The sequence below is a fragment of the Caballeronia sp. GAWG1-1 genome, assembly GCF_023631465.1.
In the GTDB taxonomy this organism is placed as follows: Bacteria; Pseudomonadota; Gammaproteobacteria; order Burkholderiales; family Burkholderiaceae; genus Caballeronia.
Map to the genome: position 1 here is coordinate 1 of NZ_JALQDB010000012.1, position 54,855 is coordinate 54,855.

At 60.8% G+C, this 54,855-nt stretch carries 56 protein-coding genes (1 of these 56 only partly in view); 25 read left to right on the forward strand and 31 right to left on the reverse strand.

Annotated elements, in window-relative coordinates; translation table 11 throughout:
* Together NCT03_RS07750 and NCT03_RS07755 are read left to right on the forward strand one after the other, a co-directional pair.
* Positions 1 to 1,059 (forward strand): ISNCY family transposase (locus NCT03_RS07750; protein WP_250492408.1); only part of this gene is annotated, 1,059 nt, incomplete at its 5' end.
* Between the two features lie 235 nt (positions 1,060 to 1,294).
* Positions 1,295 to 2,674, forward strand: a complete 1,380-nt coding sequence (locus tag NCT03_RS07755; RefSeq protein WP_250492409.1) for a hypothetical protein — start codon at positions 1,295 to 1,297, stop codon at positions 2,672 to 2,674.
* 8 nt (positions 2,675 to 2,682) lie between these two features.
* On the opposite strand, the gene NCT03_RS07760 is transcribed toward NCT03_RS07755, so the two are convergent.
* The 3 genes from NCT03_RS07760 to NCT03_RS34075 all read right to left on the reverse strand — a co-directional run bounded on the left by NCT03_RS07760 (position 2,683) and on the right by NCT03_RS34075 (position 6,274).
* Entirely contained in the window at positions 2,683 to 3,201 is a 519-nt protein-coding gene (locus NCT03_RS07760) for a CBS domain-containing protein (RefSeq protein WP_250492410.1), read from the reverse strand.
* 63 nt (positions 3,202 to 3,264) lie between these two features.
* Entirely contained in the window at positions 3,265 to 3,573 is a 309-nt protein-coding gene (locus NCT03_RS07765) for a TFIIB-type zinc ribbon-containing protein (RefSeq protein ID WP_250492411.1), read from the reverse strand.
* A 112-nt stretch (positions 3,574 to 3,685) separates the two neighbouring features.
* Positions 3,686 to 6,274: a tetratricopeptide repeat protein gene (locus NCT03_RS34075; protein WP_350030142.1), complete on the reverse strand. Its 2,589-nt coding sequence runs from the start codon at positions 6,272 to 6,274 to the stop codon at positions 3,686 to 3,688.
* 224 nt (positions 6,275 to 6,498) lie between these two features.
* Between NCT03_RS34075 and NCT03_RS07785 the strand changes: the two genes are divergently transcribed.
* Positions 6,499 to 7,197, forward strand: coding sequence for a carbonic anhydrase (locus NCT03_RS07785; protein WP_244827862.1), 699 nt, complete (start codon positions 6,499 to 6,501; stop codon positions 7,195 to 7,197).
* A 50-nt stretch (positions 7,198 to 7,247) separates the two neighbouring features.
* Here the strand turns inward: NCT03_RS07785 and NCT03_RS07790 are convergent, their stop codons facing one another.
* Complete coding sequence (locus NCT03_RS07790; RefSeq protein ID WP_250464641.1) at positions 7,248 to 7,784, reverse strand: DUF4142 domain-containing protein; 537 nt, start codon at positions 7,782 to 7,784, stop codon at positions 7,248 to 7,250.
* 153 nt (positions 7,785 to 7,937) lie between these two features.
* Here NCT03_RS07790 and NCT03_RS07795 point away from each other — a divergent pair, with 153 nt between their 5' ends.
* Complete coding sequence (locus NCT03_RS07795) at positions 7,938 to 8,165, forward strand: FmdB family zinc ribbon protein (protein WP_244828022.1); 228 nt, start codon at positions 7,938 to 7,940, stop codon at positions 8,163 to 8,165.
* A gap of 203 nt (positions 8,166 to 8,368) precedes the next feature.
* Entirely contained in the window at positions 8,369 to 8,644 is a 276-nt protein-coding gene (locus NCT03_RS07800) for a DUF1488 family protein (RefSeq protein ID WP_244827860.1), read from the forward strand.
* Positions 8,645 to 8,714: 70 nt separating this feature from the next.
* Here NCT03_RS07800 and NCT03_RS07805 read toward each other — a convergent pair whose 3' ends face one another.
* Positions 8,715 to 9,179, reverse strand: a complete 465-nt coding sequence (locus tag NCT03_RS07805; RefSeq protein WP_250492415.1) for a response regulator — start codon at positions 9,177 to 9,179, stop codon at positions 8,715 to 8,717.
* Positions 9,180 to 9,255: 76 nt separating this feature from the next.
* Entirely contained in the window at positions 9,256 to 9,723 is a 468-nt protein-coding gene (locus NCT03_RS07810) for an ElaB/YgaM/YqjD family protein (RefSeq protein WP_244827858.1), read from the reverse strand.
* 340 nt (positions 9,724 to 10,063) lie between these two features.
* On the opposite strand from NCT03_RS07810, the gene NCT03_RS07815 reads away from it, so the two are divergent.
* Positions 10,064 to 11,005: a DMT family transporter gene (locus tag NCT03_RS07815; RefSeq protein ID WP_250492464.1), complete on the forward strand. Its 942-nt coding sequence runs from the start codon at positions 10,064 to 10,066 to the stop codon at positions 11,003 to 11,005.
* An 18-nt stretch (positions 11,006 to 11,023) separates the two neighbouring features.
* On the opposite strand, the gene NCT03_RS07820 is transcribed toward NCT03_RS07815, so the two are convergent.
* The 3 genes from NCT03_RS07820 to NCT03_RS07830 form a co-directional block, all read right to left on the reverse strand.
* A complete protein-coding gene (locus NCT03_RS07820; RefSeq protein ID WP_250492416.1) occupies positions 11,024 to 11,557 on the reverse strand; it encodes a cupin domain-containing protein in 534 nt (177 codons plus the stop codon).
* 89 nt (positions 11,558 to 11,646) lie between these two features.
* Positions 11,647 to 11,892 (reverse strand): hypothetical protein, encoded by a 246-nt coding sequence (locus NCT03_RS07825; protein ID WP_250464633.1) that lies wholly within the window; start codon positions 11,890 to 11,892, stop codon positions 11,647 to 11,649.
* Positions 11,893 to 11,920: 28 nt separating this feature from the next.
* On the reverse strand, positions 11,921 to 12,280 hold the full coding sequence (locus NCT03_RS07830) for a hypothetical protein (protein ID WP_250492465.1): 360 nt from the start codon (positions 12,278 to 12,280) through the stop codon (positions 11,921 to 11,923).
* A 197-nt stretch (positions 12,281 to 12,477) separates the two neighbouring features.
* Here NCT03_RS07830 and NCT03_RS07835 point away from each other — a divergent pair, with 197 nt between their 5' ends.
* Positions 12,478 to 13,416, forward strand: coding sequence for a LysR family transcriptional regulator (locus NCT03_RS07835; RefSeq protein WP_250492417.1), 939 nt, complete (start codon positions 12,478 to 12,480; stop codon positions 13,414 to 13,416).
* Between the two features lie 74 nt (positions 13,417 to 13,490).
* Here NCT03_RS07835 and tehA read toward each other — a convergent pair whose 3' ends face one another.
* Positions 13,491 to 14,480, reverse strand: coding sequence for a dicarboxylate transporter/tellurite-resistance protein TehA (gene tehA, locus NCT03_RS07840; RefSeq protein WP_250492418.1), 990 nt, complete (start codon positions 14,478 to 14,480; stop codon positions 13,491 to 13,493).
* A 631-nt stretch (positions 14,481 to 15,111) separates the two neighbouring features.
* Here tehA and NCT03_RS07845 point away from each other — a divergent pair.
* From NCT03_RS07845 to NCT03_RS07865, 5 genes are all read left to right on the forward strand, one after another.
* The gene (locus NCT03_RS07845; protein WP_250492419.1) at positions 15,112 to 15,450 is read left to right on the forward strand and encodes a hypothetical protein; all 339 of its coding nucleotides are present in this window, start codon (positions 15,112 to 15,114) and stop codon (positions 15,448 to 15,450) included.
* A gap of 171 nt (positions 15,451 to 15,621) precedes the next feature.
* Positions 15,622 to 15,792 (forward strand): hypothetical protein, encoded by a 171-nt coding sequence (locus NCT03_RS07850; RefSeq protein ID WP_250464626.1) that lies wholly within the window; start codon positions 15,622 to 15,624, stop codon positions 15,790 to 15,792.
* A gap of 79 nt (positions 15,793 to 15,871) precedes the next feature.
* On the forward strand, positions 15,872 to 16,789 hold the full coding sequence (locus tag NCT03_RS07855; RefSeq protein ID WP_244827851.1) for a YihY/virulence factor BrkB family protein: 918 nt from the start codon (positions 15,872 to 15,874) through the stop codon (positions 16,787 to 16,789).
* A gap of 504 nt (positions 16,790 to 17,293) precedes the next feature.
* Complete coding sequence (locus NCT03_RS07860) at positions 17,294 to 18,004, forward strand: hypothetical protein (RefSeq protein ID WP_244827850.1); 711 nt, start codon at positions 17,294 to 17,296, stop codon at positions 18,002 to 18,004.
* A 19-nt stretch (positions 18,005 to 18,023) separates the two neighbouring features.
* Entirely contained in the window at positions 18,024 to 19,184 is a 1,161-nt protein-coding gene (locus tag NCT03_RS07865) for a GGDEF domain-containing protein (RefSeq protein WP_250492420.1), read from the forward strand.
* Here NCT03_RS07865 and NCT03_RS07870 read toward each other — a convergent pair.
* Positions 19,181 to 20,092: a recombination-associated protein RdgC gene (locus NCT03_RS07870; RefSeq protein ID WP_250492421.1), complete on the reverse strand. Its 912-nt coding sequence runs from the start codon at positions 20,090 to 20,092 to the stop codon at positions 19,181 to 19,183. The two genes, NCT03_RS07865 and NCT03_RS07870, sit on opposite strands and share 4 nt — an antisense overlap.
* A gap of 122 nt (positions 20,093 to 20,214) precedes the next feature.
* Between NCT03_RS07870 and NCT03_RS07875 the strand changes: the two genes are divergently transcribed.
* A complete protein-coding gene (locus NCT03_RS07875; protein WP_250492422.1) occupies positions 20,215 to 20,535 on the forward strand; it encodes a hypothetical protein in 321 nt (106 codons plus the stop codon).
* A gap of 82 nt (positions 20,536 to 20,617) precedes the next feature.
* On the opposite strand, the gene NCT03_RS07880 is transcribed toward NCT03_RS07875, so the two are convergent.
* On the reverse strand, positions 20,618 to 20,776 hold the full coding sequence (locus tag NCT03_RS07880) for a hypothetical protein (RefSeq protein WP_244827846.1): 159 nt from the start codon (positions 20,774 to 20,776) through the stop codon (positions 20,618 to 20,620).
* 317 nt (positions 20,777 to 21,093) lie between these two features.
* Between NCT03_RS07880 and NCT03_RS07885 the strand changes: the two genes are divergently transcribed.
* The 3 genes from NCT03_RS07885 to NCT03_RS07895 all read left to right on the forward strand — a co-directional run bounded on the left by NCT03_RS07885 (position 21,094) and on the right by NCT03_RS07895 (position 24,002).
* Positions 21,094 to 22,488, forward strand: a complete 1,395-nt coding sequence (locus NCT03_RS07885) for a selenium-binding family protein (protein ID WP_250492423.1) — start codon at positions 21,094 to 21,096, stop codon at positions 22,486 to 22,488.
* On the forward strand, positions 22,485 to 23,105 hold the full coding sequence (locus NCT03_RS07890; protein ID WP_250492424.1) for a hypothetical protein: 621 nt from the start codon (positions 22,485 to 22,487) through the stop codon (positions 23,103 to 23,105). Before NCT03_RS07885 ends, NCT03_RS07890 begins: the two co-directional genes overlap by 4 nt.
* Before the next feature lie 288 nt (positions 23,106 to 23,393).
* Positions 23,394 to 24,002, forward strand: a complete 609-nt coding sequence (locus NCT03_RS07895) for a class I SAM-dependent methyltransferase (RefSeq protein WP_250492425.1) — start codon at positions 23,394 to 23,396, stop codon at positions 24,000 to 24,002.
* A gap of 136 nt (positions 24,003 to 24,138) precedes the next feature.
* Here the strand turns inward: NCT03_RS07895 and NCT03_RS07900 are convergent, their stop codons facing one another.
* From NCT03_RS07900 to paaA, 8 genes are all read right to left on the reverse strand, one after another.
* Positions 24,139 to 25,632: an efflux transporter outer membrane subunit gene (locus NCT03_RS07900; protein WP_250492426.1), complete on the reverse strand. Its 1,494-nt coding sequence runs from the start codon at positions 25,630 to 25,632 to the stop codon at positions 24,139 to 24,141.
* A gap of 23 nt (positions 25,633 to 25,655) precedes the next feature.
* Positions 25,656 to 26,855: an efflux RND transporter periplasmic adaptor subunit gene (locus tag NCT03_RS07905; RefSeq protein ID WP_250464612.1), complete on the reverse strand. Its 1,200-nt coding sequence runs from the start codon at positions 26,853 to 26,855 to the stop codon at positions 25,656 to 25,658.
* Positions 26,856 to 26,877: 22 nt separating this feature from the next.
* The gene (locus NCT03_RS07910) at positions 26,878 to 30,072 is read right to left on the reverse strand and encodes an efflux RND transporter permease subunit (protein WP_250464610.1); all 3,195 of its coding nucleotides are present in this window, start codon (positions 30,070 to 30,072) and stop codon (positions 26,878 to 26,880) included.
* A 199-nt stretch (positions 30,073 to 30,271) separates the two neighbouring features.
* Entirely contained in the window at positions 30,272 to 31,360 is a 1,089-nt protein-coding gene (gene paaE / locus NCT03_RS07915) for a 1,2-phenylacetyl-CoA epoxidase subunit PaaE (RefSeq protein ID WP_250492427.1), read from the reverse strand.
* A 29-nt stretch (positions 31,361 to 31,389) separates the two neighbouring features.
* Positions 31,390 to 31,920 carry a 1,2-phenylacetyl-CoA epoxidase subunit PaaD gene (paaD, locus tag NCT03_RS07920; protein WP_250492428.1) on the reverse strand — a complete coding sequence of 177 codons (531 nt, stop codon included), beginning with the start codon at positions 31,918 to 31,920 and terminating at the stop codon, positions 31,390 to 31,392.
* Between the two features lie 5 nt (positions 31,921 to 31,925).
* On the reverse strand, positions 31,926 to 32,738 hold the full coding sequence (gene paaC / locus NCT03_RS07925) for a 1,2-phenylacetyl-CoA epoxidase subunit PaaC (protein WP_250492429.1): 813 nt from the start codon (positions 32,736 to 32,738) through the stop codon (positions 31,926 to 31,928).
* A gap of 9 nt (positions 32,739 to 32,747) precedes the next feature.
* Complete coding sequence (gene paaB, locus NCT03_RS07930; RefSeq protein ID WP_250464602.1) at positions 32,748 to 33,032, reverse strand: 1,2-phenylacetyl-CoA epoxidase subunit PaaB; 285 nt, start codon at positions 33,030 to 33,032, stop codon at positions 32,748 to 32,750.
* Positions 33,033 to 33,043: 11 nt separating this feature from the next.
* Positions 33,044 to 34,054, reverse strand: coding sequence for a 1,2-phenylacetyl-CoA epoxidase subunit PaaA (paaA, locus tag NCT03_RS07935; protein WP_250492430.1), 1,011 nt, complete (start codon positions 34,052 to 34,054; stop codon positions 33,044 to 33,046).
* Positions 34,055 to 34,352: 298 nt separating this feature from the next.
* Between paaA and NCT03_RS07940 the strand changes: the two genes are divergently transcribed.
* Positions 34,353 to 34,676, forward strand: coding sequence for a DUF4148 domain-containing protein (locus tag NCT03_RS07940; protein ID WP_250492431.1), 324 nt, complete (start codon positions 34,353 to 34,355; stop codon positions 34,674 to 34,676).
* Positions 34,677 to 34,903: 227 nt separating this feature from the next.
* Here NCT03_RS07940 and NCT03_RS07945 read toward each other — a convergent pair whose 3' ends face one another.
* On the reverse strand, positions 34,904 to 35,968 hold the full coding sequence (locus tag NCT03_RS07945; RefSeq protein ID WP_244827833.1) for a hypothetical protein: 1,065 nt from the start codon (positions 35,966 to 35,968) through the stop codon (positions 34,904 to 34,906).
* Between the two features lie 345 nt (positions 35,969 to 36,313).
* A complete protein-coding gene (locus tag NCT03_RS07950) occupies positions 36,314 to 36,535 on the reverse strand; it encodes a hypothetical protein (RefSeq protein WP_250492432.1) in 222 nt (73 codons plus the stop codon).
* Positions 36,536 to 36,809: 274 nt separating this feature from the next.
* Here NCT03_RS07950 and NCT03_RS07955 point away from each other — a divergent pair, with 274 nt between their 5' ends.
* Positions 36,810 to 37,853 (forward strand): T6SS phospholipase effector Tle1-like catalytic domain-containing protein, encoded by a 1,044-nt coding sequence (locus NCT03_RS07955; RefSeq protein WP_250492433.1) that lies wholly within the window; start codon positions 36,810 to 36,812, stop codon positions 37,851 to 37,853.
* Between the two features lie 89 nt (positions 37,854 to 37,942).
* On the forward strand, positions 37,943 to 39,556 hold the full coding sequence (locus tag NCT03_RS07960; protein ID WP_250492434.1) for a hypothetical protein: 1,614 nt from the start codon (positions 37,943 to 37,945) through the stop codon (positions 39,554 to 39,556).
* Between the two features lie 47 nt (positions 39,557 to 39,603).
* On the opposite strand, the gene NCT03_RS07965 is transcribed toward NCT03_RS07960, so the two are convergent.
* The 5 genes from NCT03_RS07965 to NCT03_RS07985 form a co-directional block, all read right to left on the reverse strand.
* On the reverse strand, positions 39,604 to 39,966 hold the full coding sequence (locus NCT03_RS07965; protein ID WP_250492435.1) for a hypothetical protein: 363 nt from the start codon (positions 39,964 to 39,966) through the stop codon (positions 39,604 to 39,606).
* Between the two features lie 209 nt (positions 39,967 to 40,175).
* A complete protein-coding gene (locus NCT03_RS07970) occupies positions 40,176 to 41,411 on the reverse strand; it encodes a porin (RefSeq protein ID WP_244827828.1) in 1,236 nt (411 codons plus the stop codon).
* Positions 41,412 to 41,981: 570 nt separating this feature from the next.
* Entirely contained in the window at positions 41,982 to 42,272 is a 291-nt protein-coding gene (locus NCT03_RS07975; RefSeq protein WP_244827827.1) for a hypothetical protein, read from the reverse strand.
* Between the two features lie 70 nt (positions 42,273 to 42,342).
* Positions 42,343 to 43,494 carry a Rieske 2Fe-2S domain-containing protein gene (locus NCT03_RS07980; RefSeq protein ID WP_250492436.1) on the reverse strand — a complete coding sequence of 384 codons (1,152 nt, stop codon included), beginning with the start codon at positions 43,492 to 43,494 and terminating at the stop codon, positions 42,343 to 42,345.
* 150 nt (positions 43,495 to 43,644) lie between these two features.
* Positions 43,645 to 44,565 carry a LysR family transcriptional regulator gene (locus NCT03_RS07985; protein ID WP_250492437.1) on the reverse strand — a complete coding sequence of 307 codons (921 nt, stop codon included), beginning with the start codon at positions 44,563 to 44,565 and terminating at the stop codon, positions 43,645 to 43,647.
* Between the two features lie 118 nt (positions 44,566 to 44,683).
* Between NCT03_RS07985 and NCT03_RS07990 the strand changes: the two genes are divergently transcribed.
* Positions 44,684 to 45,619, forward strand: a complete 936-nt coding sequence (locus NCT03_RS07990) for a DMT family transporter (protein WP_250492438.1) — start codon at positions 44,684 to 44,686, stop codon at positions 45,617 to 45,619.
* Between the two features lies 1 nt (position 45,620).
* On the opposite strand, the gene NCT03_RS07995 is transcribed toward NCT03_RS07990, so the two are convergent.
* Positions 45,621 to 46,256 (reverse strand): DUF938 domain-containing protein, encoded by a 636-nt coding sequence (locus NCT03_RS07995; protein ID WP_250492439.1) that lies wholly within the window; start codon positions 46,254 to 46,256, stop codon positions 45,621 to 45,623.
* A gap of 345 nt (positions 46,257 to 46,601) precedes the next feature.
* Here NCT03_RS07995 and NCT03_RS08000 point away from each other — a divergent pair, with 345 nt between their 5' ends.
* The 3 genes from NCT03_RS08000 to NCT03_RS08010 all read left to right on the forward strand — a co-directional run bounded on the left by NCT03_RS08000 (position 46,602) and on the right by NCT03_RS08010 (position 49,741).
* The gene (locus NCT03_RS08000) at positions 46,602 to 47,108 is read left to right on the forward strand and encodes an ankyrin repeat domain-containing protein (protein ID WP_244828018.1); all 507 of its coding nucleotides are present in this window, start codon (positions 46,602 to 46,604) and stop codon (positions 47,106 to 47,108) included.
* A 136-nt stretch (positions 47,109 to 47,244) separates the two neighbouring features.
* Positions 47,245 to 48,432: a PRC-barrel domain-containing protein gene (locus NCT03_RS08005; RefSeq protein WP_250492440.1), complete on the forward strand. Its 1,188-nt coding sequence runs from the start codon at positions 47,245 to 47,247 to the stop codon at positions 48,430 to 48,432.
* A gap of 67 nt (positions 48,433 to 48,499) precedes the next feature.
* Positions 48,500 to 49,741, forward strand: a complete 1,242-nt coding sequence (locus NCT03_RS08010; protein ID WP_244827821.1) for an MFS transporter — start codon at positions 48,500 to 48,502, stop codon at positions 49,739 to 49,741.
* A 3-nt stretch (positions 49,742 to 49,744) separates the two neighbouring features.
* Here the strand turns inward: NCT03_RS08010 and NCT03_RS08015 are convergent, their stop codons facing one another.
* Entirely contained in the window at positions 49,745 to 51,127 is a 1,383-nt protein-coding gene (locus NCT03_RS08015; RefSeq protein WP_250492441.1) for an FAD-containing oxidoreductase, read from the reverse strand.
* Positions 51,128 to 51,372: 245 nt separating this feature from the next.
* On the opposite strand from NCT03_RS08015, the gene NCT03_RS08020 reads away from it, so the two are divergent.
* Entirely contained in the window at positions 51,373 to 52,686 is a 1,314-nt protein-coding gene (locus NCT03_RS08020) for a cation:proton antiporter (RefSeq protein WP_244827819.1), read from the forward strand.
* 94 nt (positions 52,687 to 52,780) lie between these two features.
* On the opposite strand, the gene NCT03_RS08025 is transcribed toward NCT03_RS08020, so the two are convergent.
* Together NCT03_RS08025 and NCT03_RS08030 are read right to left on the reverse strand one after the other, a co-directional pair.
* The gene (locus tag NCT03_RS08025; protein WP_250492442.1) at positions 52,781 to 53,899 is read right to left on the reverse strand and encodes a saccharopine dehydrogenase family protein; all 1,119 of its coding nucleotides are present in this window, start codon (positions 53,897 to 53,899) and stop codon (positions 52,781 to 52,783) included.
* 156 nt (positions 53,900 to 54,055) lie between these two features.
* Positions 54,056 to 54,511 (reverse strand): Lrp/AsnC family transcriptional regulator, encoded by a 456-nt coding sequence (locus NCT03_RS08030; RefSeq protein ID WP_250464575.1) that lies wholly within the window; start codon positions 54,509 to 54,511, stop codon positions 54,056 to 54,058.
* 285 nt (positions 54,512 to 54,796) lie between these two features.
* On the opposite strand from NCT03_RS08030, the gene NCT03_RS08035 reads away from it, so the two are divergent.
* On the forward strand, positions 54,797 to 54,855 hold the beginning of the coding sequence (locus tag NCT03_RS08035; RefSeq protein ID WP_250492443.1) for a Spy/CpxP family protein refolding chaperone. The gene runs 460 nt beyond the window's last position; only the first 59 of its 519 coding nucleotides appear in the window; its start codon is at positions 54,797 to 54,799; the stop codon falls past the right edge of the window.

Consider the following 54,855-nt stretch of genomic DNA (forward strand, 5'->3'; position numbering starts at 1 on the left):
AGGATCCATCAGCCGCGCAACCGTCGCTCGTGCTATGGCGAGCTGATCCAGATCGATGGCAGCGATCATCGCTGGTTCGAAGATCGCGCGCCGGCGTGCACGCTGCTGGTGTTCATCGACGATGCCACCAGCCGTCTGATGACCCTGCACTTCACGGCCACCGAATCGACCTTCAGTTATTTCGAGGCAACGCGCCGCTACATCGAGCAGCACGGCAAGCCCTTGGCGCTGTATAGCGATAAAGCCAGTGTGTTCTCGCTCAACCGGGGCTCGCGCAAGGCTGACAAGGGGGTCACGCAGTTTGGCCGGGCCTTGTACGAGCTCAACGTCGAGACCCTGTGCGCCAACAGCAGTCAGGCGAAGGGGCGCGTGGAGCGTGCCAACTTGACCTTGCAGGATCGGCTCGTCAAGGAATTGCGGCTGCGCGAAATCGACACGTGGGAGGCCGCGAATGCTTATGCGCCCCACTTCATCGCCGACTTCAACGACCGTTTCGGCAAGCGCGCGAAGAGCGACTTTGACGCGCATCGTCCGGTGCGTGCCGACGAGGATCTCGATTCGATTCTGACGGCACGCGAATCTCGTTGCGTCTCGGCCTCGCTGACGGTGCAATACGATCGCGTGATGTACCTGCTTGAAGATTCGCCGGCGACGCGCGCCTTGATCCATCGCTATCTCGATGTGTACGAGTACCCGGACGGGCGCATCGAGATTTGGGCGAATGGCGCGGCGTTGCCCTGTCGACGTTATGATCGCCTGTCCCATGTCGACCAGGGCGCTGAGGTCGACAACAAGCGTCTTGGACACGTCCTTGCGCTGTCGAGGCAGGTGCAGATGGAGCGCGACAATCGCCCTATCAAGTCAGCGCCCTCACGCACCAATCGGGGCGAAGAGGTGCGCCCGAAGATGCGCGCCAACAACACGCGCAAGCAACGCGAACTCAAGCAGATCGACCTGAACGCGATGATGCTCAGAAGTGCCGAAATGCGGGCAGCCTCGGTGGGGAAACTGTCTTCTTTGGAAGCAGGAACCGACCCCAAACCGGACATTTCAATTTAGCCGGATATCGGACATTTCAAATTGGCCTCGACATTGCGCGTCAGAGCTTAGTAGAGACGTCGCGTTTATACCGCAACATCCACCTATACTTAATAGCCGTTCTTCACCGAATAATTCAAAAATTGTCATCTTTTTCAACGATTAGTCGAAACCTTGAAACTCAGTGACATGGCAGTGCCAGACTACCTGGATGCGCTCATCGAGCGCGTCCGCGTCAAACGATAAGAGTCATCGCATGATCGAAAACTACCAGGACCTTCCGCCGAAACTATATGCCGGCGACATCGACGAATGCTTCGAGTTTCTCGATGCACGCCGCGCCACTGACAGCAACAGCGCCGATTATTGGCATTGGCGAGCGGTAACGCATTTGCGCGCGCAGCAATTCGAGAAGGCGCTCGACATCTGTTTTTATCTGACGCGCGAGTCGGATGTCTTCGGCTACCAGATTCACTGTCTCGCCGATGCCTGCTCCCACTTGGGATTGAAGGAAACGGCGCTCACCGCCATTGATTACTTCGGAAAGAAGCCGACGACGCCGGCCATCAGCGCGTTTTTGTGGCGCGTCTACGGCTGGCACTATTTCGGCGAGGATCAACGCGTACTCGATTTAAATGCGGATGGCGTCGACGAGCATTCCGTCTACGTGCTCGGCCATCACCAGGCACGCAGCCAGATGCGGCTGCACGGCATCGAGCACGGGGTTGCGGCGATGCATCGATGGTGGTCGTCGCCAGAAGCGCGGCGCGTGCTCTTTCCACATGTGAATCTCGACGGATACTGGAGCGGCCAGCGTGAATTGCCCGCGCGTATCACCGTCAAGTCGATTGCATCCGGTTACGGGGATCTTATTCAATGGGTGCGCTATCTAGGCGCGCTGGAAGTCATGGGAGTGAAAGTCGAGTATGAAGACAGCCGGTTCAGGCTCGTCATTCCCGAATCCGAACACGAGGCGCTTGCTGCCGCGATGCGCGCGGCCGGCTTCACGCGCGCATCGGCGGAAGGCGACATGTGGACCGATCCCTTCGCGCTCTTCACGTCCCTCTTCCCAGCGCTCGGCCATATGCCGTTCGGGCGCTATATCGAGCCCGCAGAGCCGGATGCGGCCGACGCCATTCTCGACACGATTTGGCATCGCGCGCGCGGCAGGCGCTGCGTCGGCATCTTCTGGTCGTCGTCCGAATCGCCGGACAATTTCGGTCATCGGAGCCTATGTTTGCCCGATCTCGACGCGCTTTTCGACCACTCCGGCGACATCTACTGGGTGATCATGCAGCGCGGCTTCGAGCGCAAGCGTTGGCTGGACGACCCGCGTTCACGCAATCTCAACCGTTTCACGACGCTCGATTCCAATACGACTTTCGCGCAATCCATCGCCCTGCTCGACCGGCTCGATGCGTTCGCCGGCAACGATGGCAGCCTGGCGCACATCGCGGGCGCGCTCGGCAAACGCAATTACTTGCTGCTCAATCAGGTCGCTGAATGGCGGTACGAACACGATCCGGCGGTAACGAAGTGGTATCCGGCCACGCGGCTCGTACGCGCCAACGAGTTGGGGGGATGGCGTGGCTTGGCGGATAGCCTGGGGCGTCTGTTGAATGCGGATGCGCGCTGATTTGCGCATCAAGCGAAACGCAGCGCCAACGTCTGCGGCACTGGACTGCGCCGGGTAAGCGCGCAAGCGGGCATTTCTTCGCTGGTTCCGCGAACGTACGTTTCCAGCTGCTCGATCGCGAACTGCTGTTCATCGATCAACTGCCGCACCATGTCGCCGATGGAAACGATCCCCATCAGCCGGCCGCATTCGATCACCGGCAAATGACGGACATGGCGCGTGGTCATGAACGCCATGCATTCGTCGGTGCTCGTGCGCAGGCTCACCGACAACACGGGCGCACTCATGATTTCGCACACGGTCGTATTGCGTGATGCCTTGTCCTGCAAGATGACTTTGCGCGCGTAGTCGCGCTCGGTGACGATCCCGCACACCGTGCCGTCCGCGCGCCCTCCCACCGTGACCACGACCGCACCGACGCCGGCCTTCGACATCAGCACGACCGCATCGAACACGCTCGCTTCGACGTCGATGGTATGCACCGTGTCATCGTTCTTGGCCTTGAGTACTTGCTTTACCGTTGCCATGCTTGATCTCCTTCGCGCAGCGCGCGGTTGGGTCGGATTGCCTGAAAAGTTGGAAAGACGGGTTCAGCCGAAGTCGAACAGATCGCCGAGAAACGACTTCTTCTTGCGTGAATGTCCATAGTTCGAGTGCGAGTCGCCATAGCGATGGTCGTCATAGCGCGGTCGCACGCGATGGTCGCGATCGTCGTCCTCGTCGCGCCACGCTTCGCGCCCTGCCGTTTGCTGCGGCGAGACCTGTTCGTCGCGCTGAATGAGCCGGTCGAGTTCGCCGCGATCGAGCCACACGCCGCGACAGGACGGGCAATAATCGATTTCAATGCTCTCGCGCGAGGTCATCAGGAGATCCGTCGCGGGACACACGGGGCATTTCATGTCGAATCCTTTCTTTTTGCTTACGATGACCCAAGCCTATCGCAGCATTCGACATTGAAAAACGTGAATTTTCAGAGGTGTCGGTTCGTAAAAACCGAAGTGAAGCTCTTTTTCAAGCGCCTGGCGAAGCGCACCACGCGCGCCACATCTGCCGATACGCCGCTTCCAGATTGCGCGTGAAGCGCGGTGCATCCATCATCGGCGAGCGTTCGAGCCTTGCGCGCAGCGTCGAGCGCAACTCGGTCAAACGCGGCAGATCGTTGGCGAGGCGAGTCACGACATCGACGTACGCCGCGTCGTCATGAACCACGAGCTCGCCGATGCCAAGATTCATCAGCAGGCTCAGACCCGCGCGGCTGACCGACGTGTCGCCCGCGCGCGATGGCACGGGCACGCCCATCCACAAGGCGTCGAGGCTAGTCGTGTGGCCGTTGTACGGATAGGTGTCGAGGCCGATATCGATTGTTTGATAGGTCCGCAGATAATCGACGCGCGACTGATATCCCACGTACCGAACGCGCGACAGATCGACGCCCAACGCGCCGAGACGCTCACTGAAACGTTCGCGCGGGCCCGGACCGGCTAGCAGAATGAAGCGCGCATTGGGCACGGCGGCGAGTATTGCCGCCCACATGCGCAACGTGCGCTCGGACGCCTTGCACGGATTATTCAGGCATCCGAATGTAATATGACCGTTGCGCCACGCTGGCAATGCATTCACGTCCGGTGCATTCGGCGACGTGACGCGCGGATCGAAACACCAGAACGTCTCGGGCAACCACACGGTTTCTTCGCTATAACGATCCGCGAGATCGGCCGTGTCGCGCGGATCGATCCACGGGTCGGTCAGGCGATAGCGGATGGCGCTGCTGCCCGTCGTGCCCGGATACGCGAGCCATTGCACTTGCACGGGCGCCGGTCGGCGTGCGAACAATAATGGCCGGCCGCGCGACATGTGCATCGTCAGATCGACCAATACGTCGATGCCATCGTCGCGAACGAGTTGCGCCAATTGCTCGTCGTCGAGCGCGTGAACGTCGCGCCAGGTATCGGCCATCGGACGGATCAGGTGTGTTATCGCGTCGGGCGTTTTAACACTGGAATAACAATAGATCTGGTACGCCGCGTGATCGTGTTGCGCGAAGACCGGCGCGGTGAACATGGCCTGGCAGTGTCCGTCGAAGTCTGGCGCGACGTAGCCAATTTTGAGCCGTCGCTCAGAATCGCGATTGTTGGTATGGACGATGTCATGGCGAAGCAGCGGCGCTTCGTGTCGCGCGGCGAAGCGCAAACATTCTTCGAGAATTTCGCGTGGCGTTTCTGCGTGATAGGTCAGCGCGTAGTTGAGATTTCGATGCACACATTCATCGTTCGGTCCGCAATCGACGGCGCGACGGAAGCTTTGGATTGCCTCTTCCATTGCGCCCATATCCTTGAGTACGCCGGCGAGATTATTATGAGCCTCGGGAATATCGTCTTGGATTGCTATTGACCTGCGCAGGATTGATTCAGCCGTTTCAAGGCGACCAAGACTTTGCAAAATGCGGCCAAGATTGTTATGCGCTTCGACGTGATCCGAACAGCATTCTATTGCCCGGCGATATGTCCGTTCAGCGTCGTTCAGGCGATCTTGATGACCATAAAGTATGCCGAGGTTGTAGTGGATATCGGCAGCATCGGGCGCCAGAATCAACGCCTCGCGGTATTCAGCCTCGGCATCGCAAAGGCGCTCCAGCTTTTGAAGCGTATAACCGAGTGTGGTTCTTGCCTGTACGTTATCCGGCTCCAGAATGAGAACTCGACGATATATGCGTTCCGCATCCTCCAACGAATCGAGTGCGTGGTAGGCATTGGCCAGCCCCATAAGCGCATTCGTGTCGTCCGGACAAATCGACAATGCCGCGAGAAATACTGCTTGCGCTTCTTGCACGCGTTGCAGCTTATGTAAAACCGCGCCGAGACCGACGTGTGCCTCCATGTAGTCTCGTCTGAGTTCGACGGCGCGCCGGTAAAACGCCTCAGCTTGCGCAAAGTCTTTCAGATCGTTCAAAACCTGAGCGAGATTAAAATTTGCTTCAGCAAAATCAGGGCGACACGCCACGGCTTGCCGCAAAGCCGCCTCCGCTTCCACGAGGCGTCCTGATTCACGCAATAAATTACCCAGATTGTTGAATGCGTCCGCGTAATTTCCTCTAGCAGCAATTGCGCGTTGAAAGGCAATTTCAGCCTCAGCCAATCGACTTTGACTCTTCAAGAGATTCGCGAGATTAAAATGTGCGTCGGCAAAATCGGCGTGCGCGGCACACGCCTGACGAAGCGCGGCCTCTGCCTCCACAAGACGTCCCTTTTTGACAAGCAGATTACCGAGATTGTAATGAGCCTCCGCGAAATCAGGACGAATGGCAATCGCCTCGCGATAGACAGTTTCCGCATCATCCAATCTGCCTCGCAGCATCAGCAAATTACCGAGGTTGGCATAACCGCCGGCGTATTGAGGATCTTGCGCTACCGCACGACGCCAATGCGACTCGGCCTCGTCGAGTCGATTCAGGCGATAGCAACACACCGCGGCGAGATTCAGCGCTTCGGTATCCGCATACGGCTGATTTATTTGATAACTCAGCGCTTCAAGCGCTTCAACGAACCGCTCGCTGGCGTAAAACGCCGCTGCTGCGCCGTATGAATCGGATTTGGCGGACATGCTCGGGCACGCAAAAGAAAACGGACCCAAAGATAACAAACCACCGGTCCGAATTCGTCAATAACTATAAAGAAACGTCCTCGCCTGCAAAGCGATTCCCCTACTCACGCCCTCTCGTGGTGCACCGCCCTTCGCTCCTTCGACTTGCGATCTATCTCAAAACCCCGCAAGCTCTCGCCTAAGCGCGAACCAACGCCGCGCATTGTCCAGAACCCGAGGCGCCCATGTCCGATAAATCGATGAGTGAAGAACGCAACGGCTCCGACACGCCCGACCTCCTCTATCTGCTTCAGGGCGCGGACGATTTCAGCCACTTCGTCTTCCCCGATAGCGAAGCGCTTTTCAAGAGTCTTGCGCGACGGCAAGCACCGCACACGCTTTTCATCACGTGCGCGGACTCGCGTGTGTCGCCCGAGATGATCACGCAGACGCGGCCCGGCGAGCTCTTCGTGTGCCGCAACATCGGCAATATCGTGCCGGCTTATGGGGAGATGCTCGGCGGCGTGTCGGCGGTAGTCGAATACGCGGTGCTCGCATTGAACGTGCGGCAGATCGTGATCTGCGGCCATTCCGACTGCGGCGCGATGAAGGGCCTCGCCTCGGGCGCAACCATCGCCGATGAAATGCCTACCGTGCACGCGTGGTTACGCAACGCAGAAGCGGCGCGCAGTGTGGTACGGGCGCGAAAACTCGAACACGAGCGCATGGTTCAGGCGATGGTCGAAGAAAACATACGCCTTCAACTTACGCATTTGCGTACGCATCCGGCAGTCGCGGGACGGCTCGCGCTTGGCCAGCTTCAAGTGCAGGGTTGGGTATACGACATCGGGCAGGGAAAGGTATCGATCTTCGACGAACACGGGGGCGGCTTCCAGTCGATTGCCGAAGCGCGCTTGCGCCTGCTACGAGAACAGGCGCGTTGAAAAACATGGGAATGGCGGAGTCAATATAGGGCTGACGCCGCAACGAACGATTACTGCACGCCCTTCTTCGACGCGAGATCCTGAGCCATCTTCAAGTGATCCTGGATCGTCGGCAACGCCTTTTGCGCCGCTTCCTTCAGCTTCGCGTTCTGGCCGCCGTCTGCTTCCTTCTGGAATAGCGCCACTGCCTCCTGGTGGCCCTGCACGCCAACTTTCTGGATATATGCGGTATCGAATGCCTTGCCGTGCAGTGCCTTGAGCGAGTCGATCGCGGAAGTATCCGAGTTGTCCTTGGGCACGGTCACGCCTTTGGGCGCCGCCATTTTCAGCTGCACGGTCAGCTTGGTATGGTCGACGATCATATGACGCGCGAAGCTCTTCACGTCCTTGTCCTGCGAGTGCGTCTGAGCAAGCTTGGCGGCATCGATTTCCGTCGATCCCGAAGATGACGCGCCCTGCACGAAATCCTTGTCCGGTTGCGTAAGGTCGTTGGCAAGCGTGGTGCTGGCAGCTTCGGTTTGTGCAAAGCTCGCGATTGGCGCGGCTGCTGCAAGCGCGGTGACGATCATAACGATATTGCGTTTCATGTGGCCTCCTGTGGCGATTGGTGCTACCTGTTGTCAGCAATGCAGGTGCCACTCAATGTTTTTCTGGCAGATTCGAGAATGCGTGAAGCGGAATGTCGCTTGCTCGAACTTGATAAACTGGTCGTTCATTCCATCTTCTGCCCGATAGAAGCCATGCCTGTCTACGATTACGAATGCGCCGACTGCGGCACTTTCGAAGCAAATCGCCGTATCGCCGAACGCGATGAACCCGCAGCCTGTCCACGCTGCGGTGAAACCAGCGCGCGCGTCACCATCGGCGCGCCATCGCTTGGACGCGGCGGTAACGGCGGCGCCAACGCGAGCGAAGATTCGGGGAGCTACGGCATGCGCCATCGCGGCGGTTGTGCGTGTTGTGGCTGATCGTTGCACGCGTGTCCACATGCGTTCGGGCACGGCCATTGCAAAAGCACGAACCCGTGGCGGGCGGCGTATGATGCACGGGACAGGCGCGTAGTTGTGCAGCTTGAGTCGAGTATCAGCGTCATTGCCGTTGCGCGACCTGAAGCGTGGATCACGAGCATTGCGGTCCACGTGCCTCAAACGAACAACCGGAGGTAATAAGGATGACGATAGAGTTCAGTGGGCGGCGTCACGTCGTGGCGGCAGCGCGAGTTGCGTTCGAAGCCAATGTAGATGGACGTGAAGTCTGGTGCAGCGTCTCTCTCGATGCGCTCAACGATCACTTCGGCAATACCGGCACCTCTTCCCATGCCATCCTCAGCGCGTTCGAAGGCGGACGCGTCGAAATCGAAGATTCAGCGCGGCGAGCGCTCGAACGCAATCACGGCCAGTCCGTGGAACTCGAAACCGGCGACTTCAGGAACAGTACGAAGCAATAGCAAAACGCGTACGCGTTGCATCGGGGCGGCGGCGCCGCCTCGGTGAACGAATCGACGCTCGATGCACTTATCAGTGCACGTAAAAACGCGTCACCGCATCGAAAAGACGCCACACGGGGCACGGCATTCTGAAGAATCCGTCATAGCCGGCGTTCAACAAAACGTCGCGTGGGTCGCTGCTCTCCTCGGCCGCGAACGCAATCAACATCTGATCCAGCGATGCCTCCCTGCCACATTCGCGCAACGCGCGTACAAGTGCATGGTCGTGCTTTGCCAGCACCTCGTGCGCCTCGTTCACGCGTGTATCGATGAACAATACCTGCGGCCGCCACATGTGAGCGAAATGAAGCGCGCTTTGCGCATCCGCAATCTGCACGGCATCGAAGCCACGCATGGCGAGCATCATCGCGAAAGACTCGCCGACATCGGACTCGGAATGCACGAGCATTACGCGTCGTGGATCGCTTTCCACGGCGGTACGCTGATTCCAGATTTCGCTGCGCCCGGGGCGCGTGTTGAAGGGTCGTCGGTTCATGTCGGAATGACGCAATGATAAGCACCGCGCCATTTACGTGAATTAGCAAGGACGAGGCCCGCACTTCGACAAAAGCTCAGCGGGCGGCTAGCAAGCCGACGATCAGTCCACCAATTGCCGCTAGTGCAATCGACTTCCACGGGTTGTAGTGCACGTAATCGTCGGCGCCTTCGGTGACGTCGCGATAGCGCATCGCAACGGCGTCCTTTGCGCGCCGCCCATGCTCGATGAACTTGTTCTTGGCCGCCTGCGGATGAAACCGGCTACCTAGATGCTGCGCCGTGACTGCTGCGGGCTGCGCGAGCACGGCCGGACTGTCGCCGCCTTCCAGCACGCTGCCATGCACGTGCCGCGACGGATGCGACGGATGCGCCGCGTGCGCCGGTCTGTGCGGCGCGCCGGGCGAGAGTGGAATCACGCCCTGATGCTGTTCGAGACCGGGCGTGAGCGCGGACCCGAGTGCGCCTTGCACGCGCCTTTGCCGAAGCGGCAGCGATTCGCCCGATGCCGCAACTCCCTTCTTGTTGCCGTTTGCATTGTCCATGGCGCTCTCCTTTTTACGTCGTCCCACCAAGTCATCAAGCCTGTCGTGAAGCCCATATCACCCTTACGCAAGAGTCGCACCGAATGGGCGCCGCGGCAACTCGCTCCTGACGATATGGCGCCACGCGATATCGACTCAATCGCAATCTGGCTCACATATCCGTGAGAATTGCTCGTTTGCGACGCCCACACGGCCAGCCTACGATTCGGCGAACAAGAACGAAGCGTTTATCGGTAATGCGGGCTTGATGCTGCATGATTCGTTTCACGCCGCGCAGAAGCATCCGCTCAACAAGCGCCGATACCATGGCTTCGCTCTTCCCTCTCTTGCGAAGCCCGCCATGAATCCCGTCAATCTCGTCCAGTTGTTCATCCTTGCCGCGCTGTGGGGCGGTTCGTTCCTTTTCATTCGTATCGGCGTAACGGATTTCGGCGTGGCGCCGTTGATGGCCTTGCGCGTCGGCATCGGCGCAGTGTTTTTGTTTGCGGTGCTCATGCTTCGCGGCCGCATGCGTCAGGCACTCACCACGATGCGCGAGCGCGCATGGCCGCTTCTGATGGTCGGCATTCTCAACTCGGCCGCACCGTTTTGCCTTTTCGCCTATGCGGAGTTGACGCTGTCGGCTGGCGTCACTTCCGTCATCAACGCGACGACGCCGCTGTGGGGCGCGCTCGTCGCCTACATCTGGCTCGACGATCGCCTGAGCAAGCTACGCATTGCGGGACTCACCATCGGCTTTGCGGGCGTGCTCGCGCTGGTTTGGGATCAGATGTTCGTCCACGATGCCGGCGCCGCGACCGTTGCACCGCTCGCCACTGCGCTCGCCGCCCTGGCCGCACTGGGCGCGACATTGTTCTATGGGATCGCCGCCAGTTACACCAAGCGGCATCTCATGGGTGTCGATTCGTTGATCGTCGCGACAGGCACCATGAGCGCCGCGACGCTCGTCCTGCTGCCGTTTGCGCTGTTCTGGTGGCCGACAGCGAGCGTGTCGATGCACGCGTGGGGCGCGGTGCTCGGATTGGGCGTGGCATGCACAGGCGTCGCTTACATGCTGTTCTTCCATTTGATCGCCGTGGCTGGGCCCGCTCGCGCGATTACCGTGACCTTCGTCATTCCAATCTTCGGAATTCTGTGGGGCGCGCTGTTTCTCGCCGAACGTGTATCGGTCGGGATGGCGGTGGCGTGCGGAATCGTGCTGATCGGGACAGGGCTTGCAACGGGCGTGGTCAAGCGCGTTGCGTGGCCGCGTGCACGACGCGCAGCGGCGGCGAAGCAGTGACGCCAGGAGCGCGTGGCTTTACCGCCAGAGATGGACGAGCGGGCCATCTTCGCCGGCCACGGGATCGTCATGGGGAAACGGCAACGCTTCCATCGCTTGTCGCTCCGCCTCGCTGATGCCTTCGCGGCGGATGTCCCACTGCTGTCCCGGCGGATAGGCGCCCACCACTTGAAAGCGCCGACCACTCGTCAAAAGACAGTGCCCGGTGCCGGCGGGAAGAACGATGGCATCGCCTGCGCGGATCGCGATGACTCGGCCTTTCGGCCCGCCGATGATCAATTCCGCCTCGCCAGAGATCACGCCGAGCGCTTCGTGCGCGGTCGAGTGAAAGTGGTGATAGTCGAAGACCCCGTCGCGCCATTGCGGCGGCCAGCCGTTTTGCTGAAAGAGAGATTCGAAACGGCCGGCGATGTCGAACTCGCGCGAGTCGATTGCATTACGCCAGACGAGAACCGGCGAGCGCGTGTTATTCGGTACCCAGCCGTTTTGCGCCAGCATGAAAGATTCGTAGCGCGCGTTGGCGGCAAGTGAGGTTTTGGTTTCATGGGACATGACGTGATCCTCCGGGTCTGACGACGGAGGAGCAACGTGTGTTCCAACGAAGTCATGGCGTCTCCTGCCGCCCTCACAACCATTACGCATCAATGCCCGTGCCAATGCCCATAACCGCCCACGCCGATCCCCACTGAAACCGCCGGCGCCGCGTAATAACCGGGGCCGTAGGCATAGCCATACGCCGGTGCATAGCCGTAAGCGGGCGCAGGCGCATAGCCGTAAGGCGGCGCATAGATGCAGCCGCCAAGCCCCGCCGCGATGACTATCGCAGTTGCAGTCGCGAGCGTTCGAACCGCACCTCGCTTACCGTGTTGTCGATTAATGTTTTTCATGATCGATGCGACTCCCCGTTCGTCTCGCTTACCAGCGGCGATATCCATATCCACCGTGATGCGCGTACCAGTCACGCCGGTTCCAGTACCGATAGCCGTCCCAATACCGGTCGCCATGCCATCCGACGATGACAGCAGGGCCATGCGCGACGACGACGGGCGCCGGTTGATAAGCGACCACGGGCGGCGATTGATACACGACCGGAGGCGGCGGAGGCGGCGCGGCATAAACCGGCGCGGCGGGCGCCACATATACAGGCGGAGGCGGCGCATAGACCGGCACCGGTACACCCAGATTGACGCCGACGCTCACACCCGCCAGCGCCGATCCACAAGCAAGCCCCGCACAAGACGCGATACCCAGTCCGATGAGACTCTTCGCGTTCATGTTTTCCTCGTCCGAAGCGACCGCGCATCGCAGCCATGAATCCATGTTAGCGACGCCTTCGCAGGCTTGAGTTACAAGCGCTGTAACAGATGTGAACGCTGAAATGAAGCTTGCAGTGCCCTGTTGAACCCGTCAGCGGGTTGCGCGCTCGTATCGTGCATGGGATATTTCCGGCTCGATAAAAAGGATGCCGGCCAATGGACCTCTTGCGCAGCATGCGAATCTTTGTCCGGGTAGCCGAGGCGGCAAGCTTTACCGTCGCCGCGCAGCACATGGACATTACGACCGCGCAAGCGTCGCGCGCGATCACCGAACTCGAGTCGCATCTGCGCACGCGTCTTTTGAATCGCACGACGCGCCGCGTCGCATTGACCGATGCTGGGAATCGCTATCTGGCGCGCTGCAAGGAAGTGATCTCGCTGGTCGACCTCTCTGAAGCGGAAGCCAGCGACGCGCAAGTGTCGCCAAGCGGCGTGTTGCGCATGCACGCGCCGATCACCTTCGGTCATCACTATGTCGTGCCGGCGCTTTCTCAGTATTTGGAAGAGCATCCGCTCGTGCGCGTCGAGTTGACCTTGTCGCAGCAGGTGCCCGACATGCTCGACGAAGGCTACGACGTCTTCCTGCAGGTCACGAGTTCGACGCTGCCCGACTCCGCGCTCGTCTCCACGCGTATTTGCACGATGCCGAGCGTGCTGTGCGCATCGCCGAACTATTTGCGGCGGGCCGGCATGCCGATGACCGTGGAAGATCTTTCGAAGCATGCGTGCCTTCAACTCGTCACGACATTCTTTCCGGTGGATCGATGGACGTTCGAAGGCACGCAAGGAAAGGTCGATGTCGAACTTCCGCCTGGCCGCCTTCGCGTGAATTCCGCCGATGCACTCGCCGTCGCGGTGGCCAATGGTCTGGGTATCGCGCCTTTGCCGATGTTGTCTGCCCTGCCCTCGCTTTCGAATGGCGCGCTGGTGCGCGTGCTGCCGGACTGGGAACTGCAAAAGATGACGGTGTATGCAATGTACGCTTCGCGCCAATACCTCGATGCGAAGATCAAGACTTGGGTAGCGTTTCTGCGTGATTACGTCGAGGCCAAACTGGAAGCTAGTTTTGGAGAACGGTACGACATCGACAGGTGAAGTAGATGTTCGAAAATCCGACCATTAGTTGCATGTTTGTGCTGAACGAGCCTGCACCTCGCAGGCTCGTCGTCTCAAACTGTCTTGACTTGCGTGGCCACTATCGGAAAAAGCTTGCCCTTGAACAGGGCCAGCACGGTCCCGACGATGAGACTCGCAAATACCACGTTCGCCACGATGAAAGATGCCGGAGCCAGCCAAAGCAGCGGACCTGCTGCGCCGCGTTCCAGCATGCGGATCGCCATCGTCGGCAACGCTGCCACGCCGAAGCTGAACGCCCAGTATGAAGGCGTGAACGATTGCTGACGAATCCACGGCAGGAGCCGCGTGAGCATCATTGCCTGATACAGACCGTAGCCGAGCAGCATGTAAGCGAAGAGATCCGGCACGCCATGCGTGATCGCGAGATACGACACGCCTCCCACCACCGGCGGCGCGAGCTGGATGCCGAGCGTGGGACGCAGCGCGTCGGGCAGCGGATCGTGTACAGCCGCGCGATGCATCACGATCGATTCGATCGCGAGCCACGAGAACACACCCGCCCCGAAGAACAACGCGCCGATCTGCGTCCAACCCAGACTCGCTGCCGCCGTTCCCGCGACGAAACTTGGCGCGACGGTCGGCAGATAGATGGCCGGCGTCGTCAGTTCGGGCTTCCGGCCGCCTTGCCAGAAGCGTCCGTGAAGATAAGCGCCTAGGCCGAGCTGACTCACCACGCCCGCGACGAACAACGCGATCGCTAATTCTCGCGAAAAGTTCTGCACCGCTTGCGCCGCGAGCAACGTCGATACAGGCGCGAGCGCGGCGAACGACGACTGCACGGGATGCGCCATCTCGGCGATGGCGGCGTCGCGCTCGACAAGCCACTTGCGTGCATACGCGATCATCAAAGCGAGCCAAACCGACAGCGCGCCCGCGGTCAAGAGCGGCGGCACGACGGCCGGAATCGCCCAGACATGCGCCGCCGCTCGCCATGCGCCCGCCAAGGCCAGAAGGCCCACCGCGATGCCGAAAAAAGCGACCGGCATCGGTTGACGCTTGTTCATACCATCATTGGTGTCCATTGCCCTTCTCCGTGAATGCGCGGGTAAGAACGCGTGCTGCGCTCTTGTGTCCGTCGATGGAGAAAGCTTAGGTCCGTCAGGCCGTTACGCGAATGTCGCAGCGTCTCGATTGACTACTCGATCGTCTCAAAGACAAGAGGTATCGGCGAAATGGGCTGTCTTTGGACCGTGGATTTGCAGACAGTGCCTGGCGCAGGGATGGCCAATGGCGAATGATGCGGATGGCATGCAAAGCACCACATGCAAAATGCCAAGCGCAAAGCACGATTCGCTCTACACACAGGAACAATGCAGCCGACGGCATCCCGCCAAGGAGGGACTGCGGCAAAACAGGCGTGGGCACCAAGTCCGCCGCGTGTCGAACGCAGAAAGCCATCACGTCACGATCCGGGACACGCAGTAACCTCCGCGCGGATAATAGACAAGACGGCATCATCCCAAACGTCACTGCGAATAACACCCTTGGCATTAGGTGCACCGCATGCAAAACACAAAATGCCCAGCGTCGCCGGCAACTTTGCCCGTTCTGCGCCACAGCCATCAAGCACGCCAGCGCACCGGGCCATGTCACCTCGAACTTGCACGATAAACAACCACGCAAAACATCGATAACGCCTGGAGAATCGAGAAGATGAAAACTTTCCCGCTGGGTCTGCCGTTCCGAGCGCTTTCAATCGCGACCGCCCTATTCCTTTCGGCTTGCGCACAGACCGGCCCGGTCGAATTCTCCGCGAGCGCCAACCCGCCCGCTTCCAACAACGACGGTCCCGCCGACTTCAGCGGCATGGACAACTCGATGAACGCCTGCAAGACGCAGTCGCGACAGGCAGGCGCGGACCGCTGCACACAGGTGCGCGCCTATGAATCCTGTATGAAGAGCAAAGGCTACATCACCGTTCTAGGCCCGGAAAACCCGCCGAACTGCGGACAGCCCGACTGGGAGCAGGACGTGCGCAAGTGGCTGCGTTGAGCCGAGCAGATTCATCGACGGCGCGAGGTCCATGTCCGCCACGCCCGTGTCGGCTAACGCCGCGCGCATCATTGCACCGACGAGCAACGACACGCTTACCACACGCTAAAGTCCCGCGACGCGCATGCCGTTATGCGGTGCATGAGAAAGAAACGCCTACACTCCCGCGATATGAACAACGCCTTCGCCGCAGCCGCCGAGGCGCTTGCCCTTTTTTGCCGGCTGCGCAACGTGGATGCCGCCGACTTGCCCGCCCAGGACGTGGATACACTGCTCGACCTCGCCTTCGAAGAAGCCGCGCAGCAAGCTGCCGCCCGTAGCGAGGCGCGCCGTCCCGGCTGAGCAAGAGTATTCACGGACGGGAGCATTACTTGCTTTTCAGAACGACATGGCGCCGTGGGCCACGCGCCGCGGAGGCTCCATGTCGAAGATACTCGGCCCGATTCTGGGCCCGCACGTAGCGAACGTCGCACGTCATCCGTTCGGCTTCGTCATGCGCACGATCAAGGCATTTCGCGCCAACCAGGGCATGCTGCTCGCGGGCGCGGTGGCTTATTACGCGCTTTTGTCGATCGTGCCGCTTCTGATCCTCATCGTGATCGTGCTGTCGAAATTCATCGGACAGAAGGAACTGCTCGACACGCTCTCCCATTTACTCGAATGGCTCGTGCCGGGACAGGCACGCGCAGTCGTGCGTGAACTCGCGAATTTTTTGACGCATCGGGCGGTCATCGGTTGGCTTCTTCTCATCACGATGATCTTTTTCAGCTCGCTCGCCTTCACCGTGCTCGAGAACGCCATGTCGGTGATCTTCGTGCATCGCGTGGCGATCCGCCGTCGGCACTTTCTCCTGTCCGCCTTGCTGCCGTACTGCTACATCCTGTTCTTGGGCGTCGGCATGCTGATCGTGACTTTCGTCTCGAACGGGCTTCAGGCGATGGGCACGAACAGCCTCTATTTCCTCGGCATCGAAATATCGCTCAAGGGCGTGTCGCGCCTTTTGCTGTATTTGCTCGGCTTCGCGGGCGAGGTTTTCGTGCTGACATCGATCTATCTCGTGATGCCGGTGGGACGTCCGTCGCTGCGGCTCGCGTTGATAGGCAGTGTGACCGCTGCCATTCTTTGGGAAATCACGCGCCACGTGCTTGTCTGGTACTTCGCGACGCTTTCGCAGGTAAGCGTGGTGTACGGATCGCTGACGACGTCGATTGTCGTGCTGTTTAGTTTGGAGGCACTCGCCACGTTGTTGCTCTTTGGTGCGCAAGTAATCTCCGAGTTCGAGCGCTTCGGCCTGCCTCAGGCCACCGAGCCGCAACCGTTCCACACCGGCACGGGCTGAACCTATCCGCCTGATGGTCCGATTGCATTTTATGTGCGCTACCGCACATAAGTTTGACTTTCTCGTCCGACAAATAGCGCTAAATTCCCCATTTCGATGCGCGGGCGTGAACTCTGCTACGGTAGTATTCAAAATGCGAGCGACACGTCCTGTAAATGTCGATGGCACGGTGCTGCTCCAAGCACTTCGCCTATAAAATGCGGCGCCAGCGCTCCATACGCGGGCATCGTGCAAAGCAAACTGAATTGCATCCATTGTTGAGCGCCAGGTAACGGAGGCGTTCGGCATGCTTTATTGCGGCGAGAAGGATCAGTCGGCTGTCGCTGCATAGCCATCGATCTTCAAGGCTGTACTCATCATCAGTTGGGCCATTCGTTTGAATGGGTGCGCCACGCGGGCTTTCATATCGCATGCGCGCCATTCCACTGTTATACGGCGGTGTCGAGCGTGTTGTGTAACGCTCGTTGGACACCGCCCGACGATCACGTTCCGGAGAGCGCTGTCATGCCTCACCACGCTGAACTACCCCAGGAGAGCATCGCGGGTCATGCACGACCCGCGAATGATCCCACTGTCATTGCCATGGAAACACCGCCGCTCGATTTGGAGGATGAGCCCGTGGCGCAGCGCGCACCATTGCGCTTTGGGCGTCTCGCCTTGTGGAGCGCGTCGGCGGGCGCGTTGGCCGTCGGCGTGTTGGGAACCATCGCCTACAGCATGTGGTTCTCGCACGATCAACGCGTCTATGCCGAAGCGATGTCCAGCGCACGCCAGACGTTAGGTGTCGATCAACCGACTTTTGTCGCGGCTCAGGTGCCTGCACAGGTGCAAACGCAGACGCAAGCCGTTGGCACAGTGGAAGCGGCGCCCGTCTCCGTTCGCGATGCGTCCATGAGCACGACTGCACCCGCCGTCTATGGCGCGGACACAGTGGATGCCGCCGCCATCGCCGCCGCTCCAACGCAAGCGGCGCCGACCGTGCAACGTCCGAGCGCGGTGGCCGCAACGCGACCTCAGTCGCAAACTGCCTCGGCGCGCGGAAACCGTGCGGCTTCGGCCCAAGCGAGCGCCGGGCAGACTCAGGCTGCACGCCGTCGCGCGGCGCGCGCCAGAACGGACACCGGCCTCTTCGCGCGCGTGGGCGCGTTCTTCCATCGAGTGAGTTATCGACGCAATGCAACAGCCGGTCAGCGAGAGGAATATTCCCGTCCGTGAAGCATCGGCAGCGCCACCGATGCCCGCGGATGAAGACGCCGTGGATCGGCCGCTGCCGCATCGCATTTTGAATACCGTTCAGGCGCTCGCTCGGCGTGCGGGCATTCGCGGGCCAGCTCCGCTTGCAGCCGTGGCGTTGTCGCTGCTGCTCATCGGCCTGCTTTTTCTTGCGGTTCAGGTCCGCACCATTTTCTCGGTGCAATTGCATCAGGAATACATCGGGCTCGTGCTCGAAGCAGTCGAGCGCGCCGATGCCGCGCGTAGCGCCTCGGTGGTGCTGCTAGGCACGCCGGCGAGCGATGCACAGCACCACATTGCGTACCGCCAGGCGCGCATCGAGTTTGCCGCGCGGCTCGGAAGCCTGCACGCGCTCATCGGTTCGAGCCCGGTGCCCGCGCCGCCAATGCCCGCTGACGTCCTCTCGCCTGCTGCCGATTTTCGCGCGGCCAGCAGCGCGCTCGATTCCGTCTATGCCTACTGGCGCACCGAGCGCGACCGCGCCAGCGCCGATCTGCGCGAGCGCATCGTGAGCGTGTCGCATACGCTCATCGCGTTATCGGCGATCGTGTTCGGCGTGTTGATCACGGCGATCGGAATGTATGCAAAACGCAATCGACAATTGGTCGGCATGTCGCATGAGTTCGAACACGCTTCACTGCACGACGCGATGACGGGCCTGCCCAATCGACGCAAGCTGTTCGCGTCGCTGGAGGAGTCGGCCGCGCGCCTTGCGAACGGCGCCGAACCGGCACGCATCGCCGTGTTGTATATCGATCTCGACGGCTTCAAGCGCGTCAACGATACGCACGGTCACCGTATCGGCGACGAGTTCCTGATTGCGATATCGCGACGCTTTCGCCAGACCGTGCGTAGTGGCGACGTCGTCGCGCGTATCGGCGGCGACGAGTTCGCCGTGCTCGTGCGCGAGTTTTCCGGGGACAAGGAGCTGGCCGCGATCGCGCAACGGATCATCGATTGCGTGACCGAAACCGACATGCAGATGCGTCTTTCGCTGGTGCGAGCAAGTATCGGCATCGCGAGCTACCCGGACCGGGTGAGCGACTACTGGCGCCTCGTCGCGGTCGCCGACGACACCATGTACACAGTCAAGCGTAACGGCAAGAACAACTACGCCTTCGCCTCTCTCGCACCCGCTGCATCTGCTTCCGCTTCTATCTAGGCCGCTGCACGAAGGTCTTCCTCGCCACCGAGCGCATCGGTCAGGTCGCCGAGCATGCGCGCGAGTTCGCCTGTCATCAGCGTGAAGTCGGATTCGAAGCGTTCATCGTCGTTGGTCGCGGTGGGATCGGCGGTCTCCTTGATGACGTCGAGCGCGCTGACCCGCTTCAACGTAAGCGATGGCGTCAAGACGTAGGAAACGCGGTCGTTCCACGTCATGGCAAGCCGCATGCACTGCTTGCCCGCTTCGATATGACGGCGCATGTCTTCCGCTTCCAGCGCGTGACCCACATAGCGGACCGTTGCATTGCCCTCGCCAGCAGAACGCAGCTCGGTATCGCGATCAAGCGTAAAGCCCGCGGGCGCTTCGCCTGTGAGGAGCCACTCAGTCATCGCGGAAACGGGCGACCGAGCCACGCGCACGCTCATCAACGGAAGATCGGTCACCGACTTGACGAGCAGACCGATGATGTCGTCGCATAGCGTCGCCGACGCAGCGTCGATCGCAAGCCAGCCATTTACAGGGTCGATCCACACGCGCGTATCGCGCCGGATGCTGAACGCGCGCGGCAAGAGTTCGTCGGTGATCTGCTCCTTGAGCTCGCGCATCTGCTTGCGGCCGGGTTTGAAGCCCTGCTGTTCTTCCACTTCGAGCGCGCGTTCCTTGGTGAACTGCGTCACGACCGAAGCGGGCAAGAGCTTCTTCTCGGCGCGATACGTAATGAGCATCTGTCGGTTGACGGCATAGACGAGCGAGTCGTCGCCGCGCGGCGAAACCCAGCCGCGCCGTTCGTTCTCGACGCTCGATGCAGCACTGAAGCCAAGTGGCGCGAGCCACTGCTGCAGCTTTTCAGGGGTGATGTTCCACGGTGCGGGCAGACGGTGAAGCTGGAGGTTTTTGAACCACATGGCGAGGTATCGATGCGTTCGGGAAAAGCGCGCCATTTTATACGACGTGGCGCAAGGTCGAAGCGCGTTACACTAGAACGGCTCAAAAACGCTTGAATGCCTCAGCAATAGGAGCACCGATCATGGATGACCTGGACGCGCAAGGCACCTTTCGCGGGCTGCCGTTGACCACCGAGCAGGACGCCGAAGTGCGGCATTACATCAAGAAGAAAAAGCAGCGGAACGAGCCGTGGGATACGCCCGAACTCAGCGCAATGATCAAGGACATGCTCGACCCTCCTGGCGATGAAGACGATACCGCCGACATCGACGATGAAGAGGAAACGCGCTCCGTGGCCGAGCGTGCATCGGCGTTCATCGACGAAGACATGGACCCGATAGAGCACAACGAGGAATGGCACGCCGCCATGGAAGCCGAAGTGATGAAAGGGCCAAGACGCTAAGGCGATTAATAACACCCAGGCCAAGGCAATAAAAAGCGCCGGTAATCAGCCGGCGCCGCATGTGCTTAAAACACTGTGAGCTTTAATGTCTGTGACGCATCCAGTCGCGCGGCGGATGTGTATCGAGCCAGCGTGCCTTCGGGACGTTGATATGCGGATGACGATGATGCATCACGAGAATCACCGCGGCGCATAGCAGCACGACAATGCCCACCATCAGGCTGATCATCGGTTCGGTCATAAGCAACCTCCTTAGCGGAACAAGGGGCGACGCTTGCACTGCTTGAGAGCGTGCGGCGCTTCCAGGCATCATGCGCTTAAACGAACTTCACGGCGCAGTGCATGCCGATGGAATTTTTCAAGCCAGCCTGAGGTAAAGCTTGGAGCGACCGAGCGATCCTTAAGCGCACGTTGCTTTGTATTGCGCAAATACTTCGAAGCTTGACGGAACGAGTCGCGCACGCTTGTCCTATGATGAAGAGACTTGAAGAGACGTAAGAGAGTCGCAAGAACGCTTTAGAAGAGCCGCTCAAGGACCGCTAACCGGAGACGTGCAACATGGCAACATGGAAACCCGACCCGAGCTTCTATCCTTCGCCTCGCCTTGCAGCCAAGGCTCCGCGAGAAACACTCGCCTATGTCGCGACATTCGACCCCGAGCGCAAGACGCCCGACAAGCTGGCGGTCGTGAATGTCGATCCCGATTCGCCGGACTATACGAAGATCGTCGGCGAACTCGCCATGCCCGATACCGGCGACGAACTGCATCACTTCGGCTGGAACGCCTGCTCTTCGTGTCTTTGCCCCAATGCGCCGCATCCGCATATGGAAAGGCGTTATCTCGTGGTGCCGGGGCTGCGCTCGTCGCGCATTCATATCGTCGATACGAAGCCCGATCCAAAGCAACTCAAGATCGTGCGTACGATCGAGCCCGATGAACTCGCCGAGAAAACGGGCTATACGCGTCCGCATACCGTGCATTGCGGACCGGGAGGCATCTACGTCACGGCATTGGGCAATGCAAAAGGCAAAGCGCCCGGCGGCGTGCTGATGCTCGATCAACAGAGCTTCGATCCACTAGGCCGATGGGAAGTGGACCGCGGCCCGCAACAGCTTGCCTACGATGGCTGGTGGCATCTCGGTTACGACACGATGGTGACGAGCGAATGGGGCACGCCCGATACCTTCGAGAGCGGCCTCGTACCCGAACTTCTTTTAGGCGCGAAATACGGCAGAAAACTGCATTTCTGGGACTTCACCAAGCGCAAGCATATTCAGGAAATCGACTTTGGCGACGAGTATCAACTCGTGTTTGAACTGCGCCCCGCGCACGATCCGACCAAGGCATACGGCTTCGTGAATTGCGTCATCAGCTTGAAGGATCTGTCCTCGTCGATATGGACTTGGTATCGCGACAAGGACAAGTGGGCCGTCAAGAAGATCATCGACATTCCCGCGGAACCTGCCGATGCCTCGGTTCTGCCGCCGCTTCTTCAAGGCTTCGGCGCGGTGCCGCCGCTCGTCTCCGACATCGATCTCTCGATGGATGATCGCTTCCTCTACGTGTCCTGCTGGGGCACGGGCGACATGCTTCAGTATGACGTCTCCGATCCCTTCTCGCCCAAGCTCACGGGTAAGGTCCGCATCGGCGGGATCGTGTCGCGCGCCACTCATCCCGGCGCTAAAAACGGTGCACTGAATGGCGGACCGCAAATGGTCGAAGTCAGTCGCGATGGTCGGCGCGTCTACTTCACCAATTCGCTTTATGGCGCGGTGGACGCGCAGTTTTATCCCGAAGGTATCGACGGCTGGATGGTGAAACTCGACGCCGATCCGAACGGCGGCCTTAGCACCGACAAGAACTTCTTCATCGACTGGCCGAAGGGGCACAGGCCGCATCAGATCAGGCTGCAAGGCGGCGATTGCTCGTCGGATTCGTTCTGCTACCCGTGACCTCCTCGTCGGCGTTATGGCTCACGGCTGCGGGATTGGGCGCCTTTCATGGACTCAATCCCGCAATGGGCTGGCTCTTTGCCGTCGCGCTCGGACTCTATGCGCATAGCAGGCGCGTCGTTCTGATCTCGCTCGTGCCGATTGCGCTCGGTCATGCGTTATCGGTAGGGCTCGTGCTGGTTGGCGCGCTTACGCTCGGGACCATGCTTGGACATGAGATGCTCGCGCGTGGTGCAGGCCTGGTGCTGATCGGCTGGGGCATATGGCGGCTGTGGCGCGGTCATCGTGGACGGCCTTCGGTTGGCATGCGCACGGGCCTCGCGGGCCTCGCGTTGTGGTCGTTCGTGATGTCGAGCGCCCACGGCGCGGGCCTCATGCTCGTGCCGGCGCTCTTGCCCCTGTGCTCGGGCAAGCTTGCCGGCGGCGCGCTCGAAGCGGGCGCCCTCGCGCTCGCCATCCACACGGCGTCGATGCTTGCCGTCATTGCCGTCATCTCCATGCTGGCCGTGACGGTGCATGAGCGTGTGGGGCTCGGGTTTCTACGCACGGGGTGGGTCAACGTCGATTGGCTCTGGAGTGTGGCCCTCATCGCATGCGGCGCGTGGCTCTTCGTGTAGTCTGGATTCCGCTGCTGCAAGACAGGCCTCAAGGGCCGATGCACGTGGCGGACGCCGGCAGAAGTTAGGCGCTAAAGGCCTACTGTCGTCGATTGCGTGACTCAGTGAGTCCCGGCAATATCAACCGACATAACGATAAAAATAAAAGAACGCGGCGCAGAAAATTCCAGGAACAAATGGCCTAGTCGAACGAGGGGGAGCACACCGATGCGCGAAATTTCATACGAAGAACAAACCGTCAAATCCGGCAATCCGCTAGCGCGTTATGCACATCGAACGCGCATGAACATGGCGATCGATTTGGTGACCGGACTATGTGCGAAACGCGGCACGGTGGTCGATTTCGGTGCTGGCCCTGGACTCTTTTTGCACACGCTCGGCGAAGCGCGCCCGGACGTGACGCTCGTCGGTCACGATCCGTACATGGCGCCCACCTTTCCCGAAGTCAAATACGCGGAGTCGCTGAACAACGTAACGCCGCAAAGCGTCGACGTGCTGACCGCCTTCGAAGTCTGCGAGCATCTCTACGACAACGAACTGGCCATGCTGCTCGATGACGCCGCGCGCATTCTCAAGCCGAGCGGCGCGCTCGTGATCTCGGTGCCGATCATGTACGGCCTCGCAATCGCGCCGAAGGTATCGAACTGGATGCTCCGCAGTCGTTCCTTCAAGTCGGAATACACGCCTTCCGAAGTACTCAAGTCGATGGTCGGCATGTCCGTGAGCCGGCCGATCAATCCGCGCATCACGCATAAGGGTTTCGACTTCCGTGAGTTGCGCGATCTCGTAAGCGTGGGCTTCGATATCAATGCCGTGCATATGAGCCCGGTGCCGCATATGCCTTGGTGGTTGAGTTCGCAATACTTCATGATCTGCAGGCCGAAAGCGCAAGGTTGAGGTATTCGACTGCTGGGCGATACGCCGGGAACGCGACGAATGCGGCCCGGCGTTTCACATGGCGAGCGCTTCTGCCAGGCAATTGCATTCGGCATGCAAAAGACTGAATGCAAAAGACTGAATGCAAAATGCGCTCTCACTCTTGCCGCGATACTTCTTCCGCATCTGGTAACGCGGCGGTCGTCCATCCGCCGCCGAGCGCCTTGATCAGCGCGACGCTGGCCGCCATGCGCCGCCGCTCGATACGCACCTCAGTGCGTTGATCCGATAACACGATAGCCTGCGTCACCACTACGTTCAGATACGTGATCGCGCCGTTCTCGTAGCGATTGCCAACCTTCGATAACGCGCGCTTCGCTGCATCGACCGCGTCGCGTTGCGCTTCGCTCTCACGGCGCAAAACCTCCAGCGCGTTGAGGTTGTCCTCCACTTGCCCGAAAGCCGTGAGCACCGTTTGACGATAATCAGCGACGCTCTCGTCGTAAGTCGCGCGTGCCGCATCGCGTGCCGCGGCACGGCCACCGAAGTCCAGTGCGGTGAAAGCGAGTTGCGGCCCGAGCGACCAGAAGCGGCTTGGCGCCATCAACCAGGAACTGAAATTGGTGGCTTCGAGGCCACCCGTCGCGGCAAGCAGCAGATTCGGAAAGAACGCGGCCGTCGCCACGCCGACGCGTGCGTTGGCCTCAGCGACGCGGCGCTCGGCCGCCGCGATATCGGGCCGTCGCTCCAGCAACGCGGAAGGCACGGAAAGCGGCAGCGCAGCGAGTGCCGCCGATGGGCGCGGCGCATGCCCTTCATCGAGCGGCTCGACATCGAGCGTGAAACTCGACGGCGGCTCGCCAACGAGAATCGCGATTGCATTCACGAGGCTCGCGCGCGCGGTTTCGAGATCGATCAACTGCGCCTGCGTCGAGCGCAACTGCTCCTCCGCCTGCGCAACATCGGACTCGGCCGCGATGCCGCCTGCAAACCGGTCACGCGTCAACGCGAGCGCCTTGTCGTAGGCTTGCAGCGTCTCCTTTAAAAGCCGCTCTTCCTCCACCGTGCCGCGCAACTCGAAGTAGTTACTTGCAAGCTCGGCCTGCATCGACAGGATCGCACTTTGCAAGTCGGCTGCGCTTGCCTGCGCTCCCGCACGTCCGCCTTCGACCGCGCGGGAAATGCGGCCCCACAAGTCGGGCTCCCACGAGATTTGCGCATCGACCAGATAGTCCGGCACGGTCACGCCCGCGCTCGACTTGTACAGTATGTTCGACGACGCCCGCGACTGATTGAATGCAGCATTCGCCGTGACAGTCGGAAAGTACGCCGAACGCGCCTGCGCGACGGCCGCCCGCGCGCCGCGAAAACGCGCGGATGCCGCCACCACCGTTTGGTTCGCGCTCGCGACGCGTTCCTCCAGAGCGTTCAATTGCGGGTCGCCGTAGATTTCCCACCAGGGAGCGCGTTGCGTGGCATCGCCGGGCTGCGCGGCTTTCCAGTTTTGCGGCAGTGTGTCCGCATGAACGGGCGCATCGGCGGGTTCTGCCGTTTTGTATGCAACGGGCATCGCCACGTCGGGCTTGCTGTAATCCGGCCCGACCGCGCATCCGCTTAACATTAACGCCAGCACCGCCGCCACACTTGGCATTCGGCATTTTGCATGCAGCATGCTCATGATGCTTCGCCGCCCTGCTTCGGTTGACTCGCACCAGGCGTGGCGTTCGCGCGTCCGATACGCACCGCCGCTCCATCGATGATCGAATCCGGGGGATTCACGATCACACGCTCATCGCCCGACAATCCGGCTGCGATCGAAACGCGCGTGCCGTAATCGGTTCCAAGCGTGATCGGCAGCAGCTTCACGCGATTGTTCGCATCGACGCTCGCCGCATGCACGCCATCCGGACGAAACAGCAGCGCATTGCCGGGTAGCGTGTACGACGCGCTAGCGTTGGTGAGATGAAAGCGCACTTGCGCATAGGCGCCTGCCAGCAATTCCCCGCTCGGATTCTTCACGCCGACTTCGACACGCATGGTGCGTGCAACCGGATCGACCGCTCCCGCCGTTCGCACCGTGACGCCCTCGAACTTGCGATTGCGCTCTTCGTTGAGGATCAGTTCCGCCGGCAAGCCGGGTGTCACGAGTCGCGCGTAGGCTTGCGGCACATCGACGAACACGCGCAGCGTAGTGGCATCTTGTATATGGAAGAGCTCGCGGCCGATCCCCGCGCTGCCCGCATCGATCAACTGGCCGACATCGGTGTTGCGGGCCGTCACGACGCCATCGAACGGTGCATATATCTTCTGGAACGAAACCATCTGCTCCAGTCGCGACACGTTCGCCTGCGAGGCGTTGAACGCAGCTTCCTTGGCGAGCATGTCGCCGGTCTTTTCATCTGTCTCCTGCCGCGAGACCGAGTTGTTCTTCGCCATCTGCACCCAACGATCGGCGGTGGTCTTCGCCAACAAATAATTGGCGCGCGCCGTCTGCGCATCGGCGCGAGCCTGGCGCAGCTGATCATTGATCTCGGGTGCATCGATCTCCGCAAGCAGCTGTCCTTTGCGCACCTTGGTGCCGATATCCGCGGTCCAGCGTTTCAGATAGCCATTGGTGCGCGCAAAAATCGGGGCATCGGAGAAGGCACGGATATCGCCTGCGAGCACGAGGTCCTGTGTCGGCTTCATGCGCGTCGGCTTGATGATTTCGACGGTCTGGACGCTGTGCTCGCCGGCATCGCGTTCCAGTTCCGCGTGCGCGGAATGGCGTGACCAGATACCCTGCGCCACCAGCAACACGACGACCACGAGCGCGATCACGAGCCACATGCGCCCGCGCTTGCGTGTCGATCGTTCGTTTGACTGCTCGTTCATTCGAACTCCGTATATATCGGCATCACGACTGGCCTTGCGGCTCGCCATCCAGGTGCTTTGCGCCGCCGCGCTTGGCTTCGATACGCTTATAGATCATCGAGAACACCACGGGCACGAAGAAGAGCGTGGCGATGGTGCCGACCATCAGGCCGCCGATCACCGCGCGGCCGAGCGGCGCATTCTGTTCGCCGCCCTCGCCGAGACCGATGGCCATGGGCACCATGCCGATCATCATTGCGAGTGCGGTCATCAGCACGGGCCTGAAACGCGAGTAGCCGGCTTCGAGCGCCGAGCGCATGGCATCGCCGTGTTCCTGCAACGCAGAACGCGCAAAGCTCACGACGAGAATGCTGTTGGCCGTCGCGATGCCGATACACATGATCGCGCCGGTCAATGCGGGAATGGACAGCGTCGTATGCGTGAGGAAGAGCATCCAGACAATGCCCGCTAACGCACCCGGCAGCGCGGTGATGATGATGAACGGATCGAGCCACGACTGAAAATTCACCACGATAAGCAGATACACCAGCACGACGGCGAGAATCAATCCAAACGCCAGGCCCGAGAAAGAACCGTTCATCGTTTCGACTTGTCCACGCATGTCGATTGACGAGCCTTTGGGCAATTGGCCGCGCGCTTCGTCGATGATGCGTTGAACGTCATCCGACACCGCGCCCAGATCGCGCCGCTCGGTGCTTGCATAAAGATTGATGGTGGTCTGCGCGTTGTAGTGATACACGACGGCATCGCGCGACCCGCGAGACAATGAAGCAAGCGCGCCAAGAATATTCGTCTTGCCGCTAGCCGATGTCACTGGAATATTCGCGACTGATTGCAACGAGTTCATATCGTATTGCGGCGCGGACGTAATGACGTTGTAGCTCACGCCATTCGCGGGATTGAGCCAGAACGTAGGCGTCGTCTGCTGACTTCCCGACAGCGTGATGAGCAGATTGCTTGCGACATCGCGTTGCGTAAAGCCTGCCTGAAGCGCCTTCGTACGATCTACTTCGACGTTGACGAATGGAAGATCGGAGGGCTGCTGAATGCGCGCATCGACGAGACCCGGCACGCGACGAATCTTCTCGAGCAAGTGATTGGCGAAGGCGCGATTGCCACGCACATCGCGGCCCGTGATGGCGATATCGAGCGGCGCCGGGACACCGAAGTTGAGAATCTGACTCACGATATCCGCAGGTAGGAACGAGAACGCCACGCCGGGGAACTCCTGCGGCAAGCGCTTGCGGAGTTGGCGGATATAGTCGTCGGTCGGCGCGTGATCTTCGTTGAGCGTGATAAGCACGTCGGCATCGGCGGAACTGATGGTGCCGGTGTTGCTATACGAAAGATTGATGCCCGATACCGGCAAGCCCATGTTGTCGATGATCGAATGCACCTCGCGCGACGGGATGAGTTGGCGAATGCGCTTGTCGACACGATCGGTCAATGCCGCTGTTTCCTCGATACGTGTGCCGGTTTTCGTGCGCAAGTGCAGTGCGATCACGCCCGAATCGACGGAAGGAAAGAAGTCACGGCCAAGAAACGGTGCGAGGGCGAGCGAGAGCAGACAGCAGATGAGGAACAACGACGCGAAGCGCGCGGGATGCGCGAGCCGAGCTTCGAGAAAGGCGCGGTAGCGTCCGCGCACCGCTTCGAAGCGCCTCTCGAAACCGAGATGAATACGCACGAAGGGGTTGCGCGAACCCTTCATCGATTCGACATCGCCACCCATGTGTTCGTGGTTGCGCAACAGATACTTCGCAAGCGTCGGAACGAGCGTGCGCGAGAAGAAGTACGACGCAATCATGGCGAAAACGACTGCTTCGGCCAGCGGCACGAAGAGGTAGTGCGCAACGCCGGTAAGCAGGAACATCGGAATGAAAACGATGCAGATGGAAAGCGTGGAAACGAGCGTTGGCACGGCGATCTGTTGCGCGCCATCGAGAATCGCTTGCTCCAGTTCCTTGCCTTCTTCGAGATTCTGGCTGATGTTTTCGATAGCGACGGTAGCATCGTCCACGAGAATACCGACCGCGAGCGCCAGTCCGCCGAGCGTCATGATGTTGATGGTCTGCCCGATCGCCGAAAGTGCGACGATCGACGTGAGCATCGACAACGGAATGGAGATGGCGATGATAAGCGTCGCGCGCCAGCTACCTAAAAAAAGCAGCACCATGAGCGCGGTCAGGCCCGCCGCGATCACGGCCTCGCGCAACACACCCTCTACCGATGCGCGCACGAACAGCGATTGGTCGGCGACCGGCTCTATCTTCAAAGATTCGGGCACCATGCCACGCAGCGTCGGCAACAGGTTCTTCACGCGCGACACGATATCGAGCGTCGATGCATTGCCGCTCTTGTTGATCGTCAGAAGCGCCGCACGCGTGCCATCGAGTCGCACGATATTCGTTTGCGGCTGAAAGCCATCGCGCACGTGCGCCACGTCGCGAATATAGATGGTGCCGCCAGGCCCTGTTCGGATTGGAATGTCGTTGAGACCTTCGATCGTATCCGGGCTCGCATTGAGTCCCACTTGATATTCGGTCGGTCCGATCTTGGTCGTGCCCGTCGGCAAGATCAGGTTTTGCGCGCTGATGGCATTCACGACATCGGTGGGCGCGAGATTCTTTGCCTGCAGCCGGCGCGAGTCGATATCGACCATGATCTGCCGCTGCTTGCCGCCATAGGGCAACGGCACGGATGCACCCTGCACTGTCGCAAGCTGCGTCTTGAGAAAGCTATTGCCGAAGTCGTAGAGCTGCTGCTCGGTGAGTTCCGACGATGACAACGCAAGCCGCAAGATCGGCACGGTCGACGCATTGAAGCGCAAGATGTTCGGCGGCGTGATGCCCTGTGGCAACTGACGAAGCTGCGTCTGCGAAAGCGCGGTAATTTCCGCGATCGCTTCATCCACGTTTGCGTTCGGCTGAAAAAATATGCGGATGACCGCAATGCCTGGGAGCGATTCCGATTCGATATGTTCAATATCGTTGACCGCCACCGAAAGCCCACGCTCGTAATTAAGCGTGATGCGGCGCTCCATTTGATCGGGAGGCAAGCCCGTGTATGACCAGATTACGCTAACGACCGGAATGTCGATGTTCGGAAAGATATCGGTCGGCGTGCGCATGATCACGAGCGGGCCGATGATAAGCAGCAGCAGCGACAGGACAATGAACGTGTACGGGCGCTTAAGCGCGAGTCTGACGATCCACATCGAAGTTTCGCTTGCCCCGTTTGATGTTCGCTATTTCGAATACTTTTCGCTAAGCGCCAACTAAAGCGCTGAAAGCATCCGTACGATGACACAAACAAAGCTTACAAAACAATTTGTGCAAACGCTTGCGAGGGTTTATGCGTAAAGAATTCTTCCGATATTTCCTGAATTGTTTTTCTAAAGCCACGCTAAGACGTGTCTAGCGTTCGTCGAAGCTCACGACTATGCGTTCGCTAACCGGATGACACTGGCACGTCAGCACGAAACCGTCATCGATCTCGTGTTGCTCGAGCGTGAAATTCCGGTCCATCTTTACCTCTCCCTCAAGCACTTTTGCGCGGCACGTGCAGCACACGCCGCCTTTGCACGCATAAGGCAGCGCCAAACCCGCTTTGAGTCCGACGTCGAGCACACTCACGCCTTCATAGGGCAAACGCAGTTTGCGCCTTTTTCCGTCGATGACGAGTTCAAGGTCGGCCGCAGGCGTGTTCTCGGTAATTTCGACGGCCGGAACGCCCGCTTGCGGCAAGGGTGTGCCGAAACGCTCGACATGGATCTGTTTCTGTGCGACGCCCGAACTCTTGAGCGCGGCTTCAGCCGCATCCATCATCGGCCCAGGACCGCAAATGAAGGCTTCATCGATTTCTTGCGGAGGCACCAGCGTTTGCAGGAACGCACGGCACTTTGCTTCGTCCAGCACGCCGTTGAAGAGCTCGACATCCTGCAAGTCGTCCGAGAGCACGTGATAGAGCGAAAAGCGGCTCATATAACGGTTCTTGAGATCTTCGAGTTCTTCGGCAAACATGATCGCATCCACGCTGCGATTGCCGTACACAAGCGTGAAGCGGCTCGTGGGTTCCATATCGAGCGTGGTCTTGACGATGGCGAGCACTGGCGTGATGCCCGAGCCACCTGAAAACGCCACGTAATGCTTGGCGTGGTCCGCGTTCAGATGCGTAAAGAAACGGCCATCGGGCGTCATGACTTCGATCTCGTGGCCGGGCTTCAGCGTGTCGAATGCGAAGTTCGAAAAACGCCCGCCGCGCACGCGCTTGATGCCGATACGCAATTCTCCATCACGATCGTAGTCCGTGACACCCACGCAGATGGAATAGGACCGGCGCGTCTCTTCGCCGTCGATATGCGTCTTCAAGGTCACGAACTGCCCTTGCGTGAAGCGGAACGCGTCGCGCAGCAGTGGCGGTACATCGAACGAGACGGTGACCGCGTCGGCCGTTTCAGGACGAACCTCGCGAATGCGCAGCGGATGGAATTGCGGAGTGGCCATGAGCGTCGAATCGATAAAAAAGAAACGGATCAGTACGGCTTGAAGTAATCGAACGGCTCGCGGCAATCGACGCATCGGTACAGCGCCTTGCACGCCGTCGAGCCGAATTGCGCGAGCTTTTCCGTATGCGTCGAACCGCAACGAGGACACGCGACCGGCTCCTGCTTCATAGGCTTATATGGCACGAAACGCAGCGGTTGCTCCTGATTCGGCGCAGCAGTTCCACATTGCCCCGTCGGCGGCGCGATGCCATAACGTCGTAGCTTGTCGCGCGCTTCATCGGTGATCCAGTCGGTGGTCCATGCCGGCGCGAGCACCGTCTCAATGCGATGCGCCCCGAGCTTCGCGGTATGGATTGCATACGCGATGTCCTCGGCGATCTGCGACATGGCAGGACATCCCGAGTAAGTCGGCGTAATCACGACCTCGAGCACGCCGTCCGCGCCATGACGCACGTCGCGCAAGATGCCCAGTTCGCGTATGGATACGACGGGGATCTCCGGGTCCGGCACGGCTTCGAGCACGCACCATACGTGTTGCAAGAAAGTATCGGCGTGCATGGTGTTCACCAGCTTGCGCCCGGGTGCTGACGTGCGAGGCTTTGCATCTCCGCGAGCAGATAACCCATATGCTCGGAGTGTTCGCCGAGTTTGCCTGTGCTGACATGCTTTACATCGGCGGGCGCGGTGAGTGTGGCTTCGTTTAAAGCGTCGTCGAGTTGTGCGCGCCATGCCGCTTCGGAATCGCTCGCAAGCGGCGCGATGCCTGCTTGTGCAACGGCGCGCTCGATTGCATCGATCGCAAAAAACTCGCGTGTGTAAGGCATCAAATAGTCGAGTGCAGCCTGTGCGCGTCGATGCGATTCCTCCGTGCCGTCACCGAAGCGCACGAGCCAGTCGCGTGCATGATGCAAGTGATAACGCACTTCCTTGATCGACTTCGCGGCAATGGCGGCAAGCTGCGCATCGGCCGATGCCTGCAAGGCCGTCCATAGTTCAGACATCAACGCCGAATAGAGGAAGTTGCGCACGATGGTCACTGCGTAATCGCGCTCGGTTCGCACCGTGCCCGCGAACGGTCCATAGTGCGGCAGCTCGGCAATCGTATAGTTGGCGAACTCACGCTCGCCACGAAAGTACGCGTAGTCGTCTTCGGTTTTCTGCGTGCCGGTCATCTCGGCTTCGAGCGTTGCCGCATGCGAATAAAGCAAGCGCGCCTGTCCGATGAGATCGAGACTCATGTTAGCGAGCGCGATGTCTTCCTCGAGCGCGGGACCGTGGCTGCACCATTCGGCGTTTCGCTGACCGAGGATCAACGCGTTGTCGGCGAGGCGCAGGACGTAAGCGAGATGTTCGCGCGTCGAAATGAGCGTCGTCATGTCCCGCCTTTACATGTGATTGATTTCGTCCGGCAGCACGAAGAACGTAGGATGCCGATATATCTTGTCGATCGCGGGTTCGAATAATTCGCCCTTGTCCGCCGGGTCCGATGCCGTGATAGCCGATGATGGCACCACCCAGATGCTCACGCCTTCCTGACGCCGCGTATAGACATCGCGCGCCATTCTCAACGCAGCGCCCGCGTCGGGCGCATGCAGGCTGCCGCAATGCTTGTGATCTAGACCCTGCTTGCTACGCACGAACACTTCCCAGATCGGCCATTCCTTGCTCATCGTCGTCTCCTTCATGCGGCCTGTTTCTGCTGATCCTGCGCTTTGCGCGCTTGTTTGTCGGCATAAGCGAGCGCCGCTTCGCGCACCCACGCGCCATCGTCATTCGCCTTTACGCGAGTCGCAAGCCGTTCCTTGTTGCACGGACCGTCACCATTGACCACTCGCCAGAATTCGTCCCAGTCGATCTCGCCGTAGTCATGCGCACCGCGCGCTTCGTTCCATTTGAGATCGGGATCGGGCAACGTTACGCCGAGAATCTTCGCTTGCTCGACGGTGGCATCGACGAACTTTTGCCGCAGGTCGTCGTTCGAAATGCGCTTGATGCCCCACGCGAACGACTGGCCGCTATGAATGGAATCCTTGTCGCTCGGTCCAAACATCATCAGCACGGGCCACCACCAGCGATTCACGGCTTGCTGCACGAGGTCCTTCTGCGCTTGTGTGCCTTTCATCATCGCGAGCAGGGCATCGAAGCCCTGCCGTTGGTGGAACGACTCTTCCTTGCAAATGCGGATCATCGCGCGCGCGTAAGGGCCGTAAGTACAGCGGCACAGCGGTATCTGATTCATGATCGCGGCGCCATCCACGAGCCAGCCGATCACGCCCACGTCGGCCCATGTAGGCGTCGGATAGTTGAAGATGCTCGAATATTTGGCCTTGCCCGCATGCAGCGCGTTGGTCAGTTGGTCGCGCGAGACGCCGAGCGTTTCAGCCGCGCTGTAGAGATACAAGCCGTGGCCGCCCTCGTCCTGCACCTTGGCGAGCAGGATCGCCTTGCGCTTCAGGCTAGGCGCACGACTGATCCAGTTGCCCTCGGGCTGCATGCCGATGATCTCCGAGTGCGCGTGCTGAGATATCTGCCGCACCAACGTCTTGCGATACGCCTCGGGCATCCAGTCTTGCGGTTCGATCTTGCCATCCGCCTGCATCACCGCATCGAAATGTTGCTGTTGCGACGACGCCTCGGCTGTCGCGTCCGAAACCGCGGGCTGACCCGGAAGATCGAGGGATTGCGTGTACATGCGAGACTCCGCTCTATTTTGAGAAGCGATGCAGCGAGTATATCGATTAACCGACCGTCCGGTTGATTAATTTTAAGATGAACGTCTTGAACGCCGATAGGCTAGGTTAAACCCTAATGTTGTATGCCAGTGAGTGGTATTTTTAATTCAAGCGCATCCATGGATTGTTGCCATCCCTAGAAAGATCCTTCAACGGATCGATAGATGATCCGCGACTCAGCCCTCTCTACACTCCGTGCAAACGCTGTCCCGAAAGCTATTCGAAGAGCACGACCTATCCACCACGGAGCCGACATCCATGAAACCGTTCTTCTCTGCGATTGCCATCGCCGCTACTTTTGCCGTCCCCGCCCTTTCTTACTCGCAAACGGATGCGCCGCTTACTCGCGCGCAGGTTCGCGCCGAACTCGCGCAACTAGAGAACGCCGGCTACAACCCGGTCGCAGCCGATCCTACCTATCCGTCGAACATTCAGGCAGCCGAAGCGCGTGTGGGCACGCAATCCATTGCGCAAGCGTCAACGCAGTCGAATGACTATGGTTCGGTCACGGCTGGGTCGTCGCAAGCTGGTCGCACGACGAGCACTCAACCTCGCGCGTTCGGCACGTTTTTCGGGCAGTAAGCGCTGGGGTTGTCTGCGCTTGGCGTGTGCTTGTGTTGCTTGGGGCGTCATTGGATGCAGAATGCAAAGCCAAGGTACTTTGCATTCAAATGCACGCGGCCTATCCGTGCTGGCAATCTCATTTCGCGCTTCGCGACATTGCGACACGAGGACATTCATAGCGGCGGCGCCACTCGATCTGCCTCTTACAAGAACAGTAACGAGCAAACGCCGAGCGCGCGGACAACTCAGTTGGCAGGGATCGTCACGACCGGCGCTTTCGATGTGTCCGTCACTTCGGCTAGCGCCATCAGGTTCTGCACGACGGTAAATGCGTACTTCGAATCGAAATCCCTTCTGTCGATCCAATAGTTCGTTTTATCGTAGGGCACGCTGACATACGCATCCTGCGGCGGCTTCTCGCCCACTTGCACGATGATGGTCGGACGCGTCTCTCCGCCGATCAACCCGATGGTCGGCTTGGTTGCTCCCGTGTCCACCTGCTCGTCCGGCACGGTGATCTGCGCGCCGATATCGGTCAGGATCCCAAGCACGGAACGCGTGACCATCGGAATGCGATCATGATCCGCCGCCTGGCCGTAGACGAGTTCATACGTCTTCATCTTCGGGGACAACTTGAGCAGCTTGCGCACGAGCGTGAGATCGCCGACGGTCTGCTTGTTAGTGCCGCTGCGCGTTGCGCCGAGCGTGATGAACACGCCGCCATCCTTTCCATTACGTGATTCAATATTCAATTCGCCGGCCAGTTGCAGACGGCGCAGCGCTTGAATCAGCATGAAAAATTCAGGCGCGCCTGATCCATTCGGGCCGCCGAGCGCCGTGCCGTTCTGTAACCCGCCGATGGATTGCGCCGTGATGCGCAAGAGCAGATCGACCGGAATGCCGCTTTCGGCAAGCGGCATCACGAGCGCGGGTGCGAGCGGGCGGATGTATGCGCTCGCGTAGGCGTCGCCCGTGGTAGGGGTGAAGGTGAAAGTCGGATGGTTCGAATACGACACGCTTCCGGTGGCTGCCGCGTAGTTCGGCACGCTGCCAGAACCCGCATTGAGCGTGGCGCCAGCGGTGGTATCGAACGTGTAGGCGGCAATGATGCTGCTCACCGTGAGGAATGAAGGCGAATCCGCGAAGCGCAAACCGACGATTGCGGCAAGAATTTCGCGCTTCTTGGCATCGCCGAGTGCGCGTGAATAGTCGACCTGATCGGCTTTTAGACGGCTCGGGCCGATGCCCGCGCAGCCTGCCGCCAGGAAAGATGCAGAGAGTACAGCTATCGATAGGGCTTTCCGTGTCATGGCTCTCGGGGGAATTGACGGGGAGGATCGTCGGCATGTCGCCGCGGAACATTCGGGCGGTTGTCGCAAATTTCATACCTTTGCCAACCGATTGCATGTTGAATGCGGTGGACCGGATGCCTGGAACCTGCGCCATCTTCGCGTCGCACGAACGTGGCTTTCCTTCGGAGCGTCGCATGTTACTGTTAGACACGCCCTAACGATTTGCATTTTGCATGCGGTCGACCCAATGCATACTGCCTCTCCGCTCTCGCCTTGCACGAAAGCGTCTCTCTTCCGGCGCCGTACACGTTGGTGCCTAATGCACCCGGCCGGCACACAAGCCGTCGCGAAAGCCGCGAGCGATCACTTGGAAGCGTCGTTGCCAAAACTTTGCGATGACACCGTCCCCGATGCCGCCGCGCCATGCGTCCCACCGCGGATATGCCGATTCGCGTCCGCATGCTGCGCGACCAACCGATCGAGATGGTCCTGCGCGAAGCGCGGACCATCGTCGCGTGCGAATGCCGGTGCACCGAGTGTTGCAGCGCATGCAAAACCGATCATGGCAAGAAACGTTTTCTTCATGATTCACCCCCGCAATAGTCGACGGCCCGATCACGCCCTATCGCATCGGCCGTGGATCAAGGATCGCACATTCACGTCGATCCGTCCGTGCGCAAGATGCATGGGTCCCCCTCGTATCCGCCAAAATACAGCCGCTCCATGCCCGCGCGCCGTTTACGCGTATCCGATGCTTGCAGCTTGCCCCGCGATTTCCTATCCCTTACTCAAGGCGCTTTTGTCAGACCGCTGACAACGTATGAGAGCGTATCGAGACTTGGTAAGGAGACCCTTCATCATGAATCTCGCCATCTTTTTCGACGGCACCTGGAACGAACCCAACGATCGCACCAACGCATATCTGCTCTACAAGCTCGCACCCGAGACGGACGAGCAAGAAACGCTCTACGTTCAAGGCGTCGGGACACAAGGTAACGGGCTGTTCGCGCTGGCCAGCAAGTTCCTCGGCGGCGCGTTCGGCGACGGGCTATCGGAAAACATCAAGGCCGGTTATGCGTGGCTTTGCGAACGCTACAATCCGGGCGCATCGATCTTCATTCTCGGCTTCAGTCGCGGCGCCTATTCGGCGCGCAGTCTTGCCGGGCTGATCCGCAAATGCGGGCTCGCCACCGACACGGGACAAGATTCGATCGATCAGGCATACGGCATCTATCGTGATCAGAATGCGAGCGCCACGGATGACGCAGTCGTCGCGTATCGCAAGCAGTTCTCGCGCGATGTGGATATCGCATTCGTTGGCGTCTGGGATACGGTCGGCGAACTGGGCATTCCAGTCGGCACATTGCCGGTGCCGGGATTTTCGAGCTACTACAAGTTCCACGATACGACGCTGTCCAACACGACGAAGGCCGCGTATCACGCGATCGCGGCCAGCGAATATCGCTCGCTCTATGCGCCGACGTTGTGGACGCAAGGTTCCGAGGATCGTGGCAACTTGCCGCTCGAGCAGCGCTGGTTCATGGGCGCGCATGCCAATGTCGGCGGCGGCTACCTGAGTCCACCACGCACCCCCGAAGATCTGCTACCGCTGATTCCCGCCGAATGGCTGCGTGAAAAGGCGGCATCGCATGGCCTCGTGTTCGACAAGCCAATCGATATTCCGTTAGCCGCTTACGCGTGCGAGCCAATCGATTCATACGCCGAGTTCACCAGCAAAAGCGCCGTGCTAAGGGATGTTTGCGAAAAGGCACCGCGTGTTGCAGGTACGGCGCTCAACGAGACGATCGATCCAAGCCTTTCCAAGCGGCTCGATACGCCCGGCTTTCTGGACATCTATCCGCAACTCTGCGCACAGCTTCGCAGGCTGCCAGTTGGTCAATAAGCAAGCAGTCGATCGATCAGTAATCCGATCAATTGGCGATACCCGCATCAGGACTATCGCCTATTCGGTTTGATCGACGGGAGACCGTAATGAGCGTACCGTCCACACCGCAACTCCGCGCAGGCGAGCGCGAAGATATCGAGCCGAGCGATACGGAAGCCGGGCACGGCGATCCCGGGCCGCGCGCGGCCGAGGATCTCGCCAAATGCGAAGCACTCATCTCACGCGCTGCCGCAACCGGTACGATCCTCGACAACGCCGACGTCGACGCGGTGCGTAACGCGCGCTGCGCCTTCGATTGCGGCGTGTGGAATCGCGCTACCGCCAGTGCGTTTTATGGTGCGATGAGCCGTATCGCGGCAGCGTCGCATTATCCGGGCAGCAGCATCGTCGCCGATCTCGATCACTGCCGCGACATGGTCTCGTATGGCGCACAAAACGGCAAACCGCTCGATGAACACGATGTCGAAGCCATGTCGAGGGCACGCGCCGCCCAGCAAAACCGCACGTGGAACGCGGAAACGGAGAGCGCCTTCTATGCCGCGATGAGCCGTATCGCGCATGCGGTGACGCCTGTCGTCGCCGCGACTGCCGGCAACGAAGCACGCGAAGGCGCGCGTCGTGCAATCCGCATCTATACGCGCTCGGCGATTGCGCTCACCGTGCTGGTGGTGTCGTTGTCGTGCCTGCTCTTCGTGGGCAATCAGATTTCGAGCGATATCGCCAACGTCGTGAAGAGCAACGACGCGGCCGCGCTCACACTGCACAACCAGTTGCAGGCGCATGCGGTGGCTATCGGCGAGGCTGTCAAAAAGAAGGACGATGCCGCTCTCATCGCACTGCAGAACTCGCAGCCCGCTCTGCAGATCAAGGAGGAACTGCAAAACTTCGCGACCAATAACCGGCAGCTTTTCGCGGACGTGTCCCGCATTAGTGCGTTGACCACCGGCCTTGGACTCGGCGTCATCCGCAGCCCTTATAAGCGGCCTTGCGACGATCAAGAGAGCGTGCTTAATTTTCAGAGCGCGTACCGCACTTCGCATTCGCGTCGATACACCGGCGGTAATGTAGACAGCGACTGGCAATGCAATCCGGACGTCGCCCGGAAGGTTCTCGAAATCACACTGCCGCTACTGGCCAAGCCGCGCGCGCAGACCGGGGACGAGCATCCGCCGACCGATCTCGACGCTGTCGAGCAAGGGTTTCAGAAGATCGCCGTCTATCAGGACATCCGCGCGATGGCGCTGTATGCAAACGACATCATTCTTTCCATTGTGGGTGCTGTGACCGGCTTCTTGCTGCCCGTGCTGTATGCATGGCTCGGTGCGTGCGCCGCGATCTTGCGGCAGTTGAGCGCGGAGTCGTCTGCCAGCACGTTTCATCCCGAGCATTCGAAAGTGGCGAATCGCGCACATGTGACAAGCGCGATCATCGTCGGCATTTCCATTGGACTCTTCAGCAAGCTATTGGAGGGCGGCAAGGACGTATCGCCGCTCGCGTTGGCGTTCATTGCGGGGTACGCGTCGGACAAGTTCTTCTATTTCGTCGATCGCCTCGTCGGCGCGATGTTTCCCCCGCGCGACGCACCGCCGGCCCGGGGGCATGCTTCTGGAACGCTGTCTGGCGGTAAGACCAGAAGTTCGGCTGGCAGCGCCGCGGCCCGGTCTGTCGAAGGTGGTGAATCGCCGCGAGGGCACGCGTGATTTTGCATGCTGCATGCCGCATTAAGAATGCAGCATGCAAACGCTCATCAGAACACCTGTGGTGGCGTTCCATCGGTCAAACCACGCGGCAGCGGTTCATCGATCGCAAATTCCACGTTCGGATAATCCTGCAACCGCCCGCTCACTTCCGTCTCGCCTTCGCTCGTGAACAGTCCATCGAGATAATCGAACGACAGCTCTTCCACCAAAGCCTTGAGCGCCAGTTCCGGGCTGCGCTTGGGCTCCACGGAAATCTCGCCTACATCGAGACTCGCCCAATACTCTCCGTCTTTGGATTCGATCGCGCCGATGTCGATAACCTTGCCGTCGACATTCTGTGCCAGTACGCGCTGTTCGACGGCGAAAAGGCGAAACAACTGTTCATCGAGTGATTCGTCTTTGGTGGTCATGTCCGTATCTCCGTTACAGGCCCTTGAGCGAGACTCAATGCCGACGTTTGCATGCGAAATACCATTCGCAGCAAAGGCTGCGCCAGCAAGCCCGCAACCCGGCAACACGGCATCAACCCGACATCGACCACGTAAACGAAAAAACCGGACGCCGAGGCGCCCGGTTTTCTGCATGCAGCTTTGTACAACCCGCTCGGCAGCCCGAAAGCTTAGAAGCGGTGAATGATACCCACGCCTGCCGCGAACTGGCTGCGCGAGGTCGACGGAGCGCTTTGGAAGCCGTCGCCGATCGAAGCCGTGGCGTTGATCTGGCGATTCGTCGCGCCCGCAGCGGTGAACGTCGGCGTGCCGAGCGTGCGGCCGTTGGCGCGCTGGAATGCTTCCAGTGCATACAGACCCGTGCGCTTGGACAGCGAGTAGTACTGGCTCAGGTTGAACTGATGGTAGGACGCTGCATCGTCGATACCGTTCGCCTTGCTTGCCCACGTGTAGCTGTAGCCAGCGGCAAAGTCCCATGCCGCCGTTGCCTTCCAGTGCAGCACGGTGCCAGCCGTATTGAAGATCGCCGTGTCGGTGAACTTCGAGTTGATACCCGGGATGTACTGAACGTTCGTGTACGTCGCCGAAATATCCCACTGGCTGTTGAACGTGTAGCCGCCGCCAACCGCGAAGCGGTTCTGAGCTTGCGCGCCCTGATAACCGTTCGTGACTGCCGAGATGCCCGACTGGCCGCCCGTGTTGGTCGTCGAATCCGCGCCGTACACGCCGCCGCCGATCGTCGAGTTGTTGATACGCGTGAACGCGACCGTCGCGCCGATCGGGCCTTGCGCGTACTGCAAGGCGCCCGACCACGTCGATCCGCGATAGGCGCTATCCGGCGTGCCAGCCAACGAGTACGAGCCGCTTGCCGTGAAGCCGAAGAGTTTCGGCGACGTGTAGACGATCGAGTTGTTCGCGCGGTAGATCGTATCCAGTTCGTCCAGATCGCCCGGGTGCGCGCCGAAGTATCCGGTCAGCCAGTTCGTCGGGCTATACGGCGCCATCAGCGTGTAATACGACGTGTATTGGCGACCGAGAGTCAACGTACCGTAGGTGGGGTTCGTGAGACCGACCCAAGCCTGGCGGCCGAACATCGCGTTGGCGTATTGCTGTCCGCCATTGTTGATGTTGAAGCCCGATTCCAACTGGAAGATTGCCTTGTTGCCGCCGCCGAGATCTTCCGCGCCCTTCAGGCCGAAGCGGCTACCCGCCCAGATGCCCGATGCCAGCTTGACGTTCGAACGTCCGCCGCTGTTGGAGCCAAGTGCGCCCTGGCTGCTCTGGTAGACGATCGAGTCATCGACGATACCGTAAAGCGTCACGCTGCTTTGAGCGAACGCCGGGACTGCTGCGGCAAAGGCGGTGGCGGCGACGATGGCAGCCTTGGTCAAGCGGAAACCCTTCATTTCTTCTCCTGTGTGCGAATGGCGAATCTTCTGATCTTTAGTGAGCCGGTAACGGATGCCGCTTAGCGCTGAACCGCCTGTATAAACTCGTAACATTTGATCGCTGGCAAGTGTATGGCTTACGGATGCAATGCGAAAGAATCAGGCAGATTCGTGTCTTTTTTTTGCACTGTGTGGTTAACCAGTATTTTCTGGCGCGCAAATATTGGGCATCCGGTCATGAAACTGACCGGTAGCTGACAACTGCAGGACGGATATCGAGATGTGAAGAGAGCGGGGAAAAGTTGTGACGAAGCCGGCGTGATCGCCTGAAAGCCTTACTGGGTAAGGCTCAATGTGAAAATTTGATACGCGGAGAAGGGAAGCGTGCCCGAGGACTCGGCCTGGGCCGAAGACACGACTGAAAGGATTTGCACAGTGCCGACCACGTGGCGCGACTGAGTTTGACCACGGCTTACGGCCCGACGAAGGCCGTTACGGTGCCGAAGGAAATATGTAAATCACTAATCGATTGTTGGGAAAGCCGCATGGATGGTCACCATGCGGTTCATGAAACCGCCCGCGGATGGCTCAGTCGTCGATCTTCGAGCGCAGTTCGCGCGCTGTTTCCAGCAAGCCTTCATAGCCCGAACGCGCATGCGCGGGCAAATCCGGGTCGCCGACGAGCGTGCCGAGCGTCTCGATGATGCTGTAGAGAATGCCCTTTGCCGCGCCGGCCGCCATCCTGCCTGCCGCGACGGATTCATCGACGTGTGAAAGCGCCGCATCGAAATGCTCGACGCCAGGATGCGCTTCGCCAACCGCCGGGTCGGTTGCGCGCGGATCGTTCAGATTGCGCGGATCAGTCGGGTCGCCGTTCATGTGATGGTCCTCCAGACGAATGGCCTTCTTCTTGTATAGCGCCATGGCGATGCCGCCGCAATCGGTGGCATCACGACGTCGGCAAGTCCATCACCGGCTGCATGAAATGGATGCGCTTGGCATCGCCATAACCGGCGCGGTGCGCCACGCCATGCTCGGTCAGCAAAGCGCGCAATTCGAGAATGACCGGAAACACTTCGTGGTTGTGATCCGCGCCCTGCCTGTCATGCGCTTCCTGCTCGCGCTCGACGATCCACCGGTCTTCCTTGAAGATGCGCTCGGTGAACCACACGAGCAACGGCCACGCGGCATCGAGCACGCCGGGAAGTTTCGGGCGGCGGATCGACAGCAAGCCGAAGGTGCGGTTGGTGCGCTGTTCGGCATCGAGCGGGACATAGGCGATCCACAGGTCCATTACCATCGTCTCGTCCTTCGTGTGGATCTTGAGCGTCTGGTACGGATACTCGGTGCGAATCGTCATCACGTCCTTGTGCGAATCGTCGGCCTTGGTGCCGCGTTTCTGGCCGAACACGAGCGCCTCCCCGATAGGCTGCTTGCCCGCCTCGCGCGCGAAGGTGTAATCGACTTCAATCCAGTCGTCGCCGCGACGTCGTCCGACCGAGCGCGCGCGCATGCTGCCCATTTGCCGCCGATGCAGAAACTGATGGTTCATATCCATCAGGTTTTCATGCATGAAGCTGTAATGGCACTTCACGGGCTTGCCGAAACGGCGTGTCTTGTAGGCTTTGTCGCTCGCCGAGACGAGGTTGGGAAACTTGGCTTCGTCGGCCTTGGCCGGGTCGCCGGTGAAGACGAAGATGAGCCCCGCTTCCTCGCGGCACGGATAGGAACGCACGCCGTTGGGCAAGCGTTCGCGGCCGAGATACGGAATGTCGGTGCAACGGCCGGTGCAGTCGTAAGTCCAGCCGTGATAGCAACAGCGGATGGATTCGCCATCCACGACACCCGCCGACAACGGCACTTGCCGATGCGCGCAGCGGTCCTCCAGCGCGAACACTTTGTCCGACTCACTGCGCACGAGCACGATGGGATCGCCCGCGAACTTCACGGCGTGCGTCTTGCCGCGTTTGACCTCGCGCGACCATGCAAGCGGATACCAGTGATCCGGATGAATATCGACGCGGCGCAGATCGCGCGGCGCTCTTGTTGTTGTATCGACCGAACCGGCTTCCTGTTCGCCCTGCGGCAACGCTGCGTGCATGTACGACGCCTCCGGAAAAGGAGATCGGATTGAGCGCCACGCATGATGCGCGGCGCGATGAACGACCTTTGGCAGTCTACACGGCGCGGCCCGATTCGGTGCGCGTGCAGCCTGCGTTTCGTCAATGTGGGCCATGTCAAGCCGGTTCGGTCAGTCTGACTCGCCGAGATGGGCGTGCAGATAATCGATCAGCGCGCGCGCCTTCGGCGGCAGAAAGCGATTAGGCGGATAAAGCAGCCACACCGGTCCCCGATACGCGCGCGCCTGTACCTCCCAATCGACCAGCACGGCTTGCACGCGGCCGCTCGCGAGCGCTTCGCGCGCCGCGAACTCCGGCAGAGTCGCAATGCCCATGCCGTTCTCAGCCGCGTCGAGCCGCGCGCCCGCGTGATTGGCGATGTACCGGCCGTGCACCGCGACCGTCGCCGTCTCACCGCCGCGCGCAAACCGCCAGCGATGATCGTCCACGGTCTCGCCGAGCGGAATGCAATCGTGACGCCCAAGATCACGCGGATGCGCGGGCTCGCCGCGCGTCTGAAGATAACGAGGCGCCGCGCACAGCAGCCATCGCACGCGGCCGATGCGCCGTGCCGCGAGACCTTGCGGCGGATCGTCGGTGGCGCGGATGACGAGATCGACGTCGCTCGCGAGCGGATCGATGTCGTGATCGCTGAACACGAGCTGCAAATCCACTTCGGGATAAGCCGCGAGAAAGCCCGGCACGAGCGGATGAATCACCGACTTCGCATATGCCGTGGGCGCCGATAGCGAGACCTTGCCCTGTGGCTTGCCGGATAGTTGCCCGGCGGCATCCACCGCGCCGGACGCGGCCGCCGCCATGTCGCGGCAATGCCGATACACCTGATATCCCGATTCCGTCACGCGCACCTTGCGCGTCGAACGTTCGAGCAGGCGCGTGGCGAGCGCGTCTTCGAGCCGCTTGATTTGCCGGCTCACCGTCGATGGCGTGCTACCCAATTGCCGCGCCGCGATCGAGAAGTTGCCGGCATCGACCACGCGTGCGAATACCGCCATGTCCGGCAGCAAGTCGAAAAGATCCGAAGGGTTCATTTGTGCATCCGCGACAATTAATCTGTGCGTCCAGACCCGATTATCGCGATGAACGCATCATTCGACAATGACGGCTTGCTGCTGGGCACTGCCAGTCAGCACTTACCGGAGACGTCGCATGACCCTCGCATCGCCTGTTCGCCGCCTGCTTCCTGTCTCCGATTTGCTGCTTTTCGTGGTGGCGATGGTTTGGGGAAGCAGCTATGGCGTCGTCAAAAACGCGCTCGTGTTTTATCCGGTGCTGGCGCTCATCGCGTTGCGGTTCGGCATTACCTTCGTGCTGTTGAGCGTGAACCTGCGCCACTTGCGCCGTGTCGACCTGAAAACGCTCATGGGTGTGCTGACTTGCGGCCTCTTGCTGCTCGCCATCTTCCTCGCGGAGACCTTTGGCGTGATGCTCACGCGCGCCGCGAACGCCGCGTTCCTCATCAGTCTGTGCGTGGTGATGACGCCGCTCGTCGAATGGGCGATGCTGCATCGCAAACCCGGCGCGACCGAGTGGCTCGCGGTCGCGGTGTCGCTCGGCGGTGCGTGGTTGCTAGCTGGCGATGGCGCGTTCAGCTTCAATCCCGGCGATGCGCTGATTCTGGTCGCCGCCGTGCTGCGCGCGCTCTCGGTGTGCGTGACCAAGCGCGTGATGCGCGCCTCGCCGCTTCCGGCGCTCACCGTGACGGCGGTGCAGGCGGGCGTCGTCGCGAGCGGCAGCGCGTTGCTGGCGTTCTTCTTCGTGCCGTCGCAATGGCAGCCCTTGCCGTCGTTCGCGGGACACGGCGCGTTCTGGGGCTCGGTGATGTATCTCGTGATCGCGTGCACGCTCTTCGCGTTCTTCGCGCAAAACTATGCGATTGGCCGCAGCAGTCCGACGCGCGTATCGCTTTTGATGGGCAGCGAACCCGCGTTCGGCGCGCTCTTCGCAAGCGTCTGGCTGGGCGAGCATGTATCGGCAACGGGATGGATCGGCGGCGGCCTGATCGTCCTCGCCTCGTTGATGGCGACAGTGCCCTGGCGCGGATGGTTCGCGGCGCGGTCGGGCCTCGCAAACCGATCGACCTGATCTAACCGCGCCGAAACACCAGACTGAAGTTATTCGCCGGCATCGGCACGACTTCCTCGAGCGCAAAGCCCACCGATCTACCCAACGCCTCCACCGCCTCCAGATTGCGCACGCCCCAGCGCGGATCGCGTGCGCGCAACTCCGTGTCGAACGCTTCGTTGCTCGGAGCGGTATGCGCGCCATTGCGCCGATACGGCCCATACAGGTAAAGTACGCCCCCCGCCGGAAGATGCCGCGACGCGCCGCGAAACAGCGCTTCGGCGGCCTCCCACGGCGCGATGTGGATCATGTTGATGCACACGACCGCCGCGATTCCCGCGTCCTCGCCGATGCGCCAGTCGTCCTCACGCACATCGAGCGCGAGCGCCGCGTTCAGGTTCGCGAGGCACGCATGCTCGCGCCACGCGTCGATGGATGCGCGCGCGGCGGCATCCGCATCGCTTGGCTGCCACACGATGCCGGGCAACGCCGCCGCGCAATGCACGGCATGCTGACCGGTGCCGCTCGCGATCTCCAGCACGACGCCAGCGGACGGCAGCACGCGCGTCAAGACCGATAGAATCGCATCGCGATTGCGTTCGGCGGCGGGAGCGCGGCGGCGCACGCGGGCATCGTCATCGGGGGAAGTGGTCGTCATTGAAGAGCGCGGTTGAGTTTGGATTCGTTGAGCGTCAGGGCTTCGGTGGCACACGCTTAAAGAGTTGGCGCGATTCCTGCTGCCCGCCCCGTCGCACGAGCGTTGCCAAGCCCGCCGCGCGCCGGAGTTATGAAGCGCGCACGCAACCCCGTGTATGCTCCCGGAAGATTTCCGCGCGGCGCTCAAGCTTACCCGATGAGCAGCCGGTTGCCCGCAGCGCGATTCAGATAACGCGAAACCATGGAGCTGACCATGCCGCACGACCCAACCAGGGATACGCCTTCGGGCAACGCCCCGCAGCACGCTTCGCCGGCAAATGGCCCCGCCGACGGCCCAGACGACGAAATGATCGCCTTCGCGACCGAAGTCTTCGAAGTCGCGCGCAAAGGCGACGCCGCCATGCTCGACGCGCTGCTTGTTAAGGGCCTGCCGCCGAACCTGCGCAACGACAAGGGCGACAGCCTCGTCATGCTCGCGAGCTATCACGGCCACGCCGATGCCGTGCGCGTGCTGCTGCAACACAAGGCCGACCCGAACCTGCGCAACGATAACGGCCAGTCGCCAATCGCGGGCGCGGCCTTCAAGGGCTACAAGCCAGTAATCGAGACGCTGCTCGAACATGGCGCCGATGTCGAAGGCGCATCGCCTGACGGACGCACGGCGTTGATGATCGCGGCCATGTTCAATCGCGTGGAGATCGTCGAATATCTGATCGCGCGTGGAGCCAACCCGGATGCGCGCGACAAGGGCGGTTTCTCCGCACGCGACGCCGCCGAAAAAATGGGCGCGCCGGACACCGCCGCGCGTCTTGCGCAGGCGGCGAGCACGCATACACGCCCGTCCGATGTGTGACGGCGCGCATGACACGCCCTTGGCACGGCCCGCGCTGAATGCACGGTAACGAATCCGCCCTCTTGCATGGCACCGGAGCGAGGCGCGCAGTGCCCGCTCCGATCGACAGGTGACACGGAACCATGGAGCTTTTGTGATGACAGGCGGACTCTCGCATCGAAGCGATGCGTCGACGACCGGCCTCGCCGCGCTCGGCCTCGTAGCGGGGATGCTCGCTGTGCGCCTCGCCTGGCGCGCTGTCGCATCGCTGATGCGGCACCCTGCGCGGCATGAACGATTCCCGCTTGCAACGCTCGCGGTGATCTTCGCGGCCTTCGCCTTGTCCGCCTGCGGACTCTTGCCAGTGCAGACGCCCGCGCCCATCGTCGAGCATTCGTATATTCCGACGCCGGACGAAACCGAGAGCACCGAGCCCGAGGAACCCGCGCCTGTCGCCGCCGTGCCCGAGCCCGCATCGACGCCGAAGCCCGCGCCCGCGCCGAAGCCCAAACGCCGTATCGTCAAACCGAAGCCGCCGGAGCCGGTGATCGTGCAGCCGCAAGAGGCGCCCGAGCCGCCGCCTCCGCCCCCGCCGATCATCTCCACGCGTATCCTGCAGCACGATCAGCTGCACGGCCTGCTCGATGCCGAAGTGCAGCGCGCCGATGGCAAAATCGTGGGCCGCGCGGTGGACCTGTATATCGATACCGCCGCCAAGCCGAAGCTCATGATGGTGAACCTCGCAGGCTTCCTCGGCGTAGGCGACCGGAAAGTCAACTTCCCGTGGACCGCGTTCCGCTTCGCGCCCAACTCGAAGACCGCGCCGATCACCTTCGTGCCGCCCGCGCCCGCCGTCAAGGGCAAGCCCGCCGACCCCGCGCCGAAGCCGCAACCGGTCGCGGAAGCGCCGCCGAGCTACCTGCAACTCGTCGATTCGACCGTGACCCAGAAGACCGGCGCGCGTATCGGACGGGTGGTCGACGTGCTCGTCGATTCGCAAGGCGAGCCCGAAGCGCTCGTGCTCGACCTGAGCAATTCGCTCGCGGAAGACAAGCGCCATGTGGCCGCGAACTGGGGCGATCTGCATGTCGTGACGCGCAACAAGCAAGCGAGCTTGCAGATGGACTTCACCGAAGCGCAACTGAAGGCCTCGCCGACATACTCGCCCGAGCAACCGATCAAGATCGTTTCGCCGGTCGTAGCCGCGCCCGCCGCGCCTGTTTCTTCGCCGGCGGCCACGGCATCGGCGGGCGCGCCGGCCTCGAACTCGTCTACCGGCACGACCGCGTCCGGGTCCGTGGCGGCGCAGTCGTCGGCATCGTCCGGCGCGCGCCCAAACAAATGACGCAGACGACACACATGACGCAAAAGACGCACATGAAGATTCACGAGATCGATAACCGAATCACAACATGGTAATTGCACGAAGTCTGCGCGCGCTCGACTGGCTGAACTTCTTCGTCGCCAACGTGCAGACGGGCTTCGGCCCTTTCATCGCCTCTTATCTCGCTGCCAACAAATGGACGCAGGGTGAGATCGGCCTCATGCTGTCGGTTGGCACCATCAGCGCGATGGCGAGCCAACTGCCCGCGGGCGCGCTCGTCGATGCCATGCGCAACAAGAAGTTCGCCGCGCTTTCGGCCATCGTCGCGATCATCGCGAGTGCGTTGTTGCTCGCAGCGAGTCCGACCTTCATTCCGGTGTTCGCCGCCGAAGTGCTGCACGGCTTCGCGAGCTGCATGCTGGTCCCGGCGATGGCCGCGATTTCGCTCGCACTCGTCTCGCGTGCCGATCTCGGCGACCGGCTCGGCCGCAACGCGCGCTGGGCGTCCATAGGCAGCGCGCTGACCGCCGCGTTGATGGGCGCGTTCGGAGAATATCTGTCCTTGCGCTCGGTGTTCTTTCTCACGGCGGCGCTCGCGTTGCCGGCAATCTTCGCCTTGCGCATGATTCATTACGATGCGCCGCCCGTCGTGCCGCGCATGCCTGCGGGCAAGCCGAACCTGACGCCGGAAGGCGAAGAGCGCGAGTCCTTGCGCGAGCTTCTGAAAGACCGGCGCCTGCTGATCTTCGCGGCTTGCGTGGTGCTGTTCCATCTCTCGAACGCGGCGATGCTGAATCTCGCCGCCGGCGAAGTCACCGCGCACATGGGCGACAACGTTCAACTGGTGATCGCGGCGTGCATCATCGTGCCGCAGTTCATCGTGGCGGCTCTCTCGCCGTGGGTCGGGCGCAAGGCGCAGCATTGGGGACGCCGGCCGGTTCTGATCATCGGCTTCTGCGCCTTGCCCCTGCGCGCGATTCTCTTCGCCGGCGTCAGCAGCCCTTATCTGCTCGTGCCGGTCCAGATGCTCGATGGCATCAGCGCGGCCGTCTTCGGCGTGATGCTGCCGCTCATCGCCGCCGATGTCGCCGGCGGGCGCGGGCATTACAACCTGACCATCGGCTTCTTCGGGCTGGCAGCGGGCGTCGGAGCAACCTTGTCGACCGCGGCCGCAGGCTTTGCCGCCGATCGCTTCGGCACGTCGATGAGCTTTTTCGGCCTCGCCGCTGCGGGCGCGCTCGCCGTCTTGCTCGTCTGGCTCGCGATGCCGGAGACGCGCGGAGCGGAGAAAGCCGAGGCCGGCACCGCCGAACCATCCGTCAAGGTTTGATAGTCACTTCAATGGCTTGAGCATGCCGAGAAGCGTCGGCACCAGTTCGCTCACCGTCGGATGAATGTGCATGGCGCGCTGCAGCGTCTTGTAGGAAGCGTCGGCATTCATGATGTCGATGAACGTATGAATGACCTCGTCGCCTTCGATGCCGTAGATCTGCGCGCCTAGAATCCGCTCGGTGCGGGCATCGACGAGCGCCTTCATGAAGCCATCCGTTTCACCGCGTTCCTTCGCGCGGCCTACGCGCGACATCGGCATCGTGGCGATGAGCGCCTCACGCCCGTCCTTCCTGACCTCCGCCTCGCTCATGCCGACACGCGCGAACGGCGGATCGACGAACACGGCGTAAGCCATGATGCGCGTATCGACGCTGCGCGTTTCGCCATCCAGCAAGTTGGCCGCGATAATCTCGTAATCGTTCCACGACGTATGCGTGAACGCGCCCCGTCCGTTCACGTCGCCCAGCGCCCATACGCCCTCGACGCGCGTACGCAATTGCCCATCCACTTCGATGATGCCGTGCTTGTCCGGCTCGATGCCCGCGTCTTCCAGACCGAGATCGTCCGTGTTCGGCGTGCGGCCGGTGGCGAACAGCAGATGCGAGGCATCGATCGTTTCGCCCTCGGTGACGATTCGCACGCCGCCGTTTTGCGTTTCCACGCGACGCGGTTCCGTGCCGAAGCGAAACTCGATGCCTTCGCGCTGGAGCACGTCCTGCATCGCAAGCGCGACGTCCTCGTCTTCGCGCGCAAGGATGCGCTCGCCACGTACCAGAAGCGTGACGCGGCTGCCGAAGCGTCGGAACATCTGCCCGAATTCGAGCGCGATATAACTGCCGCCCACGATGACGAGATGCTCGGGCACTTCGGTGAGTTCGAGAATCGATGAATTCGTGAGATACGGCACGCCGTCGAGCCCGTCGATCTTCGGCACCGACGCTCGCGTGCCCGTGTTGATGAAGATCATGTCCGCGTCGATGTCCTGCTGCGAGCCATCGGCGGCTTCGATTTGCAGCGCATGCGGACCGGTGAAGCGCCCGTGTCCCTCGAATACGGTGATGTCGTGCGTGTCGCGCAGCCACGCCTCGATGCCATTGCGCGAGCCGGCGATGACCTCGTCCTTGCGCGCCTTGACGCGCGCCATGTCCACTTTCACGTCGCCGCCGACGATCACGCCGTACTTTGCCGCCGTGCGCGCCACATGCGCGGCGCGCGCGCTCGCCACATAGGTCTTGGTCGGCGTGCAGCCGACATTCACGCACGTGCCGCCAAAAAGATGCCGCTCGATCACGGCGGTTCGTTTTCCGCTCTGTGCCAGCCGCACGGCGAGCGGCGAGCCGCCCTGACCTGTACCGATGACGACCGCATCGAAGTGCTGTGACATGCCTTGATCTCCTGAATGCGCACGCTGGACCGGTGTCGCCGAACCAAATGGATACAGCATGCAAAACGCAAATTAGCCAGCCAATATTACGCGGATCGTCGGGCTCAAGCAGGTTTGCTGCAAGCATGGGCATGTGACGTGCTTGCTGTTGTCTTCTCAGCCGCTTGCATTGATCCTGCATGCAGAATGCAAACGAGGATCCAGACGGCTCCCCGCCATCCTCGAAACAATCGAACAGGGCTTCCATGACCGAGACGATGTGGTTTCTCATCGTCGGCGGCGTGCTCATTTTCATGGGGCTCGCCAGTTCGACATTCCGGCATTTGCCGATCAGCACCGCGATGTGCTACCTCGCCATTGGCTTCGTGCTGGGGCCGGGCGCGGCGAACATGCTGCATTTCGATCTCGCGACCGATGCCACGGTTTTGCGACGCATCACCGAAGTCGCGATGCTCGCGTCGCTCTTTGCCATCGGCTTGCGTCTGCGCGTGCCGCCCACGGACCGCATCTGGATACTGCCGCTACGGCTCGGCGTGGTTGCGATGGTCTTGACCGTCGCCCTGCTCACCGTCTTTTGCGTGTATGTACTCGGCTTCAGCTGGGGGCCTTCGCTGCTGCTCGCCGCGATGCTCGCGCCGACCGACCCTGTCCTCGCTCATGATGTCCAGGTCGAAAAGCCTGGCGACATCGACTTGTTGCGCTTTTCGCTGACGGGCGAAGGCGGACTGAACGATGGCATCGCGTTGCCCTTCGCGCTGCTCGGCATCGCGGTATGCCGGTTCGAAGCGTCGCCTGCAGCGGTGCTGCATTGGAGCTTCGCATTGCAGGCTTTATGGGGCATTGCCGGCGCGCTCGGCAGCGGCTGGTTCCTCGGGGAACTGGCTGTGCGGCTCGTGGCTTATCTGCGCACGCGCCACGGACAGGCGCTCGGTCCGGAAGGTTTTTATGCGCTAGGACTGATCGCCTTGTCGTATGGCGTGGCCGAATTGCTGCACACGTATGCGTTTCTCGCCGTGTTCGCGGCGGGACTCGCCATGCGACGCGTAGAACAGAAAGCGAGCGGCGACAAGTCCGCGCGCGAAGCGGTCGGCACGATCGACGCCGACGATGTCGGCGCCACTGCATCCGATCCGGCCCGCGCGCACGCCTTCATGGCCGAGCGCGTGCATGGCTTCACGATCGAACTGGAACGTATCGCCGAAGTCGCGATCATGCTGATGGTCGGCGCCGTGCTCGCCACTATCTGGCGCGAGCTGTTCACGTGGCAAGCGGCCTTGCTGATCGGCTGCTTGTTCTTCGTGGCGCGGCCGCTGTCGGTGGAGGCATCGCTCATCGGATCGGGCGCACATGGCGCGCAACGGCGGCTGATGAGCTGGTTCGGCATACGCGGTGTCGGCTCGTTCTACTATCTCTTGTATGCAATCGAGCAGGCGCCGAAGGACGTGGCCAAGCCGCTCGTTCCGCTTGTCATCGCGGTGATCGTGGCGTCGGTGATCATTCATGGCGTCACGGCGACGCCCTTGATGAAGCGGTATCAGCGTGTAATCGATCAGGCTTGAGGTGTGGCAGCGTGCATGCAAAATGCCGAAGTGGCGCTGTCTTCATGTCCGCTATTGCCTCGCAGACCGACGAGGCGTATCTGAAGTGGCTGGTTCAGAGCGTCGCCATCCGCGGCGCGCTCGAAACCATATTCGCGCCTTGATAGAGCCTTCCAAAACGGTTATTCAAAAACGCCGCGAGCGGCACCTGCTCCTGACGCACGAACCCGCTTTGCGGCAGCACGCCTTCGCGGAACAGATCGAGCTCGGCACAGATGGCGCCCGCCGTCGTGATCTGGATTGCGCTCATCGGCATGCCGCCGACTTCCTTGGCAAAGACCTTGCGCGTGAACACGTTCTGCACGAGTTGTCCCGATGGGCCGCCGCGCATGCCCGTTACCGTGACGAAGATCAGCACGACGTCCTGCGAAGTCGATGGCACCGCGCGCTTGAGCATTGCCTTGAGACCGTCGCGATCGGTCGACATGCGCAGATCGTCGAGGAGGAACTTCATCAGATCGCGATGGCCGGGGTATCGAACCGACTTGTAGTCGAGCGATTCCACCTTGCCCGCCAGCGTCTCGCATAGCGTGCCGAGCCCGCCCGAAGTATTGAAGGCCTCGTACTCGATGCCATCCAGCGAGAAATGTTCGACGCCTTCGAGCGGCTGGACCCATTGCGTGCGGCCATCGCGGATCGCTTCGCATGGCTGACAGTACTCGTTGATGAGTCCGTCGATGCTCCATGTCAGGTTGTATTTGAGCGCATTGGTCGGAAACTCGGGCAGCGCACCGACGCGCATTTTCACTTCGCGCACGTTATCGAGCCGCTCGGCCAGATCATGCGCGACGATGCCGATGAAACCCGGCGCGAGCCCGCACTGCGGCATGAAGGCCACGTCCGAACCCTCCGCGATGGCGCGAATTGCATGCGTTGCGCGCACGTCCTCGGTCAGATCGAAATAATGGACGCCCGCCGCCTTGGCCGCCGATGCAACGCTGATGGCAAGGTAATACGGCAACGCGTTGACGAGTGCGTCGAAGCCGTGGAGCGCCTGACGCAGCGCGGGCGTATCGGCGGAATCGACGCGGCGAGTCGCGATTCCCTCCGCTTCGAGCGCGGTGAGCGCCTGTTCGTCGCGATCGAATGCAACGACTTCGAAGTCTCCCGTGTCACGAAGCAAGTGGGCGATGCTCTTGCCGATCAATCCGGCGCCGACTAACGCTACTTTCATCGTTGTTCTCCTAGTGTATTTTGCATTTTGTGTCGCCTGGGAAGGCATACTGAATACAGTTTAGGGACCGACGAATATTGATCCTAGACGCAAATTGATGCGTATCGACGATAATTTTCGACGTTTTGACGATGTATCGCTGCGTTTTGTATCGTCCTAACTCGAACGGTCGATTTTGCGCGCCAGAATGATCGAGGTGGTGGTGCGCTCCACACCTTCCAGTGCGCCGATTTCATCGAGCAAGTCGTTCAGGCGATCGGGCGAGTCCGCACGCAACCAAGCGACGTAATCGAACTCGCCGCTTACCGCGCAAAGCAGTTGCATCTCCGGCATGCGCGCGAAGCGTTTCTGCACGTCGCGGCCGAACTTTGGCGCGAGCTTGATGCCGACGTAAGCCTGAATACTAGCGTCGAGCACGTCTTGCCCTAGCCGTACGCCGTAGCCCGCTATCACGTTGTTCTTTTCGAGCCGCGCCATGCGCGCGATGACTGTGGTGCGCGCCACGCCCAGCTGACGCGCGAGATCGGCAACGCTTTCACGCGCGTTCGTCTGCAATAGCGCGACGAGGTTACGGTCGATGTCGTCGAGCTGGTCGAGGCGCGGGGGTCTCATGTCGTCCTTCTCGCTGTGATGTTTGGCGTTTGTATTGCGTTATGCGTTTTGTGTACCGCATGCGGTATGCAATCGGCCGCAAGCAGGATTATCGCCGACGTCACCGCCCGATCTTGCTTGAGCTTCCTTAACAGAATTTTCCAGAGAAGTATCGGATGTAAGCAGTTGTGGCAATCGAGGTGAATTGTCAGGCAGGCGTGTTACTAATAACCGCCGACGACGTTTCTGCCTTGACTGAGATCAACCAGCAAGCGCGCTTTCTCTTAATTCGACTAAGGTTTCGGAATGAAAAAAACATTTTTAGCACTGGCGGCATCTTGCATGCTTAGCGCCGCGTTCGCACA

Excerpts from the sequence above, each read along its gene's own strand:
- NCT03_RS07755 (WP_250492409.1), top strand. The coding sequence starts at position 1,295 with ATGATCGAAAACTACCAGGACCTTCCGCCGAAACTATATGCCGGCGAC.
- NCT03_RS07760 (WP_250492410.1), bottom strand. The coding sequence starts at position 3,201 with ATGGCAACGGTAAAGCAAGTACTCAAGGCCAAGAACGATGACACGGTG.
- NCT03_RS07765 (WP_250492411.1), bottom strand. The coding sequence starts at position 3,573 with ATGAAATGCCCCGTGTGTCCCGCGACGGATCTCCTGATGACCTCGCGC.
- NCT03_RS34075 (WP_350030142.1), bottom strand. The coding sequence starts at position 6,274 with ATGTCCGCCAAATCCGATTCATACGGCGCAGCAGCGGCGTTTTACGCC.
- NCT03_RS07785 (WP_244827862.1), top strand. The coding sequence starts at position 6,499 with ATGTCCGATAAATCGATGAGTGAAGAACGCAACGGCTCCGACACGCCC.
- NCT03_RS07790 (WP_250464641.1), bottom strand. The coding sequence starts at position 7,784 with ATGAAACGCAATATCGTTATGATCGTCACCGCGCTTGCAGCAGCCGCG.
- NCT03_RS07795 (WP_244828022.1), top strand. The coding sequence starts at position 7,938 with ATGCCTGTCTACGATTACGAATGCGCCGACTGCGGCACTTTCGAAGCA.
- NCT03_RS07800 (WP_244827860.1), top strand. The coding sequence starts at position 8,369 with ATGACGATAGAGTTCAGTGGGCGGCGTCACGTCGTGGCGGCAGCGCGA.
- NCT03_RS07805 (WP_250492415.1), bottom strand. The coding sequence starts at position 9,179 with ATGAACCGACGACCCTTCAACACGCGCCCCGGGCGCAGCGAAATCTGG.
- NCT03_RS07810 (WP_244827858.1), bottom strand. The coding sequence starts at position 9,723 with ATGGACAATGCAAACGGCAACAAGAAGGGAGTTGCGGCATCGGGCGAA.
- NCT03_RS07815 (WP_250492464.1), top strand. The coding sequence starts at position 10,064 with ATGAATCCCGTCAATCTCGTCCAGTTGTTCATCCTTGCCGCGCTGTGG.
- NCT03_RS07820 (WP_250492416.1), bottom strand. The coding sequence starts at position 11,557 with ATGTCCCATGAAACCAAAACCTCACTTGCCGCCAACGCGCGCTACGAA.
- NCT03_RS07825 (WP_250464633.1), bottom strand. The coding sequence starts at position 11,892 with ATGAAAAACATTAATCGACAACACGGTAAGCGAGGTGCGGTTCGAACG.
- NCT03_RS07830 (WP_250492465.1), bottom strand. The coding sequence starts at position 12,280 with ATGAACGCGAAGAGTCTCATCGGACTGGGTATCGCGTCTTGTGCGGGG.
- NCT03_RS07835 (WP_250492417.1), top strand. The coding sequence starts at position 12,478 with ATGGACCTCTTGCGCAGCATGCGAATCTTTGTCCGGGTAGCCGAGGCG.
- tehA (WP_250492418.1), bottom strand. The coding sequence starts at position 14,480 with ATGGACACCAATGATGGTATGAACAAGCGTCAACCGATGCCGGTCGCT.
- NCT03_RS07845 (WP_250492419.1), top strand. The coding sequence starts at position 15,112 with ATGAAAACTTTCCCGCTGGGTCTGCCGTTCCGAGCGCTTTCAATCGCG.
- NCT03_RS07850 (WP_250464626.1), top strand. The coding sequence starts at position 15,622 with ATGAACAACGCCTTCGCCGCAGCCGCCGAGGCGCTTGCCCTTTTTTGC.
- NCT03_RS07855 (WP_244827851.1), top strand. The coding sequence starts at position 15,872 with ATGTCGAAGATACTCGGCCCGATTCTGGGCCCGCACGTAGCGAACGTC.
- NCT03_RS07860 (WP_244827850.1), top strand. The coding sequence starts at position 17,294 with ATGCCTCACCACGCTGAACTACCCCAGGAGAGCATCGCGGGTCATGCA.
- NCT03_RS07865 (WP_250492420.1), top strand. The coding sequence starts at position 18,024 with ATGCCCGCGGATGAAGACGCCGTGGATCGGCCGCTGCCGCATCGCATT.
- NCT03_RS07870 (WP_250492421.1), bottom strand. The coding sequence starts at position 20,092 with ATGTGGTTCAAAAACCTCCAGCTTCACCGTCTGCCCGCACCGTGGAAC.
- NCT03_RS07875 (WP_250492422.1), top strand. The coding sequence starts at position 20,215 with ATGGATGACCTGGACGCGCAAGGCACCTTTCGCGGGCTGCCGTTGACC.
- NCT03_RS07880 (WP_244827846.1), bottom strand. The coding sequence starts at position 20,776 with ATGACCGAACCGATGATCAGCCTGATGGTGGGCATTGTCGTGCTGCTA.
- NCT03_RS07885 (WP_250492423.1), top strand. The coding sequence starts at position 21,094 with ATGGCAACATGGAAACCCGACCCGAGCTTCTATCCTTCGCCTCGCCTT.
- NCT03_RS07895 (WP_250492425.1), top strand. The coding sequence starts at position 23,394 with ATGGCGATCGATTTGGTGACCGGACTATGTGCGAAACGCGGCACGGTG.
- NCT03_RS07900 (WP_250492426.1), bottom strand. The coding sequence starts at position 25,632 with ATGCCAAGTGTGGCGGCGGTGCTGGCGTTAATGTTAAGCGGATGCGCG.
- NCT03_RS07905 (WP_250464612.1), bottom strand. The coding sequence starts at position 26,855 with ATGAACGAGCAGTCAAACGAACGATCGACACGCAAGCGCGGGCGCATG.
- NCT03_RS07910 (WP_250464610.1), bottom strand. The coding sequence starts at position 30,072 with ATGTGGATCGTCAGACTCGCGCTTAAGCGCCCGTACACGTTCATTGTC.
- paaE (WP_250492427.1), bottom strand. The coding sequence starts at position 31,360 with ATGGCCACTCCGCAATTCCATCCGCTGCGCATTCGCGAGGTTCGTCCT.
- paaD (WP_250492428.1), bottom strand. The coding sequence starts at position 31,920 with ATGCACGCCGATACTTTCTTGCAACACGTATGGTGCGTGCTCGAAGCC.
- paaC (WP_250492429.1), bottom strand. The coding sequence starts at position 32,738 with ATGACGACGCTCATTTCGACGCGCGAACATCTCGCTTACGTCCTGCGC.
- paaB (WP_250464602.1), bottom strand. The coding sequence starts at position 33,032 with ATGAGCAAGGAATGGCCGATCTGGGAAGTGTTCGTGCGTAGCAAGCAG.
- paaA (WP_250492430.1), bottom strand. The coding sequence starts at position 34,054 with ATGTACACGCAATCCCTCGATCTTCCGGGTCAGCCCGCGGTTTCGGAC.
- NCT03_RS07940 (WP_250492431.1), top strand. The coding sequence starts at position 34,353 with ATGAAACCGTTCTTCTCTGCGATTGCCATCGCCGCTACTTTTGCCGTC.
- NCT03_RS07945 (WP_244827833.1), bottom strand. The coding sequence starts at position 35,968 with ATGACACGGAAAGCCCTATCGATAGCTGTACTCTCTGCATCTTTCCTG.
- NCT03_RS07950 (WP_250492432.1), bottom strand. The coding sequence starts at position 36,535 with ATGAAGAAAACGTTTCTTGCCATGATCGGTTTTGCATGCGCTGCAACA.
- NCT03_RS07955 (WP_250492433.1), top strand. The coding sequence starts at position 36,810 with ATGAATCTCGCCATCTTTTTCGACGGCACCTGGAACGAACCCAACGAT.
- NCT03_RS07960 (WP_250492434.1), top strand. The coding sequence starts at position 37,943 with ATGAGCGTACCGTCCACACCGCAACTCCGCGCAGGCGAGCGCGAAGAT.
- NCT03_RS07965 (WP_250492435.1), bottom strand. The coding sequence starts at position 39,966 with ATGACCACCAAAGACGAATCACTCGATGAACAGTTGTTTCGCCTTTTC.
- NCT03_RS07970 (WP_244827828.1), bottom strand. The coding sequence starts at position 41,411 with ATGAAGGGTTTCCGCTTGACCAAGGCTGCCATCGTCGCCGCCACCGCC.
- NCT03_RS07975 (WP_244827827.1), bottom strand. The coding sequence starts at position 42,272 with ATGAACGGCGACCCGACTGATCCGCGCAATCTGAACGATCCGCGCGCA.
- NCT03_RS07980 (WP_250492436.1), bottom strand. The coding sequence starts at position 43,494 with ATGCACGCAGCGTTGCCGCAGGGCGAACAGGAAGCCGGTTCGGTCGAT.
- NCT03_RS07985 (WP_250492437.1), bottom strand. The coding sequence starts at position 44,565 with ATGAACCCTTCGGATCTTTTCGACTTGCTGCCGGACATGGCGGTATTC.
- NCT03_RS07990 (WP_250492438.1), top strand. The coding sequence starts at position 44,684 with ATGACCCTCGCATCGCCTGTTCGCCGCCTGCTTCCTGTCTCCGATTTG.
- NCT03_RS07995 (WP_250492439.1), bottom strand. The coding sequence starts at position 46,256 with ATGACGACCACTTCCCCCGATGACGATGCCCGCGTGCGCCGCCGCGCT.
- NCT03_RS08000 (WP_244828018.1), top strand. The coding sequence starts at position 46,602 with ATGATCGCCTTCGCGACCGAAGTCTTCGAAGTCGCGCGCAAAGGCGAC.
- NCT03_RS08005 (WP_250492440.1), top strand. The coding sequence starts at position 47,245 with ATGACAGGCGGACTCTCGCATCGAAGCGATGCGTCGACGACCGGCCTC.
- NCT03_RS08010 (WP_244827821.1), top strand. The coding sequence starts at position 48,500 with ATGGTAATTGCACGAAGTCTGCGCGCGCTCGACTGGCTGAACTTCTTC.
- NCT03_RS08015 (WP_250492441.1), bottom strand. The coding sequence starts at position 51,127 with ATGTCACAGCACTTCGATGCGGTCGTCATCGGTACAGGTCAGGGCGGC.
- NCT03_RS08020 (WP_244827819.1), top strand. The coding sequence starts at position 51,373 with ATGACCGAGACGATGTGGTTTCTCATCGTCGGCGGCGTGCTCATTTTC.
- NCT03_RS08025 (WP_250492442.1), bottom strand. The coding sequence starts at position 53,899 with ATGAAAGTAGCGTTAGTCGGCGCCGGATTGATCGGCAAGAGCATCGCC.
- NCT03_RS08030 (WP_250464575.1), bottom strand. The coding sequence starts at position 54,511 with ATGAGACCCCCGCGCCTCGACCAGCTCGACGACATCGACCGTAACCTC.